We start from the raw sequence: 55695 nt of genomic DNA, 5'->3' as shown, positions 1-55695 counted from the left end.
TACCATAGTTGTTTACGGTGCGTGCTGACCCAGTTTCGGAGTAGGGATGCATGTCCGTTCAGTCCGCGGCCGCAGATGTTGACGTCGACCTCAGGCAGCTCTTCGCCAGCCTGGCGAGGAACTGGCTGCGCATTCTGGTCTTCGTTCTGGTTGTGACGGGCCTGGCGTTTGCCTTCGCATCATTCGCGACCAAGCACTACAAAGCTCAGACGCAGGTGGAAATCGCCCCGCGTGAATCCGTCTACACCCGTCCGGCCGGCAGCAACAACGACGGCGACAAGCCGATCCTCGACGAGCAAGGCGTTGCCACCCAGGTCCAGATCATTTCGTCCAACGAAATCCTGAAGCAGGTGGCGCAGAAACTCGGTCTGTCGCGGCTGCCTGAGTTCGACGAGACGCTCAACATGTCGAAGCTGAGCCGCGTCCTGATCCTGCTGGGGCTGAAGAACGACCCGATGGATGTTCCAGCCGACGAGCGTGTCTTGAAGAAGATGCGCGAGAGGCTCAACGTCTTTGGCGTTGAAAAGACCCGCATCATTGCCATTGAGTTCTCCTCAGAGGATCCAAAGCTCGCCGCCGCCATCCCCGATGCCATTGCCGCTGCCTATATTGCCGGGCAGGGCGCGGCCAAGAGCGAATCGAACACCGCCGCCGCGGACTTTTTGGCGCCCGAGATCGCCGACCTGTCGAAGCAGGTCAGGGATGCCGAGGCCAAGGTTGCGGCTTACCGCTCGCAGTCCGACCTCCTGATGGGCGGCAACAACGCCACTCTGGCGACCCAGCAGCTGGCCGAGCTGTCGACCGAATTGTCGCGGGTGCGCGCCAACCGCGCCGCGGCCGAAGGCACCGCCGACAGCATGCGCAAGGCGCTGCAGAATGGCGGCTCGCTGGATTCCCTGCCGGAAGTGCTGTCTTCCGACCTGATCCAGCGTTTGCGCGAACGCCAGGCTGAGTTGCGCGCCAACATCGCCGATCTGTCGACGACGATGCTCGACAATCATCCGCGCGTTCGCGCGGCGAAATCACAGTTGGCCGATCTCGACGCGCAAATCCGCAGCGAAGCCCAGAAGGTCATGAAGGGCCTGGTCATGCAGGCCGATGCCGCGAAGGCACGCGAAAGCCAGCTCGTCGCCGACGTCAACACGCTGAAGGCAGCCTCGGCGCAGGCCGGCGAACAGCAGGTCGATCTCGACGCGCTGCAGCGCGATGCCGCCGCCAAGCGCCAGCAGCTCGAGCTTTATCTGACCAATTACCGCGAGGCAGCCTCGCGCAAGGATCGCAACTACGTGCCGGTCGACGCCCGCGTCTCCTCGCCGGCTTCGGTGCCCTCCGAGCCGTATTTCCCCAAGGTCGGGCCGATCGTTGGCGCAGCCGCGGCGGCTTCGCTTCTGCTGGCGGCTGTCTTCACGCTGCTGCGGGAGCTGTTCTCGGGCCGCGCCATGCGCCCGGCCACGGGTACCCGTTTCGCGCCGATCGACGAAGTCGCGATGCCCTCAACTGCCCAACAGGAGCCGGCTGCTCCGGAGCCATCGGCCCGCCTCGAGCCGGCTGCCGCCAGCGAGTTCGCCAGTCGTGCCGCTGAGACGCCGTGGCCTGAAACGGTTGCGGATCCGGAAATGATGCCGATGCAGCCGCTTGCCGCGTCCGAGCCTGTTGCCGAACCTGTTGCCCCGGCAGGACCTGTGTCAAAGGCCGAGCCCATCGCCGAGGCTGTATCAGTCGCCGAGCCGGAGCCCGTCGCAGAGGTCCAGCGGACGCCCTCGGTGCTCGGCGAGATCGACATCGAGAAGGCCGCTGAAAAGCTGATCGCCAGTGGGGCGGCGCGCGCCATATTTGTCTCGCCCGAAGGCGATGAGGCGGCCGCGTCGGCGGTCCTGGTGGCGCGTGAGGTGTCCGATGCCGGCCTGCGCGTCCTGCTGCTCGACCTGACCGCCTCGGGTGCCGCCTCGCGGCCGATGCTGGACAGCGGGCTTTTCCCCGGCATCACCGATCTGCTGGCCTCTCAGGCGCAATTCAGCGACGTGATTCATGCCGATCTCTATTCCGACTGCCACGTCATTCCCGTCGGCACCGCCGATCCGGTCCGCGCCATGCGCGCCGCCGACCGGCTGCCGATCATCATGCAGTCGCTGACCACCGCCTATGACCTTGTGGTGGTCGAATGCGGGCCGGCCGATGCGCAAGGCATCAGCCGCCTGGGCGGCGAGGCCACGGAAGTGTTCCTGTCCATGCTTGAACCGGACGATGAGGTGACGCAGGCGGCCGTCAAGCTGATCGAGAGCGGTTACCCCGACCTGACGCTGGTGACGCCGCTTGGCCACGAACCGCCGGGAAGTCCCGGGCGGCGCTCCGCGGCCTGATAGAACTGCTGTTCTCCGACGCTCGGTACTATCCCAGTTCCAGGCTCGTCACGCCGAATATCCGCTCGGGGCCGAGCTTCGGCGCTCGCCCCTTGTACATTCGCGTGGTGGTGAAGGTCGGTGAGAAACCAGCCGCACCGAGCGCCGATATGAAATCCAGCTTCGTTGCCGGAACGTCGATGTTGAGATCGCCCTCGCAGGCACCCGCCAGGCTTTCAAGCAAGTGCAGCGCGGTCTCCACGCCGTTTGCGAACAAGGGTCCGATCTTGAAGCCATCGCGGCACAAGCGCGCCACCGCATAGCCGTTCGTCCCTTGGGACGTGATTGCCGCCAGCGCATGGTGTGGCGGCTGCAGCCACTGCTGCAGGAACGCGCGCCGGGGCGCGGGAAAGCAATGCGCATCATAGGCGATGATGTCGGGAATGAGCTGCGTGGTAACCGTACGCAGCCGTTCGGCGCTGACGGCTGGTACTGCCGGGCGCCCGCTGTAACGGATGGTCTCATAGATCGGACGGAAGCCTTTGCGCCGATAGTTGCTCTGCTGTTCTTCAACCCCGTCGAGCCCTATCGTGCGGCCTGCGAGCCTTTTCATGCCGGCAGTCCAAACCGCCTTTCCGTAGCCTTTGCCACGCATGTCGGGACGGCAGATGTAAAGGCCGATGAAACCAAATTCTGGACCGTAGGCGACAGCCGAGATTGCCGCGACCATCTCATTGCCGACAAACGCGCCGATGAAGCCTTCCGGATCGGTAGCCTGGAAGGCGGCGGCATCGGCGAGGCCAGGGTTCCATCCCTCGGCGGCCGCCCAGTCGATCAGAACGCTCAGTTCCTGCAGCGACAGTGTGCGGAGGGTCGGTTTCATGGCTCTCATTCCGCGGCGATCATCCCGGGCGAGAAGGATTTCAGCACGCCGCGATAGGGCTTGGCGAGAGGGCTGGCATAGGCGCCGCGCTTGGAGGTCGACAGGCCCAAGGCAATCAACGCTTCCGCCTGCTTCACAGCCGCACCCACGCCGTCGATGACCGGCAAACTGAATTCGCCCTGCAGACGATGGGCAAGATCAGCCATGCCGGCGCAGCCGAGCACGATGGCTTCGGCGCGGTCCTCCTCGATGGCGCGGGCGATTTCGCCGCGCAGTTTCTCGACCGCGCCGGATGCCGGGTCTTCAAGGGAAAGCACGGGAATGTCGGCGGCGCGCACACGGGCGCGCCCGGCCATGCCGTAGCGCTGCACCAGCGCCTCCACGGGCACGCGCGAGCGGTCGGTGGTGGTGACGACGCTGAAGCGCTGGGCGATGAAGGAGGCGAGGCTGAGCGCCGCCTCACAGATGCCGAGGACGGGAATGGCGGCCATGGCGCGGGCAGCGTCCAGCCCGGTGTCGTCGAAACAGGCGATGATGGCGGCTTGAGCGCCTTTTCGCTCGCCGGCGGCGATCTCCATCAAGAGGCCCGGCACAGCCAGTGCCTCGTCATAATAGCCCTCGATCGAGGCCGGCCCCATGGACGAGGTGACGGCGACGATTTCGGTCAGGCCAGCGGCGGCGCCGCGCGCGGCCGCCGCGATCGTCTCGGTCATGCTCGCCGTCGTGTTGGGGTTTACCACCAGGATTTGCACGGTCACGCTCTAGCCCGGCGGCGACCGACATAGAGGATGGCGCCCAGCGTCGCCAGGATCACCAGGAAGGAGAACACGGTGGTTACCGTGCCCAACGCGTAGAGGACGGGCGTCGTGACATTGGTGGTCATCCCGTAGATCTCGAGCGGTAGCGTGTTGAAGCTGCCTGAGGTCATCAGCGTGCGGGCAAATTCGTCATAGGACAGTGTGAAGCCGAACAGGCCGACGCCGATCAGGCTCGGCGCGATCATCGGCAAGACGACATGGGCGAAGGTCTGCCAGGAACTGGCGCCAAGATCGCGGGCGGCTTCCTCGTAAGCCGGCGAAAACCGGTTGAAGACGGCGAACATGATGAGCACGCCGAAAGGCAAGGTCCAGGTCAGGTGTGCGCCGAAGGCCGACGTGTACCAGGCAGGGCGAAAACCGACCTGCTGGAAGACGACGCCGATGCCCAGCGAAATGATGATCGAGGGCACGACGAGGCTGGCGACAGCCAGATAGAACAGAGCCGTCGCCCCACGAAATTTTTGCCGGAAGGCGAGCCCCGCCAGCAGCGATACCAAGACGGTGACGACCATCACCATCAGGCCCAGGACCAGCGAGCGCTTGAAGCTGCCGCCGAAATCGCCAACCGCCTGACGCTCGAACAGATTGGCGAACCAGTGCAACGACACGCCGTTGAGCGGGAAGGTGAGGCCGCCGGTCTCGCCCTGGAAGGAGAGGATCAGGATCGCCGACAGCGGCCCGTACAGGAACAGCACGAAGAGCGCGAAGAAGCCGGCCAACACATAGAATTCCAAGGTGCGTTTTTCGTGGCTCACCTCAAAGCTCCCTGCGGATATCGACGATGCGCAGTATGCCGGCGACCATCAACAGCACCAGAACCAGCAGCACCACGGCGTTGGCGGCGGCAGCCGGATATTGCAGCAGCGACATCTGGTTCTTCATCATCAGCGCAACGGATGCGCTCTGGCCGCCCGACATCACCTGCACGGTGGAGAAGTCGGCCATCACCAGCGTGACGACGAAGATCGTGCCGATCGCCATGCCGGGCTTGGCCAGCGGGATGATGACGTTCCACAGCACCTGCCAGCCGGAAGCGCCGGCGTCGCGCGCGGCCTCGACCAGCGAGCGGTCGATGCGCATCAGCGTGTTGAAGATCGGCGTCACCATGAACAGCGTGTAGAGATGCACCATGGCGAGCACGACCGCGAATTCGGAATAGAGCAGCCATTCGATGGGCTTGGGCACAAGCCCCAGATGCACCAGCGTCGAGTTGATCAGGCCGTTGCGGCCGAGCACCGGGATCCACGAGATCATGCGGATGATGTTGGAGGTCAGGAACGGCACGGTGCACACCAGGAACAGCACCATCTGCATGGCCGTGGTGCGGATGTGGAAGGCAAGGAAATAGGCGACCCAGAAGCCGATGAACAAGGTCAGCGCCCAGACGATGACGGCGAATTTGATGGTGTTGAGATAGGTTTTCCAGGTGACCCACGAACCGAGAACGTCGGAATAATTGGTGGTCAGGAAGTCCGGGTACATGGCGGCGAAGTCGTAATCCCAGAAGGACACGACGACGATCATGATGATCGGCAAAAGCAGGAACGCGCCAAGGATCAGCGCGAGAGGTGCCGACTGAAGGTAGGGCGTGACGGCACCGAGCGAGAAGCGGCGTCGTCGGGCTGGTTTCGCGGCGGCGATTGCAGGGCGTTCGAGCGCGACTGTCATCAATGCTCTCGGGTTTGATGATGCGGCCTGAGCCGCGTTCCCTTCTCCCGCAAGGGGAGAAGGGGTAAAGGAGCGGCGCTTGCTCGCTTATGCCGCGATGAACTCGTTCCAGCGCTTCACCATGTAGCGGTCCTCGTCCATGACCGAGTTCCAGCAAGCGACCTTGCCCATGCGCTCTTCGAAGGAGCCGCCGTCGCGCACGGCGCCGGCCTTTTCCATGACGGTGCCGTCAGGCGCTTTGATTTCGCCCTTGGCTGGCTTGCCCTCGATCCAGTAGCCCCACTCGTCCTCGGACATGAACTTCTTGGCCGAGACCATGTTGGCCGAGTAGTAGCCCTGGCGGTTGAGGTAGCCGCCGACCCAGCCCGACGTGTACCAGTTGATGTATTCATAGGCCGCGTCGAGTTCGGCGCCCTTGAGATGGGCTGCAAGGCCGAGACCGCCACCCCAGGAACGGTAGCCTTCCTTGAGCGGCTGGAAGCGGCAGGCGATGCCCTTTGAGCGCACGGCGGCGACCGCGGGCGACCACATCGACTGGATGACCACTTCGCCCGACGCCATCAGATTGACGCTCTCGTCGAAGGACTTCCAGAAGGCGCGGAACTGGCCGGCCTGCTTGGCCTTGATCAGGAAGTCGATCGTCTTGTCGATCTCGTCCTTGGTCATGTTGCCCTTGTCGGCATATTTGATGTTGCCGGTGGCTTCCATGATCATGGCCGCATCCATGATGCCGATCGAAGGGATGTTGAGGATGGCGGTCTTGCCCTTGAAGGCCGGATCCATGATGTCGGCCCAGGTGGTGATGTCGCGGCCGACGAGGTCGGGGCGGATGCCGAGCGTGTCGGCGTTGTAGATGGTCGGCACCATGGTGAACCAGTTGGTCGGCGCCTTGGCGAAGGTCTTTGAATCCTGCGCCTCGACATAACCAACCGTGTGCGGCGCGGTGCCCTGGGCAATGACGCTGTCGGGCGTCAGCTTGCCGGTTTTGAACAGCGGCACCAGCTCGTCGTAATATTTCAGCTTACTGACATCCATCGGCTGCAGCACGCCGCTCGGGAACACCTTCTTGCAGATCCAGTATTCGATGTCGGCGATGTCATAGCTGTCGGGCTGGGTCACGGCGCGCTGGGCGGCGGCGTCGGAATCGGTCGCGGTCATCTCCAGTGTGATGCCAAGGTCGGCTTTGCACTTGTCGGCGATGGCGTTGAGGTTCGACACACCGGTGCCGAACTGGCGCAGCGTGATGTTGGACTGCGCCCAGATGGTCGGGAAGCCTGTGATGACGCCCGAGCCGGCAGCAAAGCCGACGGCGGCGGCACCTGTCTTGAGCAGCGAGCGGCGCGAAATGCCTGTCTTCGTTTCGGTGGTTTTTGTCATGCCTATTCCCCTGTCTTGTTTTGCTTCGTTGAAGTCATGAATGAAGGCGGCCGAGGACGATCGCATCCTCGGCATCCCAGGCGAGCGGTACGGCGTCGCCAAGGGCGACGGGTCTGGCGAAGAAGTCGGAATCGTCGATGATGACGGTGAAGTCGTCGATGCCGGCGCCGGTAACCGACAGCTTCACCGTGGCGCCGCGATATTCGATGTTGGAGACGATGCCGGTGAAGCCGAGGCCGGGCGAGGGCGCCTGGCCGATGCGCACATGGTCGGTGCGGATGGCAATGTCGATCGGCGTACCCGGCTCCTGGCCTTGCCCGCAGGCGGCGAGCGAGCCACCGCCATTGACGTCGAAGACGACCATGCCGTCTTGGCTGCCGGTGACCCGGCCGGAAATGACATTGTGGTCGCCCATGAAGCGCGCGACGAAGGCCGTGGCCGGCCGTTCGAACACGTCGCGCGGCGGTGCTGCCTGTTCGATGCGGCCGTCATTCATCACCACGATCAGGTCCGCCAAGGCCATGGCCTCCTCCTGGCTGTGGGTGACGTGGACGAAGGTGATGCCGAGCGAGGTCTGCAATTTCTTCAACTCGGCACGCATGCGTATCTTCAGGAACGGGTCGAGCGCCGACAGCGGTTCGTCGAGCAGCAGCGCTTCAGGATCGGTAATCAGCGCGCGGGCCAGCGCCACGCGCTGCTGCTGGCCGCCGGAAAGCTGCGCGGGCCGGCGCGTCGCATAGGCTTCCATCTGCATCAGCTTCAGCATGTCGAGCGCCTTGGCGCGGCGCTGTTCCTTATCGATGCCCTTCATCTTCAAGCTGAATGCGACATTATCGATGAGGTCGAGATGCGGGAACAGCGCGTAGGACTGGAACATCATCGCCGTGCCGCGCTTGGCCGGCGGCAGGTCGGTGACGACGGTGTTGCCGAGCCGGACATCACCCGACGAAATGCTTTCGTGGCCGGCGATCATGCGCAGCGTCGAGGTCTTGCCGCAGCCGGAAGGGCCTAGCAGACAGCAATAGGTGCCCGCCGGTATCTTCAGGCTGATGTCCTCGACGGCGGTCGTCGTTCCATAGACTTTCGAAACGGACACGATGTCGATCTCGGCGGCTTTGGACATTCAGGCTTCCCCGTTTGGTCGCGTTAACCAATGCATCATGCGTGCCAAATGGGATGTGTCGGGCCAACCGATTGAATTGTCAGAAAAATCAGGATTCTCGCCTGTTGCCTATGCAGCGAGCTGTCTTGTGCGTTGCACAAATTATGGGCGATTGTTGGCGATCTGCACAAGAATCGTATGCAATCTTTTCTGGCTTCGTGTCCACTTTGCCTCTCGTGCGGAGAGGACGAGTCGCGCTAGAAGGGGGCGGGAACATCATCGCCATGAACATTGCCGATCATATCTATTCCGCAACCGACAGCGCCAACCAGGATCGCGCCCAGGCGATCCGCGACAATCTGCGCGACGCCATCGTCGACCGCAGGCTGGCGCCGGGCACCAAGCTCTCGGAAGGCGAGGTCGGCACGCTGTTCGACGTCAGTCGCACTGTCGCACGCGCTGCTCTGCAGATGCTGTCCTTCGAAGGCCTGGTGCGCACCGAGCGCAACCGCGGCGCCTTCGTCGCCAACCCGTCGCCTGAGGAAGCGCGCCAGGTGTTCGCCTCGCGCCGGCTGATCGAGCCGGGCATCGCCATTGCCGCTTGCGGGCGGGTCACAGCAGCCGATATTGCGGCGTTCAAGGCACAGCTCGACGAGGAAGGTCGCTTCATCGCCGAGCGCGGCCCGACCGCGCGGCGTTCCGAAATCAAGGCGTCGGGCGATTTCCATTTGCTGCTGGCGTCTGTCGCCGGCAATGCCATCCTGCAGCGCTTCATGGAGGAGCTGGTGGCGCGCTCGTCGCTGGTTATCGCGCTCTATGGCCGCTCGGGCGTGTCCGCCTGCGGGCATAGCGAGCACACGGAAATCGTCGGCGCGCTGGAGAGCAGTGATTGCGAGCGGGCGAGCCGGCTGATGCTGCACCACATCGACCATATCGAGGCCGATCTCGATCTTCGTGTCAGGGCCGGCCCGGCACTCAGGGAAGCTCTCAACTTCTGACTAGTTTTCGTCGTCCGTGGCAGCGGGCGCAGCCTGCCCAACTGCCTTGCGGCGCAACATCTTGGTCAGCTTCCAGATCGTTGGGCTGTTCTTGACGAAGGCTTTCAGCCGCGCACCCTGGCGAAGCGTCAGCGCCAGCGCGCGGCCCTTCAGCGTCAGCGGCACCAGCACCTCGAAATGCCGGGTTTCGATATCGCACCACTGCCGCTTGTAGGGTTCGTCGCCGACAGAGAAATCATAGACCGAAAAACCGGTCTCGCAGGCTTCCTGGATGTTGTCGAAGAACAGGAAATCGCCGGGACTGGTGTGGCCCAGATCATCCTCGGCGATCGCTCCGAACTCGCAGATCAGGCGTTGCCCGGAGCGGCTTGACCCGGTGATGGCGCGCAGCTTGCCGGCGACCTCCAGCCCGTGCAGCATGAAGGGGGCTTGTCCTCGGCCAAGGCTTGCGTGAACAATCCTCGGAAGAAGCCACGGGTCTGGTCGTCACCGAAGACATTGGCAATGCCCATCTTGCGGAAGCGAAGTTCCTTCATCTCGAAGAACGCGTCGAGCAGCCTGTCCACCTCGTCCGTGCTGCGCGCCTCGATGCGCCGGTGGCTGCCGACGGCCTCGAACTTGCGCGTCTGCGAACGATGTTTCTTGCGCTTGCGCTTGCCGCTGGCGCGCAACAGCAGCGCATCGAAGCCACCGGCAAGGTCGACGGCCAGCGAAAGATTGGGGCTGGCGAAGTGATCGAGCGATGCGAGCGGATTGACGATACCGTCGAGATCGGGCAGCAATCGTTCCAGTGCGATGACGTCGATGTCGGGGCGCGCCTTGGCGATGGCCGCAAACATCGATCGGACGGCCGTAATGTCAGCCCTGGCCAGCCATTGCGGGTCGGCGGCGGCGAAATTGCCATTGGCGTGGCGGTCGCCCATGAAACGGGCGGCCCGAAACGGCCCTTGGCTCACAACCTCCAGCACGAGCGCGAAGACCGGATTGCCTTCGAGCGTGAGCGTCGCCACGATGAGATCGGGCTTGATATGCGCGGCCCAGTTCAGGATCCATATCGCGCCCTGCGCCGGTGCAAAGAGCGCCGAGCGGCAGAACCCCGCATAGGCTGCGAGCCCTTCGGCTCCGGCAACGGAAACCGACAGGCCCTCGGCATCCTTCGGCAGGGCGCGTGGCGAAGCCTCGGTCGCCGCGAGCCGATTGCCGTCAAATGACGCCATTGCGTCAACCATACCTCAATCCTTAAGGCGTATTGATCCCGATTTGGGGGAGCGCTCAGGCGTGTTCCGTGCTTGGATCAGCCTAGGCGCAAAAGGTGAATGAATGATCGACGGTGGGGAGGCAATCCGGAAACTGGCGCTCAATTTCGCCCGCTATACCGGCCTCGCACCGCTGGCCAGGCCGTTTGTCGGCGGCATCGGCGCCATCCTGATGCTGCACCGCGTGACGGCGACACCCGAGAAGCCTGACAGCGTCAATCGGCACCTCAACATCGCGCCTGGTTTCCTCGACGCTGTGATCGCCGACATGAAGGCCGACGGCTATGCCTTCGTGTCGATGGACGAAGCCGTGGAGCGCATCAAGGCAGGCGGCAAGGGCGGCCGGTTCGCCACCATCACCGCCGACGACGCCTATCGCGACAACATGATCGAGGCGTTGCCGGTGCTGGAAAAACACGGCGCGCCGATCACCATCTATGTCGCGCCCGGACTGATCGACGGCACCGCCGACCTGTGGTGGGACGTGGCCGAGGACATCGTCAATGCGTGCAACCGCCTGACCTTGCCGACCTCCAACGGTCCGACAGTGATCGATTGCGCGACCCCAGCCAGGAAGCACCAGGCCATAGCTCGGCTGCACGCCTATCTCGCCACCGAGGTCCGCGAGGAAGACCTGCGGAGCGTGCTGCGCGATCTTGCCAAAGCAAATGGCGTCGACGCGGACGCCCCGCGACTGCGCACGCTGATGAACTGGGATGAGCTTCGTACTGTCGCCGCGCATCCACTGGTGGCGATCGGCGCCCATACGATCAACCACAGCAATCTGAAGCGGCTTTCCGAAGCCGATGCGCGCCACGAGATCGGCGCCGTGAAAGACGTGTTGCGGACCGCGCTCGGCGGGGAGCCTCGCCACTTCGCCTACCCCTATGGCTATGCCAGCGCCGTCGGCTGCCGCGAAGTGGGCTTTGCCCGTGACGCTGGCTATGTCTCAGCCGTGACGACCCGCCATGGTCTGCTACATGCCGAACATGCCGGCTTCCTGCATGCCTTGCCACGCATTTCGGTCAATGGCCGCTACCAAAACCTCGCCCACATCCGCACCATGCTGTCGGGCGTGACGACGCCGCTTGCCAATGCCGGCAAGATGGTCGTCACCATCTGACGGGCTAGGAGGCCGACGGGTTGGTCGGGTACGACGATCTCCCCTGCGGACATCGGCAAGTCAGCATTTGTGGAAATACCGGTAGGTGTCTGGGGCGCTCATCCATTTGAGATCTGCCGTCAACCCGCCATGCGCGTTGATCCAGCCGCGGATGTCGGACGCGTAAGCGTTCCACAGCACGCCGGTCATGTCGGTGCGATGCGCCAGGTGGAAGCCGAAGCTCGCCGCCGGCATCACGCATATGCTGCTACGGGGGATATAGCCAAGCAGCACCGTGCAGGCGGACTGGCATTTGCCGACAATGCGCACATTGACGCCACGTGCCGCCAAAGCTTTCCAGCGCTGGCCGTAGGCGGCGACGCTGCCGCCATGGTCGTCCGATACGTTGATGGTTTCAGCCGCCGCGATCGACGCGGTGAGTGAAACGAGCAGAAAAAGCAGCCCCGCGAACATCCCTTTCAGCATGCCGGCCTCCCCAGGCGAGCGCCGTCAGGATAGCCTCTTGTTCGCAGGTCGATGAATCACATTCGCGTTTTTTGACGCGGGTGCCGGTGCGAACCGACCCAAGCCGTTTCAGCGCTTCACCCGCGGCTCCAGCATCAGCCACTTGATGATGCCCATTGCCGGCAGCACCCACAGCAGGCCGCTGAACAGGAAGAACAGGAATTGCACCAACGCGCCCGATTCCGACAGCCGGGCGACAGCGAAGATCGATGCGACCAGCGCATAGATGATGACCAGCGCCACCAGCAGGAACATTCCGATCAGCTTTTTCAGGCGAATGGGCATGACTTGGCCTCGTTAATCGCTATCGCTTAGGCCGAACGTGGGAGACACGCAACCCGCGACATCAGGCGCGACGGCGTGCCGCGTCGGATGGTCTTGCCAGCACCGGTGCGATGGTCCACCAATCCGCGACTTCAACCTGCCGGGACAAGATCATGGCTGCCATCTCAGCCGCCGCGCCATACATCGCTCGCGACCGCGACCTGCACAACCGCGCGCTCGTGCGCGGCTGGCTTTATGTCGTGCTTCTGGTGCTGTTTGCGCTGGTGCTGGTCGGCGGCGCCACGCGGCTTACGGAGTCAGGTCTTTCCATCACCGAATGGCAGCCGATCCATGGCGTCATCCCGCCGCTCAACGATGCGGAGTGGCAGGAGGAATTCCAGCGCTACCAGCAGATCCCGCAATACACCGAACTCAACAAGGGCATGAGCGTCGAGGCGTTCAAGTCGATCTTCTGGTGGGAGTGGGCGCATCGCATCCTGGCGCGCAGCGTCGGCGTGGTCTTTGCCTTGCCGCTGCTGGCCTTCTGGGCGACGCGCCGCATCGAGCGCGGCCTGGGGCCAAAGCTGGTCGGCATTCTGCTTCTTGGCGGCCTGCAGGGCGCCATCGGCTGGTGGATGGTGGCTTCCGGCCTGGTCGACCGTGTGTCGGTGAGCCAGTACAGGCTGGCGACCCATCTGACGTTGGCGGCGCTGATCTTCACCGCCACCATGGTCGTGGCGCGTGGGCTGGCGCCGCATTCGGAGCCCGCCGCCGATCGCTCGACACAGCGGCTGGCCGGCTTCATAGTGCTGCTCGCGCTGATCCAGATCTATCTTGGCGGCCTGGTCGCGGGGCTTGATGCGGGCTTGAGCTACAACACCTGGCCGTTGATGGACGGCAAAATCATCCCCGGCGATCTGCTGATCCTCGAGCCGGCATGGCGCAACTTCTTCGAGAGCCCGAAGACGGTCCAGTTCGTCCACCGGCTCGGCGCGTATACGGTCTTCGCCGTCGCGCTCTGGCACATGATCGCGACACGGATCCGCCTGCCGGGCTCAACCCACGCCCGCCGGGCGACGCTGTTGTTTCTGCTGGTGCTGGTGCAGGCCTCGATCGGCATCGGCACGCTGCTGATGCATGTGCCGCTGCACATGGCGCTGACCCACCAGGGTTTTGCGCTGATCGTGCTGGGTTTCGCCGCCGCGCATTGGCGCGGCACCAAGGGGGCTTACCCCTTGCCCCAGGAAATCGCGCTCAGGAGTTGATTTCGAGCGATCGGCCCGTCACATCCAGAATTCGTTGGACTGCGTGGTTTTCTGGCCGTCGAATTCCGCCTGGCGCACAGCGGCGGCGGACGGCGTTGACTGGCTCTGGGCAGCCTTGGCCGCCTTGTCGGCGTCGGCGGCCCTGAGCGCGTCGAGCTTGGCTTGGGCCGTGGCGATATCCTGCTGAATCTGGGCCGCTTGAACCTGATCCTTGATCGCCTTGGCCTGGTCTTGCAGGTCCTGGATCTGCTTTTCGAGCGCGGCCTCTTGAGCTGCATTGCTCGACGAACTGGAGGAGGAATACTGGGCTGCGGAGGAGGAGCCCGAGATCGCGCTGACCATGACGAATCCTTGGAGTAGGGGCCAAGACATCTCAGTAGTCCAACATGGTAAATAAGTGTTTACCAATACCCTCGCTTGATCAGAAACACGCCCGCACCGTCCGGATCGCCTCGGCGATCGACAATTCGCGGTTCTCCTCGACCGCATTGTCGTCCTCGTGGTGCCAGGCAGCGGACAGGCAGCCATAGGCGATGGCATGGTCCAGAATCGCCACCGGTGGTCGCCCCAGCGTGCTCGCAAAGACTTCGGCCATATGCGCGATCCGCAGGGGATCGACGCAAAGCGCATCGCGGTCGAGCGGATTGTAGAACATGTTGGCGGCGTCGAAGCCGGGATCGCCAAGCACGCCCTTCGGGTCGATCACCAGCCAGCCACGCGGCCCATGCAGGATGTTGTCATGGTGGAGGTCGCCATGCAGCGGCCTGATGTCGTGCGGATCGTCCAGCAGCCGATCGGCGATGGCTGCGGCCTCGACGTAGAGGCTGGCATGGCCCGCATCACGATCGGTCGCGGCTTTCTTGAAGAGGCTGACGAACCGTTCCCTGAGCGGCTGAAGCTCGGGCGGGTAGGGGTCTTTCCCGGGCGAAAACAGTTTCGCCATCACCTCGGCCGCGATCGCGGTCGCGGCGTTGTCGCCCTGTTCATCGAGAATCCGCGAAAGCAGGGTGTCGCCGGCATATTCCAAGAGCATACTGTGACCATCGCGGCCAAGCAGGCGCACCGCGCCTTCGCCCCGCCGCCAAGCCAGGAAATGCTCGCCGCGCAACTCGTCGGCGACATCGTCGAAAGGCTTGAGCGCCTTGACGACGGCCGGCGAGCCATCTTCGCGAACAACCTTCCAGATGCGGCTCGAAAAGGTTTCGGCAATGAGTTCCGGCGCGCTGACTTTCCAGCGCGCCGGGAAGGCTGGTGCGTCCATCAAAGCCCGAGCATCAGGTCCATGTTCTGGACGGCTGCACCCGAGGCACCCTTGCCGAGATTGTCGTAGACCGCCAAAAGCAGCGCCTGCGCGCGTTTGTCGTTGGCGAAGACATAGACCTTCATCCGGTTGGTGCCGTTGTAGATCTCCGGATCGATCTCCGGCATCCGCTCCAGATGGGCGTAGGGGGCCACCTCGACCACACCGCCCTTGATCGCGGCGAAATGGTCGGCAATGGCCGCATGAAGCTCCGCACCCGTCGGCACGCGGTCGAGGCCGCCGAGCTGCAGCGGCACCACGGTGATCATGCCTTGCGCGAAATTGCCGACCGCCGGCTGCATGATCGGATCATGCGACAGCTTCGCATAGGCCCGCAGTTCGGGCACGTGCTTGTGCTGCAGGCTGAGGCCATAGGGTAGGAACTCCGAGGCGTCCTCCCCCTTGGCGACATAATCCTCGATCATCGGGCGACCGCCGCCCGAATAGCCCGAAATACCGTTGACGGTAATCGGGAAATCGGCGGGCAGCAGGCCGGCGGCGACCAGTGGCCGCAGCGTTGCGATCGGTCCTTGCGGCCAGCAACCGGGGTTGGCAACGCGCTTGGCCACGGCGATTGCCTTCGCCTGATCCTTGTCCATTTCCGCGAAGCCGTAGGCCCAGCCTTCGGCCACGCGATGCGCGGTCGATGCATCGATGACCTTGGTGGTGTCGTTGGCAATCAGCGAAACGCTCTCCTTCGCCGCATCGTCCGGCAGGCAGAGGATCGCGACATCGGCTGCGTTGAGGAATTCGGCGCGCGCCGCGGTTTCCTTGCGACGCTCGGTCGGGATCGAAATGATCTCCAGGTCGCCGCGCTCGGCAAGCAGCGCCCGAATCTGCAGACCGGTGGTGCCGTGCTCGCCGTCGATGAAGATTTTCGGTTTCATGACCTGATCAAATTCCCTGATATTCCAAGACTATATGCCGTGACCGTGATTCACCGCGGCACCGTTGTGATGGCCGTTGTTCATCTCTTCCTGCCGAGCCTTTCGCTCCGCCAGCAGGCCGAGATACTGCATGGCCACCATCGAGCCAGCAATCGCCGTTATATCGGCGTGATCATAGGCCGGCGCAACCTCCACGACATCGGCGCCGACAATATCGACCTGGGTGAGCTGGCGCAGCGTCGACAGGATCTTCGCCGAGGACGGCCCACCGGCAACCGGCGTACCGGTTCCCGGCGCATAGGCCGGGTCGAGGCAGTCGATGTCGAAAGTGAGGTACGTCTTCTTGCCGCCGGTGCGATCGACGATGGCGTAGGCGATGTCGGACGCACGCATTTCCTCGATTTCGTGGCCGTAGAGGATCTTGATGCCGAACGTGTCAGGCGCGTGCGTCCGGATGCCGATCTGGATCGAACGCTCGGGATCGATGATGCCTTCGTTCACGGCGCGGCCGACGAAGGAGCCGTGGTCGATGCGTTTGCCGTCGTCAGGCCAGGTATCCTGATGCGCGTCGAACTGCACCAAGGCAAGCGGCCCGTGAATGGCGGCATGCGCCTTGAGCAGCGGCCAGGTGACGAAATGGTCGCCGCCAAGCGTCAGCAGAAAGGCACCCGATTTCAGGATCTTCGCCGCTTCGCGCTCGATCGTGCCGGGCGTCTTCTGGTGGTTGCCTGAGTCGAGCAGACAGTCGCCATAGTCGACCACCGCGAGGTGTTCGAACAGATCGCGCGAGAACGGGTATTGCGGATCATTGTCGAGGATCGCCGAGGCGCGGCGTATAGCCTGCGGCCCGAAGCGAGCGCCGGGCCGGTTGGTGACAGCGGCGTCGAAGGGAATGCCCCACACCACGGCGTCCGCGCCCTTCACGTCCTTGGTGTATTTGCGCCGCATGAAAGACAGCGCGCCGGAATAGGTCGGCTCAAGGGCGCCGCCGGTTTTGGAGCGGGCGGTGAAGGCATGGTCGATGTTCTTGGTCGCCATTACTGGTCCTCGGTTTTCATCGGGGTGCAACAACTACAGAACCGGCACGGAAGATGCCAGTCACAGCTTGGCGAGACGAAATCGCGCCATCCGGGTGCCACGGCAAGACAGGATTTGTATCATCATGACGCAGACCGCGTTTCTTAATCCGTCCCATGCCGTGGTGTCGACCCACAGCGGCACGATCGCCGGCGAACGCTTCCAGGTTCTCGATTCGTGGCGCGGCATCTGCGCTCTTTTGGTTGCGCTGTTTCATTTCCCGACCGCTTCCGCGATCTCGCAAAGCAGCTTCATCGGCTCGTCCTATCTGTTCGTCGACTTCTTCTTCGTCCTTTCCGGCTTCGTCATCGCCAGCAGCTACGGCAGTCGGCTGAGCCAGCCGGAAGAGGTCAGCCGCTTCGCGCTGGTGCGTTTTGGCCGCATCTATCCGCTGCATCTTTTGATGCTTGCAGCCTTCGCCGGGTTCGAACTGCTGCGGCTGGTGCTGCCGCAATTGCATGGCACCGGCGCCGCCCCCTTTACCGGCGGTTTCGAGCTGAAGAGCCTGCTCGTCAATCTTCTGTTGTTGCAAGGTGTCGGCTTCGAGGATCATCTGACCTGGAATGCGCCAAGCTGGAGCATTTCGGCGGAGTTTTTCGTCTATCTTCTGTTCGCCGGTGTGGTCTTCATTGCCGGCGCGCGGGCCTGGGTATGGTACGTCGCCGCCGCCGTCACCGCGCCGCTGTTCCTGCTCGGCTTCTCCACGCATCATATGGATGTGTCCTACGATTTCGGCTTCATCCGCTGCCTCTACGGCTTCTCGCTCGGTGCCCTGCTTGCGTGGTTTCAACATGATTCCATTGCAGGGGCGCGACAGCTCCTTGCCAGGAGCGGCCCACGGCTGAGCTGGACGCTTGCCGAAATCGTCATGGTGGCGGTCATCGTGCTGTTCGTCTCGCTGGCGGGCAGCAATGATTTCGGCATCGCCGCACCCCTGGTGTTCGCGCTGGCGTTGTTTCTCTTTGCCCATGAAGGCGGCTGGATCAGCGCCTTGTTGAGGACGCCGTTCATGCTGACACTCGGCGCGCTGTCTTATTCGATCTACATGGTCCACATCTTCGTCCAGGCGCGCCTGATCAACGTCGCCAGGCTCGTCGAGCGCAAGCTCGGCCTCGGCTTGATCGGCGACTTCGTGCTGCGCGGCCAGCCCGCGACCGGCTTCGGCGCCGGCTGGACCGGGACCGTGGCGATCATCCTGATGCTCGTTGCCACCATCGCCGCCTCGTGGATCACCTGGCGCCTGGTCGAAATGCCTGCAATGGCCTGGTTCCGCCGGCTCTCGAAACGCATCTGACGATCGCTTCTGCGACCGACCACTAGCCGGCTTCGTTCATGTGGCCGTCACGGGGGTCGCCTATTCCGGCCCAATCCGGAACGGAGCGATTCTTGATGCGGACCCCTTGGCTGAGCCTCCTGCTTTGCGCGGCACTCCCGGCCGTCTCCAGTCAGGCCATCGCCGGTGAGACCCGCGCCAGGCAGATTCTCAATCGCTTCGAGCATGCCAACCAGTGGCGCGACCATGTCATGGTGGCCGCGCATCGCGCCGGCAGCATGCAGGCTGGCAAGACGCTTTACGCGGAAAATTCGCTTACCGCCGTCGAAGGCTCGATCGCCATGGGCGCCGAGATCGTCGAGGTCGATATCAGGCGCTCGAAGGACGGCGAATTCGTCGTCATGCATGACAGCTGGCTCGACCGCACCACGACCTGCAAGGGCGAGGTGGTGAAGTACACGCTGGCCGAACTGAGGACATGCCGGCTGGTGATCGAGGGCACCCACGCCGTCACCAATGAGAGGGTCTCGACGCTGCGCGAAATGCTGATGGCGACAAGGGACAGGATCCTCATCAATCTCGACAACAAGCTCGAAGTCGGCGACCTCCCGGGCATGATCGTGGTGGCGCGTGATCTCGGCATGGCCGACCAGGTCATCGTCAAGGAGAACCTGTGGAACCAGACCAGGATCACCACGGTGAAGGCCGCCATGGCCGCGATCGGCGGCGGTGTCCAGTTCATGCCGATCCTCGCCGATGACGCGGTTCATGATGCCGGTTTCGCCGAGACGGTCGACCACGCTTTTACGCCGCGCGCGATCGAGCTGATCAACTGGCGGGCGGGCGCCGAGACGCTGACCGAAACCGGCGGACCGCTGTTCAGCACACGCATGCGCGCGGCGGCGGTGCGCGGCAACTGGCACATCTGGGCCGACACCTACGCCATCGTCAACAAGCCCGGCGGTTTCCTGGCCGGCGGCCGTGGCGACGAACTCGCGGTCCAGGCCAGCCTGCCGCGCGAAGCCTGGGGTTTCTGGGTCGATCGTGGCGCCACCATCATCCAGACCGACGAACCGAAGGCGGCAATCGACTGGCTGGCGGCGAACGGTTTTCGCGTGCCTTATGCCGGGACCGGCGAACGCCTCGAGCCTGCCGCGACCGCCAGCATCAATTGATTTGCGGCCACTGCAGGCTTCGGCACATTGTCGCGGGGCAGTGTCTCCTGACGGAACGGTGTCAGGGTGAACCCGTTACCCATGGGCATGTCCAACACCTTGGTTTTCAACCGCCCCGCCAACATCGCCTATGCCGCTACCGTCGCCGCGACCAGTCTCGGTTTCGTTGTGGTGCAACTCGACGTCTCCATCGTCAATGTCGCGCTGAACAGGATCGGCGCCGCACTCGCGATGGGCATTGGCGGCCTGCAATGGGTGGTGGACGCCTACACGCTTGCCTTCGCCTCGCTGCTGCTTGCCGGCGGCGCGCTCGGTGACAGGGTCGGCGCCCGCCGCGTTTTCGTCGGCGGCATGGCATTGTTCAGCATCGCCTCGCTGGTCTGTGGCCTGGCTGGGAGTGCCTGGGTGCTGATCGCGGCGCGTTCCGTGCAGGGCGCGGGTGCCGCATTGCTGATGCCGTGTTCGCTGGCGCTGCTCAACCGCGCCTATGCGTCGGACAAGCCGCGCCGGGCGCGTGCCGTCGGCCTGTGGACTGCGGCGGGCGGCATCGCGCTTTCGGCCGGGCCGGTGCTTGGCGGTTTCATGGTCGCGTCGCTCGGCTGGGCCAGCATTTTTCTGGTCAACCTGCCCATCGGCGTTCTCGCCATCTGGATGGCCTACCGGTTTCTGGAGGAGACGCCGCCCAAGGCCGAGAAACCGCCGATCGACTGGGCGGGGCAGGGGCTTGTCGTGCTGACACTGTTTTCGCTGACCGGCGCCTTCATCGAAACCGGCTCGTCGGGCTGGACTTCATTGCCGGTCATTGGCGGATTGATCCTGGCGGTGGTGGCTGGAAGCCTGTTCTTGCTGGTCGAGAGCCGGAGCAAGGCGCCGATGTTTCCGCTAAAGCTGTTTGCCAGCCGCATCCCGGCGGTGACGAGCCTCGTCGGGCTGGCGGTCAACCTGACGCTCTATGGCACGATCTTCATGCTGAGCCTCTACTTCCAGAAGGAGAGGCATTTTTCGCCCGAGATGACCGGGCTCGCCTTCCTGCCGTTCATGGCGGCGGTCACCGTGTCGAATGTCGCGGCCGGCCGCATCGCGGCGACCTATGGCTCACGCTTGCCGATGGCGATCGGCCTGCTTCTCGGTGCAGTCGGTTTCGGCCTGATGGCGCTGATCCAGGCCGACACGACCTATCTGTCGCTGCTGTGGCGGCTGCTGTTCCTGCCGATAGGCATCGGTCTCGCCGTACCCGCCATGACCACGGCGCTGTTGTCGTCCGTGCCGACGGCGATGTCGGGAACGGCTTCGGGCGTGCTCAACACCGTGCGCCAGTCGGGTGGTGCGATCGGCGTCGCGTTGTTCGGCTCCGCCTTGGCGCTGGGCACGATCCAGGGCATGCAGATTGCTTTCCTCGCCTCAGCGCTCGCGGTGGCGTTCGCGGCAGTCTGCGCGTTCCTGTTCATACGCGACGCCGACCATTCCGCCGGATAAGGATGCCAAATGCAAAAAGGCCGCCCGGAGCCGGCCTTTTTGATTGTCCGAAACTGCGGGCACGCCGGAAGCGCCGGTTGCACCGAAGCTGCCCAAGCCGAAGACGAAGAAGAAAGCGGCGACGTAAAGCGCCGCACGCATTAGGCGGCCTTTCGCCCCTTGATCGCCGTCGACCAGGCGTGAACCGTGATCGCTCCCATGGCGCTTGCCGGCAGTCTGTCCTTTAGTCGGCGTTTCAGCTCCGCGTTCTCCGCATCCGACAGCTTCCCGACGATTCCGCTCGGGCTGCTCACGACCATGGATAGCCAATAATCGTCGAAGTCAGCGAAGGTGCGTTCAACAACAAGCTCGCGCGTCTCGACATCGCGGATGCCGAGCTCCGCCCAAAGCGCCTTCAGCGCCGCGAAACGCGAGACCTCGGCGCTCGGCGGACGTGCGGGCGGTTTGCCCATCGCGTCCATCTCCTCCCACAAATGCTGCGTAGGGGTGCCGCCGCGCATGACGTCCCAGGTGTAGGACGCGACAATGCCGCCGGGCTTGGTGACGCGGAGCATTTCCGAGGCGCCCTTGCGCGGGTCGGGGACGAAGAACAGCACCAGCGCCATCACCGCGATGTCGAAGCGGTTGGCGTCGTAGGGAAGGGCCATCGCATCGCCAATCGACAGCTCGACCTGCTTTGCCGAGATTTTTTGCCGAGCAGTCGCAATCTGCGCGTCGGAGGGATCGATCGCGCAAACGGACGAAGGGGCGGACTTCGCTAGAATGAGCTCAGTGAACGCGCCGTTGCCGGCACCGACATCAACCCAGGCCCGTCCGGAGTCCGGCGCCAGCCAGTCGAGGAACAAAGCTCCGGCGGATCGGCTCCAGGAGCCATGAAGCGCTCGTAAGCCGCGCCGTCGGTGAATTTGATCGGTTCGGGTGACGACATCTGAGATCTCCCCTAAGAATTACCTATCCAAATGTCCTTTGGGCCGAAAAGGCCGGTCCCTGTTTCGTAGCATGGTGCCGCGCCGCCCGCGACGAGCCGCAGCAAATTTGCCGAGCCTGACATTTCCCAGATGTGCTTGCCGGTGGCGATCGGCCCGCTTCTCGCCCGTCGGACGGGGCGATCGGCGTCGCGTTATCAGGCTCTGCCTTGGCGCTGGGCACGATCCACGGCATGCAGATTGCTTTCCTCGCCTCCGCGCTTGCGGTGGCGTTCGCGGCGCTCTGCGCCTTCCTGTTCATCCGCGATGTGGACCATTCCGCCGGATGAGGATGCGCGATGCAAAAAGGCCGCCCGGAGGCGGCCTTTTCGATTTCTGAAGTCTCGTAGCGCTTAGCGTTTCGAGAACTGGAAGCTGCGGCGGGCCTTCGCCTTGCCGTACTTCTTGCGCTCGACGACGCGGCTGTCGCGGGTCAGGAAGCCGCCCTTCTTGAGCACGGCGCGCAGCGCCGGCTCGTAGTAGGTCAGCGCCTTGGAGATGCCGTGGCGAACGGCACCGGCCTGGCCGGAGAGGCCGCCGCCGACGACAGTGGCGACGATGTCGTACTGACCCGAACGGTTGGAGGCGATGATCGGCTGGTTGAGGATCATCTGCAGGACAGGACGCGCGAAATAGGTCGCGAATTCCTTATCATTGACGACGATCTTGCCGGAACCCGGCTTTACCCAGACGCGCGCAATAGCGTTCTTGCGCTTGCCGGTGGCGTAGGCGCGGCCCGACTTGTCGAGCTTCTGGACGTGGACGGGGGCTGCCGGCTGGGTATTTGTGTTGCCGGTGGCGGCGCCCAGTTCTGCGAGCGAGGAAAGCTCAGCCATCTTATGCGACCTTCTTGTTCTTGGAATTCAGCTTGGCCACGTCGAGGACTTCTGGCTGCTGGGCGACATGCGGATGCTCGGCACCTGCATAGACGCGCAGGTTCTTCATCTGGCGACGGCCGAGCGGACCACGCGGGACCATGCGCTCAACGGCCTTCTCGACGACACGCTCGGGGAAACGGCCCTCGAGCAGCTGGCGCGCGGTGCGCTCCTTGATGCCGCCGGGGTGACCGGTGTGCCAGTAATAGACCTTGTCGGTGAACTTCTTGCCGGTGAACACCACCTTGTCGGCATTGATGACAATGACATTGTCGCCGTCGTCGACATGCGGGGTGAAGGTCGGCTTGTGCTTGCCGCGAAGATGATTGGCGATGACAGTGGCCAGACGACCAACGACGAGACCTTCGGCGTCGATCAGGATCCACTTCTTCACCACATCCGCAGGCTTCTGCGAAAAGGTTGTCATGTTTTCTGCTCTCGGTTTGGACCTTCCCCAATCCACAAACGATAAGGAAGGCGTTTCTTGTTGCTTGGATTGGCGATAGACGCTTGCCCGTCGCCAATAACAAAACGGCGGCCTTTGCGGGCCGCTGCTTCGTGAGGGCTTATAGGCGAGGGCCGGGACCGCGTCAAGGCGATGGAAAAGTCTTGTAGTACGTAAAAAATAGTAGAAACAATGGGTTAGTTAAAAGGTATTATTTTACCACATTGTCGCTGCGCTTCGGCGGGATCGAATAAGTCCCCGTGGCGTGCGCGATCGTGTGCCCGTCCGGGCCGGCGACGATGTCGATGTCGAAGACCATCAGGCTCTTTCCGAGCTTCAGGATGCGGCAGTGGCCATCGATCGGCCCGGCCTCGGCCTTGCGGACGAAATTGATATCGAGGTTGACGGTCACCGAAAGCGCGTCCGGCCCGGCATGGCTGAGCACGCAGACATAGCCGCCGATGTCGGCCAGCGTGAACAGGGCAGGGCCGGAGACCGTCCCGCCGGGGCGCAGATGCCGCTCGCTGGCATTAAGTCGCACGGTGCAGCCGCCGGGAAAGACGTCGATCGCCTCATAGGCGGTTGTTTTCTCGTTGAGCTGCGGAAAGACAGTTTCCATCAGTTGATTGATTTGCGCTGCGGTCAGCACCGGCTTGAGGTTGGTCTGGGCGGGCATGTCGGTCTCTTGTTCTGCGGTAAGCCTGTATGAGCGCAGCCGGGCGTTTCTGGCAACACCTTCACTCTCCTGGCGCAAGCGATGGGTGTTGGATGAAACACGATCCGATATTAGATACTCTGCCAGCCGACCGGAATCGTGGAGACCTTAGCCATGGCCGAAATCCTTGCCATCAAGCCTGCTGCTGTTGAAGGTCCCGTTGTCGTACGACTGGACAGGGGCGTGCTGCGCCTGACGCTCGCCAATCCCCCCGCCAACGCCCTGTCGCTTGGGGTAATGGCGGCGCTGACGGCGGAACTCGAGCGCGCCAAGGCTGATAAGGCTGTTCGGGTCATCGTGCTGTCGGCCGCTGGAAAAGTGTTCTGCGCCGGCCATGATTTGAAGGAAATGACGGCACGCCGGGCCGATGCTGATCGCGGCAAGGCCTTCTTCGAAGAGACGTTTGCGGCCTGTGCTGCGCTGATGCAGGCGATCGTGCGCCATCCCTTGCCTGTCATCGCCGAAGTCGACGGCCTGGCGACCGCCGCCGGCCTGCAACTGGTCGCCAGCTGCGACCTCGCGATCGCCTCGCATGAGGCAACCTTCTGCACGCCCGGCGTCAACATTGGCCTGTTCTGCTCGACGCCGATGGTGGCGCTGTCGCGCAATGTTTCGCGCAAGCAGGCGATGGAGATGCTTTTGACCGGCGAGACCATCGACGCCGCGACCGCCAAGGACTTCGGCCTGGTCAACCGCGTCGTACCGCGCGAATACCTGAATCAGATCGTCACCAAATACGCGCAAACCATTGCTTCCAAATCATCTTTGGTGGTCAAGACCGGCAAGGAAGCTTTTTACGCCCAGGCTGAAATGGGGCTGGCGGACGCCTATGCCTATACCGGCCGCGTCATGGTCGAGAACATGCTGGCGCGCGACGCGGAGGAAGGCATCGGCGCCTTCATAGGCAAGCGCAAGCCAGAATGGACAGACGAGTAATCGTGGAACCCCGCGTCTCCATCATCACCATCGCCACGGACGATCTCGACCGTGCGGTGCGCTTCTACGAAGCGATGGGCCTGACCCGTCACGCCGGGATCACCGACGGTGTCGCCTTCTTCCAGATGGGCGGCGCCATTCTCGGCCTGTTTCCGCGCGCCAGCGCCGAGGAGGATGCGGGGTTCGCCTTCGCCAAGGCGCCTTCAGCCGTCTATCTCGCCTACAACACCCGCTCCGACGCCGAAGTCGACGAGGTCCTGGCTCAGGCAGAGAAGGCCGGCGGCCGCATCGTCAAGCCGGCCGGCCGCGCCTTCTGGGGCGGCTGGTACGGCTACTTCGCCGATGCCGACGGCCATGTCTGGGAAGTGGCGCACAATCCGGCCTTTCCAATCGCGGAAGACGGCACGATTTCACTGCCTGCGTGATGGCCTACCGCAAGCAGCTGACGCGGCTCAAGGCACCTTATCTCAAGCGCATCCTGCTCGATCCCGAGCGCGTGGCCGACTGGGGAAAATACCCCTGGAACCTGCCGCTGTTTCGCGGTCACGAATTCGAACTCGAATTCACCACGCCCATCACCATCATTGTCGGTGAGAACGGCACCGGCAAGTCCACGCTTCTCGAGGCGATCGGCGCACTGGCCGGTTATGACGAGGCCGGCGGTGGCAAGGGCTATCGCCCGGTCGACCATTCCATCGCCATCGACAAGAGCGGCGCCGCACTGGCGAACGCGTTTCGGGGCCACTGGCTGCCGAAAGTCACCGCCGGCTGGTTCTTTCGTGCCGAATCTTTCTATTCCGTCGCCCGCTACCTCGACCAGGTAGCGCTGGAGGATCCTTTCAAGCCACCGCCACCGGACTTCCTGTCCTGGTCGCATGGCGAGGGTTTTATTCGTTTTTTCGAGGAACGCTGCCGCCGGCAAGGCATCTACATCCTCGACGAGCCCGAGAGCGCGCTGTCGCCGTCGCGCCAGATCGAACTGCTGAAGATGCTGCGGCGCATGGACCAGTCGGGCACTGCGCAAGTGATCATGGCGACGCACTCGCCGCTGTTGATGGCTTGTCCCGGCGCGCGGCTGTTCCGGATCAGCCGGTTCGGGCTCGAGCCCGCGGACTTTCGTGATACCGACCACTTCCGGATGTTGCGCGATTTCAGCAATGACCCGGATGGTTTTCTCGCCGAGGCGTTGTATGAGGACGAGGCATGAACCACGATAGTTACGACAACACCTACATCGGCGGCATCCTCAATTCGGTGAAGACCATCGCCATGGTCGGTGCGTCCGCCAATGACGTCAGGCCAAGCTATTTCGTATTGAAATATCTTTTGGCCAAGGGCTTTTCCGTGGTTCCGATCAATCCTGGCCAAGCCGGCAAGGAAATCCTCGGCCAGATGACCTATGCCAGCCTCGCCGATGTTCCCGGGCCAATCGATATGGTGGACATCTTTCGCGCCGCGACGGCAGTGCCCGGCATTGTCGACGAGGTGTTGCGGCTCGATCCCTTGCCGAAAGTCATCTGGATGCAGCTTGGCGTGCGCCATGACGAGGCGGCCACGCGTGCCGAGGCAGCCGGCATCAAGGTGGTGATGAACCGCTGCCCAAAGATCGAATATGGCAAACTGTCCGGCGAGATCGGCTGGACCGGTGTCAATTCCGGCGTCCTGTCGTCAAAGAAGCCGCTGATGCGCCAGGGTTTTCAGAGTTTTGGCGTGCGGCAGAAATAGCCGAGACGCGAAGGCGCAAAATTATTCTGCTAAATGCCGCATTATCCTGCGGTGAGAGCGAAGGATTGGCGCCGAAAGGTATTTTCTTCTTTGCATTCATGCGCGGCCTTCGCCAAGAATGCCCGGCCAATTCGAGAAGGTTCAAAGGGAGGTTTCAGTGACCCGTTCGCCCGGTTTCAACACGCTCGCCGTCCATGCCGGCGCCAAGCCCGACCCGGCCACCGGCGCGCGCGCCACGCCGATCTATCAGACGACCTCCTTCGTCTTTGACGATGCCGATCACGCCGCCTCGTTGTTCGGGCTGAAGGCGTTCGGCAACATCTACACCCGTATCATGAACCCCACCCAGGCGGTGCTCGAAGAGCGCGTCGCGGCCCTCGAAGGCGGCACGGCTGCTCTTGCGGTCGCGTCCGGTCACGCGGCACAAGTGATCGTGTTCCACAATCTGATGCAGCCCGGCGACAATTTCGTCGCCGCCAACAAGCTCTATGGCGGTTCGATCAATCAGTTCGGCCACGCCTTCAAGAATTATGGCTGGGAGGTGCGCTGGGCCGACACCAACGATATCTCGACCTTCGAGAGCCAGATCGACGACAGGACCAAGGCAATCTTCATCGAGAGCCTTGCCAATCCGGGCGGCACCTTCGTTGACATCGAGAAGATCGGCGACATCGCCCGCAAACACGGCCTGCCGCTGATCGTCGACAACACGCTGGCCTCGCCCTACCTGATCCGGCCGATCGAGCATGGCGCCGACATCGTTGTCCACTCGCTGACCAAGTTCATCGGCGGCCACGGCAATTCAATCGGCGGAGTCCTTGTCGACGGCGGCACCTTCGACTGGTCGAAGTCGGGCAAATACCCGATGCTGTCGGAACCGCGCCCCGAATATGGCGGCTTGGTGCTTCACGAAACCTTCGGCAATTTCGCTTTCGCAATCGCCGCGCGCGTGCTCGGCCTGCGCGATCTCGGCCCGGCGATCTCGCCGTTCAACGCCTTCCTCATCCTGACCGGTCTCGAAACCTTGCCGCTGCGCATGCAGCGCCACTGCGACAACGCCGTGACAGTTGCCGCCTGGCTGTCCAACCATCCCAAGGTCGCCTCGGTGAACTACCCCGGACTGCCCAGCGACAAGAACAACGCATTGCAAAAGAAGTACTCGCCGCTAGGTGCAGGCGCGGTGTTCACCTTCGCTCTCAAGGGCGGCTACGACGCCGGCGTCAAGTTCGTCGAGGCGCTGGAGCTGTTCTCGCACCTGGCCAATGTCGGTGATACCAAGTCGCTGGTCATTCACCCGGCCTCGACCACGCATCGCCAGCTGTCCGACGAGCAGAAGGTCAAGGCTGGTGCAGGACCGGACACGGTACGGCTGTCCATCGGTATCGAGGATGTCAACGACATCGTCGCTGACCTCGAACAGGCACTCGCCAAGGTCTGATCCTTTACTCTCCCCCTTGTGGGGAGGGTCGGCGCGCAGCGCCGGGGTGGGGGTGAGCCGGCAGGAGGCCGGCTCTTTTCATGGAGGCAAGTCTTGTCCGCGTATTACCTGACAATATCCACGGACAGCGTCGAATCTGAAGCTGGCGCGCCGGCGCCGGATCGCCTGATCTCGGGCGATCCGAAATTCCGTACCTGGAACGTCGAGGAACGGGACGGCGGCCTCTATGCCGGCATCTGGGAGTCGACCCCCGGCAAGTGGCGCATCGTCTATGACGAATGGGAGTTCTGCCACATCCTGTCCGGTGTTTCGGTGATCGCGGAGGACGGTGGGCAAGCCCGCACCGTCAGGTCCGGTGACAGTTTCGTGCTGAGGCCGGGCTTCAAGGGCAGCTGGGAAGTGCTTGAAACGACTCGCAAGGAGTATGTGATCAAGCTGTAGGCATCCAGTTCCGGTCAGCGGCGCTATCAATCAATTCGTGCGTCCGCGGAACTATGGGTCACAGTTTTTCCCTTTTATGATGGTCTATGCGGACCTGCTTCGATGGTCACAATCGTGCGTCGCTCCCCAAAAGTTGACTGCCGTTTGGCAGGCCAGTATAGCACCTCGACAAGCGACAATGACTACCGGTGAAACTTCCTGCCCAAAGCGGAGACACGAAGTAGAGATCGCGAAGAGCTTTCATGCCTCGGGGACGACAGTGAAGTGTTTGGTGATCAATCTTGACCGATCGGTCGATCGGCTCGCTGACGTCACGGCAGAATTCTCCCGCATTGGCGTTCCTTTCGAACGTGTTGCGGGGATAGATGCGGTCACCGGGGCTCCTGTCATCGCTCCCCCGTTCTCCGAGGCAGAAGTCTGCTGCTTTCTCAGCCACCGTCTGTGCTGGCAAATCATCGCAGATGGCCCCGACCGGTATGGCGCCGTATTCGAGGATGATGTTGTTTTCAGCCACGACGCCGGACCCATGCTGGCCGATGACAGCTGGATTCCGCGAGACGCGGACGTGGTCAAGCTCGAGACATTCTTTGTCCCGGTGAGGGTTGGCGGCCGGCACGTTCCCGTCAAAAATGGATACTCCGCAACACTCTTGTTGGGACAGCACATGGGCGCGTGCGGCTATATCCTTTCGAAGAAGGCCGCACAAAAGCTGCTCAAGGGCACCAGGCGCATCAAGGCAACGGTCGATTTCGTGCTCTTCAGCCCAACCGAGATGACGACAGCGCGCAACACGACCTACCAGTTGATGCCGGCGCTCTGCGCCCAGGCCCAGTTCGTTGCGGACAACGGCGGCCCTTCGACCTTGATCCAGTTCGCTCCGCCGCCGCCCAGAAACAAGCGCATCATCGACAGGATCCAGGCAGAGGCAACGCGCGCCTTCGCGCATCTTCATAACAGAAGCTTTTTCGGGACTGAGAAGGTCGACGCCGTGCCGCTGCGTTTTCCGCTGGCGATACACGCCAACACAGATCCCAGCCCGATCCCGGCATTGGCATAGCTGCCTCTCGGAGGTTTTACGGCGATCTACTTCGCCGGAAACTGGCTGAGGCAGGCCTCTGACGCCTTGTCGTGCGACGTCAACAAATCGGCGTCCTGGGCTTCGAGATCTGCGTCTGAAAGCTCGTCGCGATAATATTGCGCCAGGAGATCGAGCCCTTCCTGGCTGACGCCATAGGTCGGGATTTCGCGGGCAAGACAGCCGCAAAGTGCCAGAGCCCGATCGGGCGACCCGGTCTTGTGGTTGGTCAGGATGAAATCCTGCGTCGTGCAAGCTCCGAGGAAGCCGTCGAAATTGAGTTTCTGCTGCGGCTGGTCGCCATGACTGAGAGAGGCCGAGGGCCATTGGCTTTTACCACTTGCGACATCGCAACCGGTTGCGACGTCGCTCCCGCTCGTGGCGACGACTTGCCAGGCCTTGTCCTTGCCGCCGCTGGGATATTCGAAATTCTCGCCCAGGGAGGCAGAATACTGGTCAAGTTCGGCCTGTGAGAAGCCGATCGCCTGAAATCGGTTGATCTGGCATTGGCACGCTTCGGCAATCTTCTCGGCCTCGCCTTCTTCGGGCTGTTCGCTTGATTTGCTCTTTTTGCAGGCCGCCATGAAGGCAGTTCCGTCAAGCAAAGTGGCTGGGAAGGTTGAGGCGTCCGCATAGCGATCTCCCGTCCAGCCAATCACCCTCTGGTCGAGTTGCAGATCGAAAAAGCCGTTACGCTTGAAAGTACCGAGGCTGACCTTGTCTGGAGCCGCCAGCCTGGCGCCCGGGACGTCGCCGAGAACCTCACGGTAGCCGTCGCCCTCCAGCACGAACAGGAAAAGCCCGCATTTCACGCCGTCGCAGGCGGGATCCGCGACATAGGCATAGATTTCGGACAAGCCGTCTAGGTTGAAGTCGACTTCATAGGCCCAGAACTTGTCCGCAGGCACAGCCGCGCCCGTCTGGCGTTCGAGCAGGCCGCCAGCCATGGCCCTGGCGATGGAATCGCTGTTTTCCTGCGGTATGTTTTCCGGCTGCTGTTGCTGAGCGTGTGCCACGCCCTGCCAGACGCATAGCAGCGCCAATGCGAACGCCGTCGCCGGTCTCCAAAACGATCTCATCGCGCAGCCCCAGGCCCGCGATCGTTCAAAAGCCGACAGCGAGCGTTTCCAGCCCATGGAAGTGGTAAGTGTCGCGGAAGCGTGGGCTTTCGGCAAGGTGCAGTTGCGGGTGCCGTTCGAACAAAGTCTTCAGCGACACCTGCAGTTCGAGCCGGGCAAGCGGCGCACCGATGCAGAAATGGATGCCGGCACCGAAAGACACCTTCTTCTGGTCGATACGCTCCGGCCGGAAGGCCTGCGGTTCGGCAAAGGCACGCGGATCATGATTGGCCATGCCGAGCAGCAGCCCGATCGTCTGGCCCGGCTGCACGACGATGCCTGGAGCGATCTCGATCTCCTGATAGGCATAGCGCGTGAACATATGCAGCGGTGCGTCGAAGCGCAGGCATTCCTCGACGGTTGCAGTGGTTGCTTCCGCAGATGTGAAGAAGCGGCCGGGGTCACCGCCTTGCGCCAGGATCGAGCGCACCGCATTGCCGGTCTGGTGCACGGTCGCCTCATGGCCGGCGTTGAGCAGCAGGATGGCGGAAGACACCATTTCGTCCTCCGACAGCTTTTGGCCGTCCTCCTGCGCCGAGATCAGCAGCGACAGCAGGTCGTCACCGGGATTCTTGCGCCGCTTTGTGACGTAACCGCGCAGGAAACCGGCAAATTCGTGTGCCGCGCGATTGGCTGTCTCCTCGGTCTCGCGCGTGCGGCCATGGATGTACATGGCGACCATTTGATGTGACCAGTCGAGCAGTTGCGGACCCATCTCGACCGGCACGCCAAGCATTTCGGCGATGATGGTGATCGGCAACGGTGCCGCGAAGGCGGGCAAAAGGTCGACGGGCCCGGTTGGATCAAAACGGTCGATCAGCTCATTGGCGAGGGCCTCGACACGCGGCCGCAGCCGTTCGACCTGGCGTGAGACGAAGGCCCGGTTGACCAGCGTTCTCAGCCGCGTGTGCACCGGCGGTTCCAGCTCGAGCATCGAATTGGCTTCGATGCCGTCGAATGCCTTGAGATGGCTGCGATCGCTGTCGATGCCGCGGCTGTCGGGAATGCCGGCCGGGTTCTGGCGGCCGAAGCGGCGGTCGCGCAGCAGCCGGTTGACATCGTCGAAGCCGCCAAAGCACCAGAAGCCGAATTCCTCCCAGAAGAAGGCATTCGAGACGTCGTGCAAGAAGGCATAGGCCTCGTACGGGTTCAGGAAAAAGGCAGGCTCGTGCGGATCGAGCCGCAACTGCCGGGTGACTGGATCAAGGGCGAGGTAAGGCAGCGTCAATTTGGTCATGCCAGACCCATAGCGCGGCTTGCCAGCCTCATTCCAGACCGTATGTTGGCGCGCGATAACCCATGAGTTGAGCCAGCCGGTGCGGCTGCGGAAGGTCTGAACGGATGAATGTGATTGTCGTCGGCGCGGGGATTGCCGGTCTCTCCACGGCGTGGTCGCTGGTCAAGGCGGGCCACAGCGTCTCGATCGTCGAGCAAGGGCCGATCCCCAATCCGCTGGCTGCGTCGGGCGACCATCACCGCATCATCCGCCGCGCCTACCGCGCGGGAACCGGCTACGGTCGGCTGATAACCGAGGCCTATCAGGCCTGGGATGAGATGTGGGCCGATCTCGGCGAAAGCCATCTCGATGCGCGCGGCTTTGTCTGCATTTCGCGCGAGCCGGGCGACGAGGCCGAGGAATACCGCGAGGGCCTGGAGGAAGGGAATTTTCCCTTCGAATTGCTTGAGCCGGATGCCGCGGTCAAGCGTTGGCCTTTCCTCGAACCGGGCTCGTTTCGCTACGCTTATTTTTCGCCCGAAGGCGGCGCCCTGCATTGCCGCAAGATCGCGGCGGGATTGGCAAAATGGCTGCGCGCCAACGGTGCCAATGTCTATGAACACAGCAAGGTGACGGAGATCGATGCCGAGGCAGGCCATATCGTGCTGGAAAGTGGCGAGACGATGCAGGCTGACCGCATTGTCGTCGCCGCCGGAGCCTGGGTGCTAAAGCTGTTTCCGGAACTGGGCGGCGAACTGAAGACGTATCGAACCGCGCTGGCTTATGTCGAACCGCCTGCAGACCTCAAGGCGGCCTGGGAAGCTGCGCCGGTCGTCCTCGATGTCGGCGGTGCTGTCGATGGCTACGTGATCCCGCCCTCCGGCGGCGCCGGCATGAAATTCGGGTCAGGTCTGCACAGGGTACCGACCAGCGACGCCGACTGGAACCGCGACCCGGTGGCGGGCGAGGGCGAGGCGATCCGCAACCTGTTTTCGCCGCCGATCGCCCGCATCGAGGAGTATGAGGTGACCGAAGTGGTCACCTGCGCTTACACCTTCACGGACGACGAGAAATTTTTCGCCTATGAGCGCGGAAAATGCCTCGTTGTCTCGGCCTGCTCCGGCCATGGCTACAAGTTCGGCGCGGCTGTTGGCAGGCGTGTTGCGGCGGCAGTAGGCGACGGCGATATCGCCGGCCTCAAGACATGGTTGCGGGCTGAAGTGGCGTGAACGCCTGCCTGAAACTAATCCTGGCAATGCCTTGGAATATGCACACGCCGCCATCCGGATGAGCCCTCGCGGACCACCACGCGCCGTGCGACGGTCTGATAGGAAGCCGGCACGTCGATGATGCGCCTTTGCTCCGGCTGTATCAGCACCTCTTCGGCGATCCTGTCATATTGCGCCGGAGTGACGACGCGCCGCGTCCGTTCCGGCTGGATCACCACCGTTTCTGCGACGCGTTCATAGCGCGCCTTGTGCCAGGTCTTGCACAGCACCCTGCGGCCATGGATGACGCGCCATTCCCAGGAATAGCCGCCATCGTCGACCTGGACCGTATGATAGACGGTGCGGGTGACAGCGGGCACGACCTCGTAGGTCACCTGCGCCGGAACGGTCATCACCACGCGTTCGCGCGTGCCGTAGATAGGCGGGGTGTAGTCGACCTGCTGGCCGGGAGGGCTGACCATCACGTCTTCATAGACCGTGTCGTAGACATCAGGTGTTCGCAGCGGCTCATAGCATTCGACGGCACGGCCGCCGGCTGCCGTTTGCGAAATCGTGCCGAGCATGGTGAGCCCGGCAATGGCGAAGGATGCGCTTCTCCCAGACATGACACTCCCCCTGTTTGAACTGTAGGCACGAGTTCAACGTTGAATTGTAGGGTAAGCTGCCGCGGAGAAAAGCTATTTCGGCGCATTTCGTTAAGTGACGCGGTTAAGAAACTGCTACTCTGCGTATCGATACCGGCCGCTCCAGGCCGGCGCGGGCGTCAGGCGATGCGAATCCTTGCCCGGAAACCTTGATTCGACTTACCCAGATGGCTAGGACGGGTCGGCCTTGCACAAGGATGAGCCGGCATCCTATCTACGGAATAACGATCCAGAACCGATTCTGACCGATTTGCCGGCATTCCCGGCGCCGGAATCCCACCGCGAGATAAGAGATAACTGATGAAGAACCCCGTCGAAACCTACATGAACCTCGTTCCGATGGTGGTCGAACAGACCAATCGCGGCGAGCGGGCCTACGACATCTTCTCCCGCCTCCTCAAGGAGCGCATCATTTTCATCACTGGTCCGGTCGAGGACGGCATGGCGACGCTGGTCTGCGCGCAGCTGCTGTTCCTCGAAGCCGAGAACCCGAAGAAGGAAATCAACCTCTACATCAACTCACCGGGTGGCGTCGTCACCTCCGGCATGGCGATCTACGACACCATGCAGTTCATCAAGCCGGCGGTGTCGACGCTCTGCATCGGCCAGGCCGCCTCGATGGGATCGCTGCTTTTGACCGCCGGCCACAAGGACATGCGCTTCGCCACCCCGAACGCCCGCATCATGGTTCACCAGCCGTCCGGCGGCTTCCAGGGCCAGGCCTCCGATATCGAGCGCCACGCCATGGATATCGTCAAGCTGAAGCGCCGCCTCAACGAGGTCTATGTCAAGCACACGGGCAAGACCTATGAGGAGATTGAGCGCACGCTCGACCGCGACCATTTCATGACCGCCGACGAAGCCAAGGATTTCGGCCTCATCGACAAGGTCATTTCGTCGCGCGAGCCGGCCGAAGGGGCGGTGGCATAAAGGCTTCCTGGCAGTTGGATCGCCGCATCACGCGCTTTTGGCGCGTCTTGCGGCATTTCGGCCACAATTGGCTGTTCCCTCGACGGTCAGGATTGCCTACGTTAAGGCTATGTTGATTTTCGACGGCTTAGCTTTGTGTAGGGTAGCTGCGAATCATTGCCACGTTTTCTGATTTGTGTTTCGTACGGAATACGTTGCGGGAGCCGGGACACTGGCGGCGGCGGATTCCCGCGATAGATAGAATATGCGCCCTTTCAGCCAGACCATCGGCGGGCGGCCATGAAAGGACATGAAAATGAGCAAGGTCGGCAACAACAGCGGTGATTCCAAGAACACGCTTTATTGCTCGTTTTGCGGCAAGAGCCAGCACGAGGTGCGCAAGCTGATTGCTGGCCCGACGGTCTTCATCTGCGATGAATGCGTCGAGCTGTGCATGGACATCATCCGCGAGGAGAACAAGACCTCGATGGTGAAGTCGCGCGAAGGCGTGCCGACACCGCAGGAGATCCTCAAGGTTCTCGACGACTATGTCATCGGCCAGCCCTACGCCAAGCGCGTGCTGTCGGTGGCGGTTCACAACCATTACAAGCGGCTCGCGCATGCCGGCAAGAACAACGATGTCGAGCTGGCCAAGTCCAATATCCTGCTGATCGGCCCGACCGGTTGCGGCAAGACGCTGCTCGCGCAGACGCTGGCCCGCATCATCGACGTGCCCTTCACCATGGCTGATGCCACGACGCTGACCGAAGCCGGTTACGTCGGCGAGGACGTCGAAAACATCATCCTCAAGCTGTTGCAGTCGGCCGACTACAATGTGGAGCGTGCCCAGCGCGGCATCGTCTACATCGACGAAATCGACAAGATTTCGCGCAAGTCCGACAATCCCTCGATCACCCGTGACGTGTCGGGCGAGGGCGTGCAGCAGGCGCTGTTGAAGATCATGGAAGGCACGGTCGCCTCCGTGCCGCCGCAGGGCGGCCGGAAGCATCCGCAGCAGGAATTCCTTCAGGTCGATACCGCCAACATCCTGTTCATCTGCGGCGGCGCTTTTGCGGGCCTGGACAAGATCATCTCGGATCGCGGCAGGAAAACCTCGATCGGCTTCGGTGCCATCGTCGCTTCGCCGGAAGATCGCCGCACTGGCGATGTCTTCCGCCTGGTCGAGCCCGAGGATCTGCTGAAATTCGGCCTCATTCCGGAGTTTGTCGGCCGTCTGCCGGTTCTGGCGACGCTGGAGGATCTCGACGAGCCGGCGCTGATCCAGATCCTGACCGAGCCGAAGAACGCGCTGGTCAAGCAGTATCAGCGGCTGTTCGAGATGGAAAATGTCGACCTGACCTTCCACGAGAATGCGCTCTCGGCGATCGCTAAGCGCGCCATCGAGCGCAAGACCGGCGCCCGTGGCCTGCGCTCGATCATGGAAGCGATCCTGCTCGACACCATGTTCGAACTGCCCGCGCTCGAAGGCGTGCGCGAAGTGGTGATTTCGGAGGAAGTGGTGACAGGCAGCGCCCGGCCGCTCTACATCTACTCCGAACAGAAGGAAAAGAAGGGCAATGTCAGCGCCTGACATGAGCCCGCAGCGAAATTCTGAAACGGCGCCGCAAGGCGCCGTTTTGCTGTCACGCGGGGTTTTTGCGGCCAGGCTCGGGCTTGTCGTCGCAAATCTGTCACGCGCGGGCAACTTGGAGGGGCGGATTTGTGCTCGCCTCTTGATCTTTGGGGATCGTGCATCCAACTAATTGGAGAAGGCCGAGGTGCCCGATTTCTGTGCTGTAAAACTCCCGTCACAAACGGTGGTAGGCGGAACGATCCCCGGTCGTTAATATAGGATTCGCGGTTGGCTGAATGGCGGCCGCGACATGAAAGGTTGGACAATGGCCAAAATATCCAAGGCTCCCAGCGACGGCGTCTTCGCAGTCCTCCCGCTGCGTGACATCGTGGTGTTCCCACACATGATCGTTCCGCTCTTTGTCGGGCGCGAAAAGTCGATCAAGGCGCTGGAAGAGGTGATGGGTCAGGAAAAGCAGATCCTGCTCGCCACCCAGATGAATGCCGCCGATGACGATCCCGAGCCCGATGCGATCTTCGACATCGGCACGCTCGCCAATGTGCTGCAATTGCTGAAGCTGCCCGACGGCACCGTCAAGGTTCTGGTCGAGGGCGCCTCGCGTGCGAAGATCGTTTCCTTCACCGATCGTCCCGATTTCCACGAAGCCCGCGCCACGGCGCTGGTCGAGCCGGAAGAGGAAGAGGTCGAGGTTGAGGCGCTGGCCCGCTCGGTCGTCACCGACTTCGAGAACTACGTCAAGCTGAACAAGAAGATCTCGCCTGAAGTGGTGGGCGCTGCCAGCCAGATCGACGACTATTCCAAGCTCGCCGACACGGTTGCCTCGCACCTCGCCATCAAGATTCCTGAAAAGCAGGAAATGTTGGCCACGCTCTCGGTCAAGGAGCGGCTGGAAAAGGCGATGGGCTTCATGGAAGCCGAAATCTCGGTCCTGCAGGTGGAGAAGCGTATCCGCTCGCGCGTCAAGCGCCAGATGGAGAAGACGCAGCGCGAATACTACCTCAACGAGCAGATGAAGGCGATCCAGAAGGAGCTCGGCGAAGGCGAGGACGGCCGCGACGAGGCCGCCGAGATCGAGGCGCGCATCAAGAAGACCAAGCTCTCCAAGGAGGCCCGCGAAAAGGCGGACGCCGAACTGAAGAAGCTGCGGACGATGTCGCCGATGTCGGCTGAATCCACCGTCGTGCGCAACTATCTCGATTGGCTGCTGTCGATCCCGTGGGGCAAGAACTCCAAGGTCAAGCAGGACCTGGCTTACGCGCAGAACGTGCTCGACACCGACCATTTCGGCCTCGACAAGGTCAAGGACCGTATCGTCGAATACCTGGCCGTGCAGAGCCGTCAGAAGAAGCTGAAGGGGCCGATCCTGTGCCTCGTCGGCCCTCCCGGCGTCGGCAAGACCTCGCTCGGCAAGTCGATCGCCAAGGCGACCGGTCGCGAATTCATCCGCATGGCGCTGGGCGGCGTGCGTGACGAGGCCGAGATCCGTGGTCATCGGCGCACCTATATCGGCTCGATGCCCGGCAAGGTCATCCAGTCGATGAAGAAGGCGAAGAAGTCCAACCCGCTCTTCCTGCTCGATGAGATCGACAAGATGGGGCAGGACTTCCGTGGCGATCCGTCGTCGGCGCTGCTCGAGGTGCTCGATCCCGAGCAGAACTCGACGTTCATGGACCATTACCTCGAGGTCGAATACGACCTGTCGAGCGTGATGTTCGTGACGACGGCGAATACGCTGAACATCCCTGCGCCCTTGATGGACCGCATGGAGATCATCCGTATCGCCGGTTACACCGAGGACGAGAAGATCGAGATCGCCAAGCGGCACCTGATGCCGAAGGTGATCCGTGATCACGCGCTGCAGCCGAAGGAATTCTCCGTCGGCGAGGATGCGATCCGCGCTATCATCCAGACCTACACCCGTGAAGCGGGCGTCAGGAGCCTGGAGCGCGAGCTGATGAAGCTCGGGCGCAAGGCGGTGACCGAGATCCTGAAGACGAAGAAGAAGACGGTGAGCATTACGGCGGCAAACCTTGCCGACTACCTCGGTGTCCAGCGCTTCCGCTTCGGCCAGGTCGAGGCTGACGATCAGGTCGGTGTCGTTACCGGTCTTGCCTGGACGGAAGTCGGCGGCGAGCTGCTGACGGTCGAAGGCGTCATGATGCCCGGCAAGGGCCGCATGACAGTGACCGGCAATCTGCGCGACGTGATGAAGGAATCGATTTCGGCGGCGGCCTCCTATGTCCGCAGCAGAGCCATCGATTTCGGCATCGAGCCGCCGCTGTTCGACAAGCGCGACATTCACGTCCACTTGCCGGAAGGCGCAACGCCAAAGGACGGCCCGTCCGCGGGTGCTGCCATGGCGACCGCCATTGTGTCGGTAATGACCGGTATTCCGGTCCGGGCCGATGTGGCGATGACTGGCGAGATAACGCTTCGCGGCCGCATCTTGCCGATCGGTGGCCTCAAGGAAAAGTTGCTTGCCGCACTGCGCGGCGGCATCAAGAAGGTGCTGATCCCGGAAGACAACGCCAAGGATCTGGCGGAGATTCCGGACAACGTGAAGAACGGCATGGAGATCATTCCGGTCTCACGCGTCGGTGAGGTGTTGCGCCATGCACTGGTGCGTATGCCGGAGCCAATCGAATGGGTCGAGCCGGTCAATCCGCCGGCCTCGACCGACAGTGCCGACGACGCTGGAAAGTCGCTTGCGCATTAGCTTTTACTAAAGTTGCACTGCACAAACGGAAAGCCGGGCCTCGCGCCCGGCTTTTTCATGTGAAAAACCCCGGAATTCCGGGCTTTTTCCGCTTTTTTCCTGCCTTTTCGACTTGGTTGCGGGAACGCTTCTTTCTAAAGTCCGTTTCCTGCCGGATGAGTCGTTAGTTCCGGTGTTCTCATGGAAGGGAATTTTTATGAACAAGAACGAACTGGTGTCCGCTGTCGCCGACGCCGCGAGCATTTCGAAGGGTGACGCGCAGTCGGCGGTCGATGCGGTATTTTCCGTGATCACCGGCGAACTGAAGAAGGGCGGCGATGTCCGGCTTGTCGGCTTTGGCAATTTCACCGTGTCAAAGCGTGCGGCCTCGACCGGCCGCAACCCCCAGACCGGCGCCGAAGTGAAGATCCCGGCACGCACCGTGCCGAAGTTCTCGGCCGGCAAGGGCCTCAAGGACGCGGTCAACTAAGCGCCTTTTTATTTTCAGAGACAGAAAAGCCGGGCTTGCCCGGCTTTTCATTTTTATGCCATGCGTGGACGTGAGCGGTTGCCGGCTTAACCTGTTGGCGCGTCGTGACGCATCAGGCCTTCCTTCTTGAGGTCGGCCCAAAGCGCCACGGGCAGTTTCGCATCGAGCAGCGCGCGGTTGCTCTCGACTTCCGCGGGCCGTTGGCCGCCAGGGATCACCGACACGACCGACGGATGCAGCAGCGGAAATTGTAGCGCCGCCTCGATCAGGCGCACGCTGTGGCGCTTGCAGACCGCCTCGATGCGCGCCACGCGGTCGAGCACGTCCTGCGGTGCTTCGGAGTAATTGTAATAGGCGCCGGGCTTCGGTCCCGTTGCCAGGATGCCGGAATTGTAGGGGCCGCCCAGCACAATGCCGATGCCGCGTTTCTGGCAGAGCGGCAGGAAGGACGTCAGCGCCTCCTGTTCCAGCAGCGTATAGCGCCCGGCAAGCAGGAACAGGTCGAAATCGCCACGCTCGGCAAGCGTCTGGGCAACTTGCCATTCGTTGATGCCGCCGCCGAATGCCTTGATGACGCCCTGGTCGCGTAGCGACAGCAGCCCGTAATAGCCCGAGCGCATGAATTCCTCGATGCGCCGGTCGGACGCCTCCTTGCTGCCATGGGTGAAGATGTCGACATCGTGCACGAACAGGATGTCGATCCGGTCGACGCCAAGGCGCTCCAGCGAGGCTTCGAAGGAGCGCATGACGCCATCGTAGCTGTAGTCGTACACCTCGCGCCGCGACGGCGTGTCGAAGAACTTGCCGATGCCCGTGCGCTCCTCCGGCGGGCAGGCACGCATGAGACGGCCGACCTTGCTCGACAGCACATAGTCGTCGCGCTTCTTGGCGCGCAGGAACGGGTTGAGCCGTGTTTCCGACAGGCCGAGGCCATAGAGCGGCGCGGTGTCGTAGTAGCGGCAGCCGGTCGCCCAGGCGGCCTCCAGCGCGGCATTGGCATCCTCGCCCGACACGGCACGGTAGAGATTGCCGAGCGGCGCTGTGCCGAAGCCAAGTTCCGTGAATGTGATGCCGCCATTGCCGATGCGGTCGAAATGCCGTGTCTTCATGTCCTGCAATTTTCCAAGGGTTGATGTGTGTGGGCTGATTTGTCTGACATGACACTATCATGCCTGTAATCAGGCAAAAGCGCCGCGCAGCGTTGGACACGCATTTTCGCGGTTGCTAGCATGAACGAAATCAAGCTGTTCGTGGAAAAATCCCAGGACGAATTTCGAGGGCTGGTTGCCGTGAGCGAGAAGAACGAGAACCTGTTCAAGATCGCGCTCGACGAGCTCGGCGGCGTGCTGGGGCGCGTGGATGAAGGGCGCATCGACGCTGCCTGCAAGATGCTGGCCGATGCCGGGCGGATTGTTGTCTACGGCTGCGGCCGTGAAGCCCTGCAGGTCAAGGGCTTTGCCATGCGGCTCTATCATCTGGGTCTGCCGGTCTCCGTGGTCGGCGACATGAACACGCCACCTCTGGGACCGCACGATGTTTTCCTGGCCAGCTCCGGGCCGGGAGAAACCTCGACCGTGCTCACCCTGATGCAGGTCGCGCACGATGCCGGCGCCACCAATCTGCTGCTGACCGCTCAGCCCGAAAGCAGCGCTTCAAAGCGCGCGGATTTGACGCTGCTCATCCCGGCGCAGACCATGGCCAATGACCAAGGAGCGCAGAAAACGTCGGTGCTGCCAATGGGCTCGGTGTTCGAAGGGGCGCTGTTCCTGCTGTTCGAGGTGATGGTGCTGAAGCTCAAATCCCTGACCGGCGCGTCGCCTGAAGCCATGCGCGCCCGCCACACCAACATGGAATAGATCATGCGCTATGAATTGATGCTGCCGCATCAGATCCGCAAGGCGATCACCGAAAACTGGCCGGTCGCCCTGCCGCTCGGCGTGCTTGAATACCATGGCGAGCACATGGCCGTCGGTATGGACACGCTGGCGGTCATCAAGACGCTGGAGCTGTTGGAGAAGGAGAGGGACGTCGTGATCCTGCCGCCCTTCTACTATGGCGCGGCGAGCTACGCGGTGGCTGCGCCGGAAGGCACGGGTTCGGTGCAGGTCGGCGGCAATCAACTGGCGCCGTTCGGCGAGGAGCTGTTCTACAGCTTGCTGCGCATCGGCTTTCGCAACATCCACGCCATCATCCACCACCAGACCGAGAACTTTGCCGCCGGTATGCCGACCGATCTAGCCTTCAAGACGGCGGGCCGCCAGGCGATCTTCCGCTTCCTCGAGAAGCAGCGCGGCGAGGGCTGGTGGGGCTCGAAGGACATGGCCGACTACTATGCCGGACACGCAGAGGGGGAGAATTTCTTCAACTGGGTGCAGGTGCATCCGCTGATGCCGGCGACGATGAACGGTAAGTACCCGTTCGACCATGCCGGTGTTGGCGAGACATCGCTGATGCTGGCGCTATGCCCGGAAGCAGTCGATGCCGTTCGCTTCGCCGACAATACCGGCTGGTATACGGCCAGCGCGAAAGACGCATCAGCAGAACTGGGGCAACAGGGCGTCGCCATGATCATGGATCACCTGCGGGCGACCCTGAAAGCCTAAGCCCGGTTTTTCAGCCGCTCCGCCCGGTAGTCGGCGATCGATTTGTCCGGATCGCTCTTGGTTGCCACCGCCCAGATGAAGGTGCCGGCGCCGGCTATTGCCAGGATGACGAAAAGAGCGATGCCGACGGCAAAGAACCTGGTGTAGAGACCGGTCAAAAGCATGATCAGGCCACCACACAGCATCGCCAGCACAAAGCCCGCAGTGACGGCGCGGCCCTGCCAGGCGATTGGCATGACGCCCTTGCCGTAGCGGTCGCGGCCGACATAACCGACCCGGATATTGCGTGCGAACCAATATGGGCCGGCCATGACTACTTCACGGCTCCCGCGGTCATGCCCATGATGAGATAGCGTTCCAGCGCGATGCCGATGACCGCCAGCGGCGCGATCGCGGCCGTGGCAAGCGCTGCCATCGACCACCAGTTGATGCCTTGCGAGCCGGTCTGGCTCGCCACCATGACGGGGATGGTCTTGGCATCGGTCGAGGTCAAAAGCGCGGCGAAGAAATACTCGTTCCAGCACAGCACCATGGCCAGGATGAAGGCCGCGACCATGCCCGGCAGCGCGATCGGCATGACGATGCGGAAAAACGCGCCCCAGATCGACAGCCCATCGACGAGGGCTGCTTCCTCAAGCTCTACGGGGATCGAGTTGAACTGGTCGCGCATGATCCAGATGACGATCGGCAGCACCATCAACGTGTAGAGCAGGATCAGCCCGATGCGCGTGTCGAGCAGGCCAACCTCCCGGTAAAGCACCAGGAAGGGCAAGGCCAGCACCACGGGCGGCAGGATCAGCTGCGACAGGAAGAAGAACGAGATGTCCTCATTCTTGAACCAGGCGAAGTGATAGCGATAGCGTGTGAGGCCGTAGGCGGCGAGGCTGCCGATGATGATGGCGAGGCTCGACGCCCCAACCGAGGTGATGACCGAATTCATGAAGCGCTTGAAGAACTCGTCACGCACCGTGGAGGTCTGGAAGATCGAGTCCGGCGAGAGGCCGAGCGATCGCCAGCCCTTCCAATCCGGCTGGAAGTCGATGAAGGGGATGAGATGGCCCTGCGTGACGTCGACCGCCGACTTGAACGAGGTCGTTATCGTCCAGTAGATCGGGAACAGGCAGATGAAGGCCCAGAAGACAAGCGCGCCGTAGATGAAGATACGGCTGGTGATGAAGCTCGCCGGAGAGCGGATTTCGGAAACGGTGTATTCGGTGGTTTGAACGCTCATGATCCAGGCCGCTCTAACTCTTTACTTTAACGCAATTCCGGACGGAAAACCGTTTCACACTTTTCCTGGAATTGCTCAGTTGACGTTGCGCACGAAGCGGTTGGCGAATTTCAAGAGCCATGTCACGAACACGACGATGATGACGAGATAGGCCATCGCCAGCATGGTGCCGTAGCCGACATTCGAACGGTCGCGGTATTCGCGGTAGATGAAGCTCGACACGGAATCAGTGGCGCCGCCGGGGCCGCCCGAGGTCACCGTGATGATGATGTCGGCGAGCTTCAGCTTGAAGATGATGCGCAGGATCACCGCCGTCACCGAAACCGGCAGCATCAGCGGAAAGGTGACCTGCCAGAAGGTCTGCCAGGCATTGGCGCCGTCGACCCGCGCCGCCTCCAGCACCTCGCGCGACATCGCCTGCAGCCCTGCCAGCAGCATGATCATCATGAACGGGATGAAGGTCCAGGCATCCAGTATCATGACCGAGATGCGCGCGGTGATCGGATCCGAGAAGAACGCCGGATTTTCCCAGCCGAGATGGCGCGCCAGCGTTGCCGCCGGCCCGAACCGGTACTCCATCAGCGATTTGCCGATCATCCACGACACCGCGACCGGCGACAGCATCAGCGGCATCAGGAACACGACGCGGAAGAACTTTCGCGCCCGGATCTGCGCGTTGAGCAACAGCGCCAGGCCGAAGGCGATGACATATTCGACCAGCACCGCCAGCACATAGAGCACCATGTTGAACAGCGCATTGCGGTAGTAGGGATCGCCCAGCATCTGCCAGAAATTGTCGAGCCCGTTGAATTTGCGGCCCGAGAACGAACTCAGGTTCCAGTCGGTGAGCGCGATATAGAAGCCGAATAGCGTCGGGAAGATCACCATGGCGATGGTGAACAGCAGCGCCGGCAGCAGGAACAGCGCACGCTGGCCGTCCTCGCCGCGCGTCAGCACCTGGCCAATGCCGAGCGCCACGCCCCACAGTACATAGGCATAAACGACCGGACGCCAGGTCTCGAAGCCGATCGTGTCGGTATCGGTCTTGTACAGGATCTCGAGCACGATCGTCGCCAGCAGGCCGAGCGTTGCGACGGCCATCAGCGCCCAGCCGAGCCGCTTGCGGGCTGGAGAGATCAGATCGTAGGGGACGGCATCTGCCGGCCACTGGTTTGCGGTCGAAGTCTGGTCAGCCACAAATCTCGCCCGTTTGGAAGGCCCCTCTTGGAGCCGGAGCCGAAGGCTGTGGTCCGGCGTTGCCGCCGGACCACGGTTCATAGCGCAGCCTACACGCCGAGCGAGGCCTTGTAGAGCTTGACTTGCTTTTCGCGACCGATCTGGTCGGTCAGCTTTTCCCAGGCCGCGGCAATGGCGTCAGCGCCTTCCTGCGCCTTCATCTTGCCGGCGAAGGTGTTGGCCAGGATGTCCTCGGCAGCACTGTAATACTGGAAGATGCCGGGGATGCGCGGCTCGATCGCGCCGTTCGGATGGTTGTAGGAGTTGAACTGGGAATCGAGGTAATTCGTGATGAACGCCTTATCGTAACCGGCGGCCACCCATTCGTCGATGTCATGCTGGCTGTTGCGGTAGCACTGGAAGCCGGACGGATACATCGCCGTCCAGATCGCAAGATCCTTGCCGCCGAGATGCGCCGCGGCGCTCCAGGCAGCCTTTTGCTTCTTCGGATCGCTGTCGACGCGGGCCATGACATAGACGCCCCAACCGAGATAGGCGAGGTTCGGCGCGTAGTTCGGTCCGCTCGGCAGCTTGTCCCATTTGCCGGTCTTGGAATTGTAGACGTCATCCGAGCCCGGCAGGATGTCGAAGCCGCAAAGGTCACCAATGACAGAAGAGTCGTTGGTTTTGACGTTGGAGCCGATGTCGCCCCACCAGGGGATCATTGAACCGGTTCCGGCCAGGAACTGCTGGAAACCGGTGGTGTTCGGATCGGCATTGATCTGGTCGGCGGGTTCGGACGGCAAGGCGTCGATCACGTCCTGGATGGCGCGCACCCAAGCCGGGTTGTTGACGCGCGGCTTCATCGTGTCGGCGTCGAACAGCCATGCCTTGTCGTCAGGATGCTTGGCGTAGGCTGTGGCGCGGCTGCCAAGGAAGTAGAATCCGAAACCGCCCCAGGGCTTGGGTGCGTCGAGATAGCCGTAGACATCCTGGCCCTTGAATTTCTTGCCCTTGAGGAATTTTGTCACGGCCTGAACCTGCTGCCAGGTCTTCGGCACACCCCATTCGCCGGCACCGCCGCTGTCTTTCCACTGCTTGGCGAGATCCGCGTCGGCGAACACGTCGGTGCGGTAGTTGAAATTGTGCGTGTCGCCGTCAATCGTCACGCGATATTGCTTGCCATCCCAGGTGCCGACTGGAGGCTTCAGATAGTTGACGAGGTCGTCGATATCGATCTGTTTCTTGACCCAGTCCGGCATTTCCGAAGTGAGCCCCTTGCCGCAGACATCGCCTTCGAAAGGCGCGCCCATTTCGGCAATGTCGAAGTCCACGGTTCCGGTGGCGATCGATTGCTGCAGGCGGGCGTTATAGTCGGCCTGGGCGAGGTCGATCCAGCTGATCTTGGCGCCGGTATAGGCTTCCCACGGCTTCAGGAAGCCGCGGAACAGCACGTTGTGCAGGTTCTGGTTGTTGAGGCCCATGAACTTGAGCTCGACGCCGGCAAACTCGCCTTCCTTGACATTTGCCTTGGTCGCATCGAGGCAGAGCTCGCCGACCTTCTGGAAATCGGCATCGGTCGGCTGGCCCTTGCCAACGCCGGGTATCTGCAGGATTTTCGCACGAAGTTCACTTGCCGCGGAGGCAGGACGCGTGAAGGCGCCCAGGCCCGCGCCGGATGCCGCCGCGACGGCGGCCATGCTGGCCGCGCCTTTCAGGACGTCGCGCCTCGTAGCACCGAGACGAACCAGTTTCTCGTAAATATCTGCTCTCATCGACTATTCCTCCCAGAACATCAGTGTGAATGGATGTGACCAACCTGCCGGACGCTGGAGCGCCAGCGGTTCTCCCGGCTCGTAGACGAAATTATGCAGGACCCCACCTGCTCGATTTAAGTTCCGATTGCGGATTGGCTCCGACATTTGGACCAGCGCTGTCACTATTCTCACAACCGGATGCCGTGTCAACGAGAACGGGTTTTTATCTATAAGAGACCGGCTTGCCCTGACAGGTCGCGTTGGTTAGCTTCTGCGCCTACGGCATTGGGAGCCGGAAGGGGAGTACATGGCTCAAGTCGCGATCAGCAAGGTGGCCAAGGCGTTTGGAACCGTCAAGGTTCTGCACGAAGTCAGCGTCGATATCGCCGATGGGCAGTTCGTGGTGCTGGTCGGCCCGTCGGGCTGCGGCAAGTCCACGTTGCTGAGAATGGTGGCCGGGTTGGAGACCGTCTCCGGCGGCACGATCGCTATCGGCGACCGCGTCGTCAACCATCTGCCGCCCGCAAAACGCGACATCGCCATGGTGTTCCAGAACTACGCGCTCTACCCGCACAAGACGGTCGAGCAGAACATGGCATTCGCTCTGAAATTGCGAAAAACCGATCCGGCCGTGGTCGCCGAGCGGGTCAAGCGCGCCGCCGACATCCTCGACCTCAACCCCTATCTGAAGCGCTATCCCCGCCAGCTTTCGGGCGGTCAGCGCCAGCGCGTTGCCATGGGCCGCGCCATCGTGCGTAACCCGCAAGTGTTCCTGTTCGACGAGCCGCTCTCCAACCTGGATGCCAAGCTGCGCGTGCAGATGCGCACCGAGATCAAGGAGCTTCATCAGCGGCTGAAGACCACCACCATCTACGTCACCCACGACCAGATCGAGGCCATGACCATGGCCGACAAGATCGTCGTCATGCGCGATGGCCGCATCGAGCAGGTCGGCGCGCCGCTGGAACTGTTCGATCGGCCGGCCAATCTGTTCGTCGCCGGCTTCATCGGTTCGCCTTCGATGAACCTGCTCAAGGGTGTCGTGCGCAAGGGAGACAAGCCCGGCGTCGACATCGCGGGCACACTGTTCCCGATTGGCGACAATGCCGCGCAGGATGGGCAGGCCGTCGTCTACGGCATTCGCCCCGAACATCTCGAGATCCACCCCGATGGCGTGCCGGCGAAGATTTCGGTGGTCGAGCCGACCGGCTCGGAGACCTTGGTCTTCCTGCGCTTCGGCGAAGGCGAGATGGTGGCGCTGTTTCGCGAGCGTCACGACTTCAAGCCGGGCGACACGCTGACCCTGAAGCCGCGGCTCGACCAGATCCACCTGTTCGACGCCGAGACCGGCCAGCGTCTCTGATCTCAGCGTCTCCGATCTCAAACGACTTCACGAGGACCATCATGCTCAAAGGGATCCATCCGTTGCTCAATGCCGACGTGCTGCAGGCATTGCGGGCGATGGGACATGGCGACGATTTGATCATCGCCGACACCAACTTCCCGGCCGATTCGGTGGCGAAGCAGACCGTGCATGGCAAGCTGCTGCGCATCGATGCATCGGCCGCCGAGGTGGTGAAGGCGGTGCTGTCGCTTTACCCCTTGGACACATTCGTCGATGACTCGGCCGCGCGCATGGAAATCGTAGGCAAGCCGGACGAGATCCCGCCAGTGCAGAAGGAAGTGCAAAAGGAGATCGACAAGGCCGAAGGCAAGGCCTGGCCGATGATTTCCGTCGAGCGTTACGCCTTCTACAAGCGCGCCAAACAGGCCTATTGCGTCATCCAGACCGGCGAGCGCCGATTCTACGGCTGCTTCGCCTTCCGCAAGGGCGTCATCCCGCCGGATGCGGAGTAAGAACATGGCCTCCGGCAAGCCCGTCGTCATCCTGGGCGTCTTCGTCGCCGACACCGCCTATCGCGCCGATCGCCAGCCGCGCCTGGGCGAAACGATCCTCGGCAATTCTTTCAAGCTGGGGCCAGGCGGCAAGGGGTCGAACCAGGCGGTGGCGGCCGGCAAGCTCGGCGCCGACACCACCTTCCTGACCCGGCTTGGCGTCGATGCCTTCGCCGACATGGCCAAGCGGACCTGGAAGGATGCCGGCGTGAAAAGCGCCGTCATTGACACGCCGGACAGCTACACCGGCGCCGCCTACATCTTCGTCGAGGAGGCAAGCGGCAACAATGCCATCATCGTCAGCCCTGGTGCGGCCATGCTGATCTCGCCGGAGGATATCGAAGCCAACAGGGATCTGATCAGCGGTGCGGGCGTTTTTGTCACGCAGCTCGAACAGCCGATCGATGCAGCACTTCGGGCGCTGGAAATCGCGCGCGGGGCAGGGGTGACGACCATCCTCAACCCCGCGCCCGCGGCAAAGCTTCCCGACAGTATCTACACGCTCTGCGACTATCTCACGCCCAACGAGACAGAGACCGAGGAATTGACGGGACTGAAAGTCTCCTCGGTGGACGAGGCGCGCCGCGCCGCCGACAAGCTGCTCGAAAAGGGCGTCGGCACGGTCATCGTCACGCTGGGCGACAAGGGTGCACTGCTGCATTCGAAGGACCGCTCCGAACATGTCCCTGCCATCAGTGCCGGGCCGGTGGTTGAAACCACCGGTGCGGGGGATGCGTTCAACGGCGGCTTCGCCGCGGCACTGTCGCGAGGCGTGGAGCCGCTGCAAGCCGTGCGCTTTGCCTGCGCTGTGGCTGGTATTTCGGTGACGCGTCCGGGCACCGCGCCGTCGATGCCGACGCTGCAGGAGGTCGAGGCGCTGCTGGCAAGGGAATAATGACGTATCGGAAAGAGTGGGCCGCAGCCAATGCTCGAGGCGCGGCTTAGCGCGACAAGCTGTCTTTCGGCCTGCCGACGAGAAGGATCGCGGCTCGATTTATGAGGGATCGAATTCAGATCCGGATGGACCTGAATTGCTTCATTCAAAAGACTTTTGACATTTCAACGTCGACATTTCTCTAAAGCCAAGGGTTTGAAACCCTTGAGAGAAATGGCGCGAGTGACGGGGCTCGAACCCGCGACCTCCGGCGTGACAGGCCGGCACTCTAACCAACTGAGCTACACCCGCGCATTGACGAGCACGTGTCAGCCGTGTTCGTCGTTGGGCCGCTGGATAAGGGGTTCGCCACCGGGTGTCAAGCGCACCAAACCATCATAACAACAAACTGGAGAAGGTTTTTTGACAGCCGGCGTTTTGTTCGCAAATCCGGCTTGCGAAGAGGGCGTCGCCTGTTCATTTGGCCTTGCGAAGCCGGTCCCGACCGCTTAAAGGTCCCGCCCGGAGCGGGCGATTAGCTCAGTTGGTAGAGCGCTTCGTTTACACCGAAGATGTCGGCGGTTCGAGCCCGTCATCGCCCACCATTCCAGTCACATAATCAGGCTATCGCAGCGTCAATGACGAAGCGTAGTGTTGCTGTTGGGCCTTGCAGGAGACAGGACAATGGTTAGCCGTCCGGGATGCACGCTGCTGCTGATGATCATTCTGGCGACTTTTGGCCAGGGCCGCTTGGCATATGCGACAGATGCCGGTGACGGCGTGGACCAGCCGGCCGCCAAGGCCGCCTTGCTCAAGGCCTATCCCGGGCTGTTCACCATCTCGGGCAATGTCCTGACCTGGACCGACGGCACCACGATGGTGTGGGACGACGGCAAGACCCGTGACGCCGACGCGCTGCTGGAGACGCCCGACATCGAGGACATGTTTCGCTACGTCTATCCCAAGGCAAGTGCTGGCGCGCTGGTCCCGGCGGAGGATTTCGATCCCGGCCGTATCCGCAACGAGGCCTTCTTCGAGAAGCTCTACGGCGCAAGCGCCGCGGAAGTGGGCAAGCACATCGCCAACGTCAAATGGCTGCCGAAACTCGGCAAGAAGACTGTGCAGGTCACCAGGGTCTTTGGCATCAACGACCGGCTGGGCAAGGTCTCCGATGCCCTTGAGGTCATGCCCGCGGAGCTAAGCCGCTACGGGCTCAAGCCCGGAGGCGGCTTTGTCTGGCGGCCCATCGCCGGCACCGACCGGTTGAGCGTCCACTCTTTCGGGGCAGCCTTCGATATCAATGTCGGCTTCTCCGACTACTGGTACAACAACAGAAACAAAGCCAACCCCAAGGCACACATTCCCTTCAAGAATCGCATCCCGCTCGCGATCGTCGACCTGTTCGAGAAAAACGGCTTCATCTGGGGCGGCCGCTGGTATCACTACGACACCATGCATTTCGAATACCGGCCTGAATTGCTGTTGTACAAGAAATCCGGCTGATCAAGGCGTCGGCGGCGGGCAGCCGTGCGGCGCGTTTGGTCGGCCAAAAAAAGAAATGCCGAAACTCGCCGATGCCGCCGTATGAGCGTCAATAACGAAGCCCCAGATCTCTGGCGCATTGCTGGCCGCTGGCAGTTGCCGCACCACAAACCCTGCGAAGGTCGGCACGGATGTTTTCGGAGTTCAACAACTCGGCGGCTTCCGGATAACCCTCGGCCAGCAACGCTGCAACGATCTCGGCTGGAGACTGGTGAATACCACCCTCTGCCAAAGCATGAGCCCGCTGATAGATATGATCGGTTCTGAGTTTGTTGGGCATTCTCAAGTCCCTCCCTTGATTAGCACTTGATAAACAACCCTTGAGGGGCGCTTACGTTCCATGCAACCTATGAGGGAATGCTTGCCAGTCACTATGTGGAGCGCCGAATCAACCTGTTCGTGGCCGCGAGGCAAGGATCACGGCGGCACCATCCGGAAATCCTTGCCCTCCGGCAGCAATTGTCCGCCATCGACGACAATGGTCGTGCCGGTGATGTAGCTGGCGTCGTCGGAGGCGAGGTACAGGAAGGCATTGGCGACGTCGCGCGGGCTGCCGAGCCGGCCGAGCGGGATGGAATCCTCCATGTTCTTGATATAGGCGGCGCCGCGATGCTGCTGGATGGCTTCGGTCAGGATGTTGCCGGGCTCGACGCCATTGACGGTGATGCCGTAGCCGGAGAACTCGAGCGCCGCCGAGCGGATGAAGCCGTTGATGCCGGCCTTGGTCGCCGCGTAGTGACCATGGCCGGGGCTGGTGACATGCGGGCCGGTGATGGATGAGGTGTAGAGCATGCGCCCGGAGTGCTGCGCTTTCATCGGCACCAGTGCCGCGCGGGTGGCATTGAAAGTGCCGCGCAGATTGACCGCCATCACGCGATCCCAATCATCGACGCTGGTGTTCTCAATCAACTGCCAGGGATAGATGCCGGCATTCTGCACGATGATGTCGAGGCGACCATATCGTTCGAGCGTCAGCTTCACGGCCGCTTCGGCATCGGCCATCAATGAGATATCGGTGCGGATGAAGGGGACGCCGAGCTCGTCCGCGGTCGCTTGCCCGGCTTCGGCTTCGCTGTCGGCGAGCACCAGCTTTGCGCCTTCCTCGGCGAAGCGCAGCGCGATACCCTTGCCGATGCCGCGCGCGCTGCCGATGATCAGCGCCACCTTGTCTTTCAGTCGTCCGGTCATGCCCGCCTTCCTGTCATGCGAGTCCTCCTGTCACGCGAGTCTTTGGCGAATGGTTTGCTTGAATGCGTCGAGCAGCACGGCGGCCAGCACCAGCAGGCCATGGATGACCTGGGTGAAGTTGGCCGGCAGCCCCATCAGATTGATCGCCGTGTTGATGGCCGACAGCAGCAGCACGCCGGCATAGACGCCGGGCAGGGTGCCGACGCCGCCCTTCAGGCTGACGCCGCCGATGACGACCGCCGCGAAGGCGTTGAACAGCAGGCCGACGCCGAGATTGGCGGTGGCGCCGGAAGTGCGGATCGCCAGCAGCCAGCCGGCGAGGCCGGCAATGGCGCCGGCAAGCACGAAGGCGATGATGAGGTTGCGGTTCACCCGGATACCGGCGCGGAAGGTTGCCGTCTCGTTGCCGCCGATCATCACCAGGTGCCGGCCAAACGGCGTCTTGGCCATGATCAGCGAGAAGATCACGAAACAGGCGATGGCGATCCAGGCGGTGAGCGGCAGGCCGATCAGCCGCTGGATGCCGAACCAGCGGATTGCCGGTGCCAGATCCTGCGCCGAGCGGCCGCCTGAAATGACCAGCACCAAGCCGCGCACCCAGATGTAGGAGGCCAGCGTGATGATGAAGGCGCTCATCTTCACCTTGACCACCAGATAGCCGTTGAAGGCGCCAATCAGGCCGCCGACGGCCAGTGCCAGCAGCAGCGACACCGGAACCATCAGCCATTCCGGGTGCAATTGGACGCCCATGCCGATGCCCGACGAGCAGAACAGAATGCCGACCGCCATGGCGCTGAGCGCCGCCACCGATTCGACCGACAGGTCCATGTGACCAGCGATGATGACCAGCGCCAGGCCGATCGACATGACGCCGAGCACGCTCGACGCCTCGATGATGTTGGCGAAAATGCCGAGCTGGAAATAGTTCGGGATGAAGATGGAAAACACCACCAGCACGAACAGCAGCATGAACCAGACGAGGTTGTCGAGAACGAACTCCAGGGCTTGGCGGGTGCGGGGGTTCATGGGCTGATCCGGCTGGCGCATGACCGGAGAACGATTCTCACAGGGATCATGCGCGGATTGGAATTGCTGAGAGTTGGCTCCGGACCGAGATGGCCCGGAGCATTTCAGGCAGCGTGCCTATTCGACTGACTTGACGGTGTCCGTCGGCGGCTTCTGGTTGCCCCAGAAGGCCGGATTGCCGACGTTTTCCTTGGTGATGGCGGCGCCCGGGATCTTGATGTTCGGGCCCCAGGTTTCCTTGGTGACGGTCGATTTCAGGCCAAGCACGTCATATTCGCCAGGCTTGATTTCCTGCTTCTTGACCACCTTGTCCATGAACATGGCGACGGCCGCGGCCTGCGCGTAGAGCGGCTGCTCGACTTCGACGTTGAGCCAGCCCTTACGGATCAGGTCGAGGCCGACCGGAGCCCCGTTCGAGCTCATCAGCATGACGTCGCCCGGCTTCTTGCCGGCGGCCTCGAGCGAGGCGACGGCAGCGACCGAAAGGTGCGCGGCGTGGCTGAAGATCAGGTCGATGTCGGGGTTGGCCAGCATCTGGTCGGCGACGATGGTGCCGGCATTGCTGGCTTCCCACTGCATGGCTGGCAGCGAGATGATCTTGACGTCCGGAAACGCCTTCATCTTCTCCTCAAAACCCTTCTGGATGTCGAGCGTGTAGGGGTCGCCGGGGTCGCCCAGCACCTGCAGGACTTTGCCCTTCACCGAGCCGTTCTTGGCTTTCAGCAGTTTCTCGGCCTGGTCGGCCGCGACATAGCCGATCTCGACCGTTCCGGCGACCGAGGTGAAGTCGGACGGCGTCGAGGTGATCTGGCGGTCGAACTCGACCACCGGAATGCCGGCGGCACGTGCGGCCTCGATCGACGGTTTAAGCGCGTTGAAATCGACCGCGGCCAGGATGATCGCCGCCGGCTTGAGCGCGATGACGTCGTTCATCTGCGATTGCTGCGCGTCGGTCTTGTTGTCGGCGTTCAGCGTCTTCATCTCATAGCCGGTCTGCTTGAGGAACAGCTCCAGCGCGCTCACCGAGCCGGTCTGGAACTCGTCGAGCAGCGTCGGCACCATGTAATAGACGACACCCTTGGACTGGGCGAATGCCGGCGTGAGCGTGGCAAAGGCCAGTGCCAGGATGCCGAAGACAGCAAGAAGTATTCGCTTCATGTCGTTGGCTCCCTGTTAAGCCGGACCCCTCTTGTCCCTCAGCCCGCCGGTCCGGCACCGGCAAGCGTCTCTCCGGTGATCATGTTGATCACCGCATCGGGACTTGTTTTGTTGCGTGCGACATCGCCCGCCACGACGCCTTGCCGGATCACCACGATCCGGTCGGCGACCTGAAAGGCTTGCTGCATGATGTGGGTGATGATGACGACGCCGATGCCTTGGCTCGCCACCTGGCGGATCATGTCGAGACCGCGTCGGGTCTGCTCGACGCCAAGGGCGGCAAACGGCTCGTCGAGCAGCACCAGCTTGCCGCCCCAGTGCACGAAGCGGTTGAGCTCGATGGCCTGACGCTGGCCGCCCGAGAGGTGCTCGACATTGGTGCGCAGGGAAGGGATACGGGTGCCGGCGCTGGCCAGCGCCTTTTCGACGACCGCCTCCATGGCGCGCTCGTCGAGCACCGGAATGCCAAGAACCTTCCTGGTGATCTCGCGGCCCATGAAGAAATTGGCGACCACGTCGACATTGGTGCAAAGCGACAGGTCCTGGTAGACAGTCTCGATGCCAGCCGCCTTCGCTTCGGCGGGTGACCTCGCCAAAAACTCCTTGCCCTCGAACAGCATGCGGCCCGAGGTCGGCTCCAGTCCGCCTGATATGATCTTGACCAGCGTCGACTTGCCGGCGCCGTTGTCGCCCAGCAACGCCACCACCTCGCCCTTGCCGATCGAGAAGCTGATCCCTTTCAGCGCTTCGATCGCGCCGTAGTTCTTGGTGACGTTGTCGAGCACCAGCAGCGGTTCGCTCATGCGGCTATCTCCTTGGCCGCGAGGGGATCGCGGCCGCGTTCGCGCTCGGCAGCGAACATCTGGCCGAAGCGCGGCGACAGCACTCCGGAAACCGCAAGGGCGGCAGCACCGCGCAACACCGAATGCTGCCCGCCGCGTGCGACCATGACCCGGGGCGTCGTGCGGTCCTTGCGCGCCGAGACGGAGTTGTGCAGGCCGTTAGTCGAACCCGCCAGCCGTTCGAGCAGATCGGTGGACGCCAGCCCGCCAAGGATGACCGTTTCAGGGTCGAACAGGTTCTCGATGACGGCGATGGCATTGCGAAAGATCGGCGCGACGTCCGCGACCCAATCGGCCTCTGAGCCATTCCAGCGCCGGAGCGCTTCCAGCGAGAGGTATCTTTCGAGACAGCCGCTGTTGCCGCAAGGGCAAGCCTCGCCTCCGGGAACGACAGGGATATGCCCGACCTCACCGGCATTTCCCCAGGCGCCACGCTGCACGCTGCCATCATGCACCATGGCGCCACCGAGGCCGACGCCGAAGTAGAGATAGTAATAGTCAGAGAACTGGGCACCGAGGCCGTAGAGCCGTTCGCCCATGGCCGCCGCCGCCATATCGGTTTCGAAGAAGGCCGGCAGTCCGGTCGACGCCGCCAGCCGCTCGCGCAGCGCCACATCCTTCCAGCCGGTCATGGTGGTCGGGCCGACAAAACTCATGGATTCGACACCGAACGGACCGGGCAGCGCCAGGCCCACCCCAAGAACGCGTCCTCCAGCCCGCAACCTGGTCAATTCAATCACCATCGCGCCGATCAGGTCGAAGGCATGGTCAGGCGTCGCGTTCGGGGCCTCGCGATAGCTGCTCTCGATCACGTCGCCGCTCAAATTGATCAAGGCGGCATTGATGCCGAGAGGGGTGATGTGGATGCCGACAGCATAGCCGCCCTCGGGATTGATCCGCAGCGTCGCCGGCGGCAGGCCGCGCCCCTTCGGCTCCTCACGCACGGAGAGGATGTACCCCTGTTCTTCCAGTTCGCGAACGATGGTCGATACTGTCTGGACGGTAAGCCCGACGCGGCTGGCGATCTCGCCGCGGGCGATCGGTCCGTGCAGGCGGATGGACTCAAGCACGATGCGCCGGTTGTACGGCCGCCCGAACTCCTGATTG

The 55695-nt window shown here is 62.5% G+C and carries 55 protein-coding genes, 2 tRNA genes and 1 pseudogene (1 of these 58 cut by a window edge); 26 read left to right on the top strand and 32 right to left on the bottom strand.

Annotated elements, in window-relative coordinates:
• Nucleotides 1-50 precede the first annotated feature (50 nt).
• Nucleotides 51-2360 (top strand): GumC family protein, encoded by a 2310-nt coding sequence (locus ACZYHG_RS25425; protein WP_464610874.1) that lies wholly within the window; start codon nucleotides 51-53, stop codon nucleotides 2358-2360.
• Nucleotides 2361-2388: 28 nt separating this feature from the next.
• Here the strand turns inward: ACZYHG_RS25425 and ACZYHG_RS25420 are convergent, their stop codons facing one another.
• The 6 genes from ACZYHG_RS25420 to ACZYHG_RS25395 form a co-directional block, all read right to left on the bottom strand.
• Nucleotides 2389-3222, bottom strand: coding sequence for a GNAT family N-acetyltransferase (locus ACZYHG_RS25420; RefSeq protein ID WP_464610873.1), 834 nt, complete (start codon nucleotides 3220-3222; stop codon nucleotides 2389-2391).
• 5 nt (nucleotides 3223-3227) lie between these two features.
• Complete coding sequence (locus ACZYHG_RS25415; RefSeq protein WP_464614785.1) at nucleotides 3228-3974, bottom strand: aspartate/glutamate racemase family protein; 747 nt, start codon at nucleotides 3972-3974, stop codon at nucleotides 3228-3230.
• Between the two features lie 2 nt (nucleotides 3975-3976).
• Nucleotides 3977-4795, bottom strand: coding sequence for an ABC transporter permease (locus tag ACZYHG_RS25410; RefSeq protein WP_464610872.1), 819 nt, complete (start codon nucleotides 4793-4795; stop codon nucleotides 3977-3979).
• A gap of 1 nt (nucleotide 4796) precedes the next feature.
• A complete protein-coding gene (locus ACZYHG_RS25405; RefSeq protein ID WP_464610871.1) occupies nucleotides 4797-5708 on the bottom strand; it encodes an ABC transporter permease in 912 nt (303 codons plus the stop codon).
• A gap of 87 nt (nucleotides 5709-5795) precedes the next feature.
• Nucleotides 5796-7085, bottom strand: coding sequence for an ABC transporter substrate-binding protein (locus tag ACZYHG_RS25400; RefSeq protein WP_464610870.1), 1290 nt, complete (start codon nucleotides 7083-7085; stop codon nucleotides 5796-5798).
• 34 nt (nucleotides 7086-7119) lie between these two features.
• On the bottom strand, nucleotides 7120-8208 hold the full coding sequence (locus ACZYHG_RS25395) for an ABC transporter ATP-binding protein (RefSeq protein ID WP_464610869.1): 1089 nt from the start codon (nucleotides 8206-8208) through the stop codon (nucleotides 7120-7122).
• Between the two features lie 263 nt (nucleotides 8209-8471).
• Here ACZYHG_RS25395 and ACZYHG_RS25390 point away from each other — a divergent pair, with 263 nt between their 5' ends.
• A complete protein-coding gene (locus ACZYHG_RS25390) occupies nucleotides 8472-9185 on the top strand; it encodes a GntR family transcriptional regulator (RefSeq protein ID WP_027028565.1) in 714 nt (237 codons plus the stop codon).
• Here ACZYHG_RS25390 and ACZYHG_RS25385 read toward each other — a convergent pair.
• Nucleotides 9186-10024 (bottom strand): annotated as a pseudogene (locus ACZYHG_RS25385) (GNAT family N-acetyltransferase). It lies immediately after the preceding gene.
• 481 nt (nucleotides 10025-10505) lie between these two features.
• On the opposite strand from ACZYHG_RS25385, the gene ACZYHG_RS25380 reads away from it, so the two are divergent.
• Nucleotides 10506-11564 (top strand): polysaccharide deacetylase family protein, encoded by a 1059-nt coding sequence (locus tag ACZYHG_RS25380; protein WP_464610868.1) that lies wholly within the window; start codon nucleotides 10506-10508, stop codon nucleotides 11562-11564.
• A gap of 60 nt (nucleotides 11565-11624) precedes the next feature.
• On the opposite strand, the gene ACZYHG_RS25375 is transcribed toward ACZYHG_RS25380, so the two are convergent.
• Together ACZYHG_RS25375 and ACZYHG_RS25370 are read right to left on the bottom strand one after the other, a co-directional pair.
• Nucleotides 11625-12029 carry a hypothetical protein gene (locus tag ACZYHG_RS25375; protein WP_464610867.1) on the bottom strand — a complete coding sequence of 135 codons (405 nt, stop codon included), beginning with the start codon at nucleotides 12027-12029 and terminating at the stop codon, nucleotides 11625-11627.
• Nucleotides 12030-12137: 108 nt separating this feature from the next.
• Nucleotides 12138-12353, bottom strand: a complete 216-nt coding sequence (locus ACZYHG_RS25370; protein WP_027028569.1) for a DUF2842 domain-containing protein — start codon at nucleotides 12351-12353, stop codon at nucleotides 12138-12140.
• Between the two features lie 152 nt (nucleotides 12354-12505).
• Between ACZYHG_RS25370 and ACZYHG_RS25365 the strand changes: the two genes are divergently transcribed.
• Nucleotides 12506-13597, top strand: a complete 1092-nt coding sequence (locus ACZYHG_RS25365) for a COX15/CtaA family protein (protein WP_464610866.1) — start codon at nucleotides 12506-12508, stop codon at nucleotides 13595-13597.
• Between the two features lie 18 nt (nucleotides 13598-13615).
• On the opposite strand, the gene ACZYHG_RS25360 is transcribed toward ACZYHG_RS25365, so the two are convergent.
• The 4 genes from ACZYHG_RS25360 to speB all read right to left on the bottom strand — a co-directional run bounded on the left by ACZYHG_RS25360 (nucleotide 13616) and on the right by speB (nucleotide 16822).
• Nucleotides 13616-13939 carry a hypothetical protein gene (locus ACZYHG_RS25360; RefSeq protein WP_464610865.1) on the bottom strand — a complete coding sequence of 108 codons (324 nt, stop codon included), beginning with the start codon at nucleotides 13937-13939 and terminating at the stop codon, nucleotides 13616-13618.
• A gap of 79 nt (nucleotides 13940-14018) precedes the next feature.
• A complete protein-coding gene (locus ACZYHG_RS25355) occupies nucleotides 14019-14858 on the bottom strand; it encodes an aminoglycoside phosphotransferase family protein (protein ID WP_464610864.1) in 840 nt (279 codons plus the stop codon).
• Nucleotides 14858-15784 carry an N-acetyl-gamma-glutamyl-phosphate reductase gene (gene argC, locus ACZYHG_RS25350; RefSeq protein ID WP_464610863.1) on the bottom strand — a complete coding sequence of 309 codons (927 nt, stop codon included), beginning with the start codon at nucleotides 15782-15784 and terminating at the stop codon, nucleotides 14858-14860. The genes ACZYHG_RS25355 and argC overlap by 1 nt, the downstream gene beginning before the upstream one ends.
• Nucleotides 15785-15814: 30 nt before the next feature.
• Nucleotides 15815-16822, bottom strand: coding sequence for an agmatinase (gene speB, locus ACZYHG_RS25345; RefSeq protein ID WP_464610862.1), 1008 nt, complete (start codon nucleotides 16820-16822; stop codon nucleotides 15815-15817).
• 124 nt (nucleotides 16823-16946) lie between these two features.
• Here speB and ACZYHG_RS25340 point away from each other — a divergent pair, with 124 nt between their 5' ends.
• The 3 genes from ACZYHG_RS25340 (at nucleotide 16947) to ACZYHG_RS25330 (ending at nucleotide 20785) form a co-directional block, all read left to right on the top strand.
• Nucleotides 16947-18155, top strand: a complete 1209-nt coding sequence (locus ACZYHG_RS25340) for an acyltransferase family protein (protein WP_464610861.1) — start codon at nucleotides 16947-16949, stop codon at nucleotides 18153-18155.
• A 95-nt stretch (nucleotides 18156-18250) separates the two neighbouring features.
• Nucleotides 18251-19309: a glycerophosphodiester phosphodiesterase family protein gene (locus tag ACZYHG_RS25335; protein WP_464614784.1), complete on the top strand. Its 1059-nt coding sequence runs from the start codon at nucleotides 18251-18253 to the stop codon at nucleotides 19307-19309.
• Nucleotides 19310-19375: 66 nt separating this feature from the next.
• Nucleotides 19376-20785 (top strand): MFS transporter, encoded by a 1410-nt coding sequence (locus ACZYHG_RS25330; protein WP_464610860.1) that lies wholly within the window; start codon nucleotides 19376-19378, stop codon nucleotides 20783-20785.
• Nucleotides 20786-20925: 140 nt separating this feature from the next.
• Here the strand turns inward: ACZYHG_RS25330 and ACZYHG_RS25325 are convergent, their stop codons facing one another.
• The 4 genes from ACZYHG_RS25325 to ACZYHG_RS25310 form a co-directional block, all read right to left on the bottom strand.
• Nucleotides 20926-21630, bottom strand: coding sequence for a class I SAM-dependent methyltransferase (locus tag ACZYHG_RS25325; RefSeq protein WP_464610859.1), 705 nt, complete (start codon nucleotides 21628-21630; stop codon nucleotides 20926-20928).
• A gap of 473 nt (nucleotides 21631-22103) precedes the next feature.
• Nucleotides 22104-22586 carry a 30S ribosomal protein S9 gene (rpsI, locus tag ACZYHG_RS25320; RefSeq protein ID WP_027028580.1) on the bottom strand — a complete coding sequence of 161 codons (483 nt, stop codon included), beginning with the start codon at nucleotides 22584-22586 and terminating at the stop codon, nucleotides 22104-22106.
• A gap of 1 nt (nucleotide 22587) precedes the next feature.
• On the bottom strand, nucleotides 22588-23052 hold the full coding sequence (gene rplM, locus ACZYHG_RS25315) for a 50S ribosomal protein L13 (protein WP_010915638.1): 465 nt from the start codon (nucleotides 23050-23052) through the stop codon (nucleotides 22588-22590).
• A 229-nt stretch (nucleotides 23053-23281) separates the two neighbouring features.
• Nucleotides 23282-23746, bottom strand: coding sequence for a PaaI family thioesterase (locus ACZYHG_RS25310; protein ID WP_464610858.1), 465 nt, complete (start codon nucleotides 23744-23746; stop codon nucleotides 23282-23284).
• A 153-nt stretch (nucleotides 23747-23899) separates the two neighbouring features.
• Between ACZYHG_RS25310 and ACZYHG_RS25305 the strand changes: the two genes are divergently transcribed.
• The 7 genes from ACZYHG_RS25305 (at nucleotide 23900) to ACZYHG_RS25275 (ending at nucleotide 29382) form a co-directional block, all read left to right on the top strand.
• Entirely contained in the window at nucleotides 23900-24721 is an 822-nt protein-coding gene (locus ACZYHG_RS25305) for an enoyl-CoA hydratase (RefSeq protein WP_464610857.1), read from the top strand.
• A gap of 2 nt (nucleotides 24722-24723) precedes the next feature.
• Entirely contained in the window at nucleotides 24724-25146 is a 423-nt protein-coding gene (locus ACZYHG_RS25300) for a VOC family protein (protein ID WP_464614783.1), read from the top strand.
• On the top strand, nucleotides 25146-25928 hold the full coding sequence (locus tag ACZYHG_RS25295) for an AAA family ATPase (RefSeq protein ID WP_464610856.1): 783 nt from the start codon (nucleotides 25146-25148) through the stop codon (nucleotides 25926-25928). The genes ACZYHG_RS25300 and ACZYHG_RS25295 overlap by 1 nt, the downstream gene beginning before the upstream one ends.
• Complete coding sequence (locus ACZYHG_RS25290; protein WP_027057249.1) at nucleotides 25925-26446, top strand: CoA-binding protein; 522 nt, start codon at nucleotides 25925-25927, stop codon at nucleotides 26444-26446. Before ACZYHG_RS25295 ends, ACZYHG_RS25290 begins: the two co-directional genes overlap by 4 nt.
• Before the next feature lie 157 nt (nucleotides 26447-26603).
• Complete coding sequence (locus ACZYHG_RS25285; protein WP_464610855.1) at nucleotides 26604-27884, top strand: O-acetylhomoserine aminocarboxypropyltransferase; 1281 nt, start codon at nucleotides 26604-26606, stop codon at nucleotides 27882-27884.
• A 93-nt stretch (nucleotides 27885-27977) separates the two neighbouring features.
• On the top strand, nucleotides 27978-28325 hold the full coding sequence (locus tag ACZYHG_RS25280) for a cupin domain-containing protein (RefSeq protein WP_464610854.1): 348 nt from the start codon (nucleotides 27978-27980) through the stop codon (nucleotides 28323-28325).
• Between the two features lie 271 nt (nucleotides 28326-28596).
• A complete protein-coding gene (locus ACZYHG_RS25275; protein ID WP_464610853.1) occupies nucleotides 28597-29382 on the top strand; it encodes a glycosyltransferase family 25 protein in 786 nt (261 codons plus the stop codon).
• A gap of 26 nt (nucleotides 29383-29408) precedes the next feature.
• Here ACZYHG_RS25275 and ACZYHG_RS25270 read toward each other — a convergent pair whose 3' ends face one another.
• Together ACZYHG_RS25270 and ACZYHG_RS25265 are read right to left on the bottom strand one after the other, a co-directional pair.
• Nucleotides 29409-30443, bottom strand: coding sequence for a hypothetical protein (locus ACZYHG_RS25270; protein ID WP_464610852.1), 1035 nt, complete (start codon nucleotides 30441-30443; stop codon nucleotides 29409-29411).
• 61 nt (nucleotides 30444-30504) lie between these two features.
• Nucleotides 30505-31755 (bottom strand): cytochrome P450, encoded by a 1251-nt coding sequence (locus ACZYHG_RS25265; RefSeq protein WP_464610851.1) that lies wholly within the window; start codon nucleotides 31753-31755, stop codon nucleotides 30505-30507.
• A 104-nt stretch (nucleotides 31756-31859) separates the two neighbouring features.
• Between ACZYHG_RS25265 and ACZYHG_RS25260 the strand changes: the two genes are divergently transcribed.
• Entirely contained in the window at nucleotides 31860-32963 is a 1104-nt protein-coding gene (locus ACZYHG_RS25260) for an NAD(P)/FAD-dependent oxidoreductase (RefSeq protein WP_464610850.1), read from the top strand.
• Nucleotides 32964-32977: 14 nt separating this feature from the next.
• On the opposite strand, the gene ACZYHG_RS25255 is transcribed toward ACZYHG_RS25260, so the two are convergent.
• Nucleotides 32978-33568, bottom strand: coding sequence for a hypothetical protein (locus ACZYHG_RS25255; RefSeq protein ID WP_464610849.1), 591 nt, complete (start codon nucleotides 33566-33568; stop codon nucleotides 32978-32980).
• Between the two features lie 339 nt (nucleotides 33569-33907).
• Here ACZYHG_RS25255 and ACZYHG_RS25250 point away from each other — a divergent pair, with 339 nt between their 5' ends.
• The 4 genes from ACZYHG_RS25250 (at nucleotide 33908) to ACZYHG_RS25235 (ending at nucleotide 39295) form a co-directional block, all read left to right on the top strand.
• Nucleotides 33908-34537, top strand: a complete 630-nt coding sequence (locus ACZYHG_RS25250; RefSeq protein ID WP_135900786.1) for an ATP-dependent Clp protease proteolytic subunit — start codon at nucleotides 33908-33910, stop codon at nucleotides 34535-34537.
• Nucleotides 34538-34832: 295 nt separating this feature from the next.
• Entirely contained in the window at nucleotides 34833-36107 is a 1275-nt protein-coding gene (gene clpX, locus ACZYHG_RS25245) for an ATP-dependent Clp protease ATP-binding subunit ClpX (protein ID WP_023759839.1), read from the top strand.
• 307 nt (nucleotides 36108-36414) lie between these two features.
• A complete protein-coding gene (gene lon, locus ACZYHG_RS25240; RefSeq protein ID WP_027028593.1) occupies nucleotides 36415-38826 on the top strand; it encodes an endopeptidase La in 2412 nt (803 codons plus the stop codon).
• A 196-nt stretch (nucleotides 38827-39022) separates the two neighbouring features.
• On the top strand, nucleotides 39023-39295 hold the full coding sequence (locus tag ACZYHG_RS25235) for an HU family DNA-binding protein (protein WP_006201846.1): 273 nt from the start codon (nucleotides 39023-39025) through the stop codon (nucleotides 39293-39295).
• Between the two features lie 86 nt (nucleotides 39296-39381).
• Here the strand turns inward: ACZYHG_RS25235 and ACZYHG_RS25230 are convergent, their stop codons facing one another.
• Nucleotides 39382-40404, bottom strand: a complete 1023-nt coding sequence (locus ACZYHG_RS25230; protein WP_464610848.1) for an aldo/keto reductase — start codon at nucleotides 40402-40404, stop codon at nucleotides 39382-39384.
• A gap of 120 nt (nucleotides 40405-40524) precedes the next feature.
• Between ACZYHG_RS25230 and ACZYHG_RS25225 the strand changes: the two genes are divergently transcribed.
• Together ACZYHG_RS25225 and ACZYHG_RS25220 are read left to right on the top strand one after the other, a co-directional pair.
• Nucleotides 40525-41151 carry an SIS domain-containing protein gene (locus ACZYHG_RS25225; protein ID WP_464610847.1) on the top strand — a complete coding sequence of 209 codons (627 nt, stop codon included), beginning with the start codon at nucleotides 40525-40527 and terminating at the stop codon, nucleotides 41149-41151.
• Nucleotides 41152-41154: 3 nt separating this feature from the next.
• On the top strand, nucleotides 41155-41898 hold the full coding sequence (locus ACZYHG_RS25220) for a creatininase family protein (RefSeq protein WP_464610846.1): 744 nt from the start codon (nucleotides 41155-41157) through the stop codon (nucleotides 41896-41898).
• Here the strand turns inward: ACZYHG_RS25220 and ACZYHG_RS25215 are convergent.
• From ACZYHG_RS25215 to ACZYHG_RS25200, 4 genes are all read right to left on the bottom strand, one after another.
• Nucleotides 41895-42209 (bottom strand): hypothetical protein, encoded by a 315-nt coding sequence (locus tag ACZYHG_RS25215; protein ID WP_464610845.1) that lies wholly within the window; start codon nucleotides 42207-42209, stop codon nucleotides 41895-41897. The genes ACZYHG_RS25220 and ACZYHG_RS25215 overlap by 4 nt on opposite strands.
• A gap of 2 nt (nucleotides 42210-42211) precedes the next feature.
• Complete coding sequence (locus ACZYHG_RS25210) at nucleotides 42212-43129, bottom strand: carbohydrate ABC transporter permease (protein WP_464610844.1); 918 nt, start codon at nucleotides 43127-43129, stop codon at nucleotides 42212-42214.
• A 75-nt stretch (nucleotides 43130-43204) separates the two neighbouring features.
• Nucleotides 43205-44326 carry a carbohydrate ABC transporter permease gene (locus tag ACZYHG_RS25205; RefSeq protein WP_464610843.1) on the bottom strand — a complete coding sequence of 374 codons (1122 nt, stop codon included), beginning with the start codon at nucleotides 44324-44326 and terminating at the stop codon, nucleotides 43205-43207.
• A gap of 89 nt (nucleotides 44327-44415) precedes the next feature.
• Nucleotides 44416-46080 (bottom strand): type 2 periplasmic-binding domain-containing protein, encoded by a 1665-nt coding sequence (locus tag ACZYHG_RS25200; RefSeq protein WP_464610842.1) that lies wholly within the window; start codon nucleotides 46078-46080, stop codon nucleotides 44416-44418.
• 289 nt (nucleotides 46081-46369) lie between these two features.
• On the opposite strand from ACZYHG_RS25200, the gene ACZYHG_RS25195 reads away from it, so the two are divergent.
• From ACZYHG_RS25195 to rbsK, 3 genes are read left to right on the top strand one after another with little or no spacing between them, the layout of a single operon-like run.
• On the top strand, nucleotides 46370-47425 hold the full coding sequence (locus ACZYHG_RS25195; protein ID WP_464610841.1) for an ABC transporter ATP-binding protein: 1056 nt from the start codon (nucleotides 46370-46372) through the stop codon (nucleotides 47423-47425).
• A 41-nt stretch (nucleotides 47426-47466) separates the two neighbouring features.
• Nucleotides 47467-47919 carry an RbsD/FucU family protein gene (locus ACZYHG_RS25190; RefSeq protein ID WP_464610840.1) on the top strand — a complete coding sequence of 151 codons (453 nt, stop codon included), beginning with the start codon at nucleotides 47467-47469 and terminating at the stop codon, nucleotides 47917-47919.
• 4 nt (nucleotides 47920-47923) lie between these two features.
• Entirely contained in the window at nucleotides 47924-48853 is a 930-nt protein-coding gene (rbsK, locus tag ACZYHG_RS25185; protein WP_464610839.1) for a ribokinase, read from the top strand.
• Nucleotides 48854-49067: 214 nt separating this feature from the next.
• Here rbsK and ACZYHG_RS25180 read toward each other — a convergent pair.
• Nucleotides 49068-49144, bottom strand: a tRNA-Asp gene (locus ACZYHG_RS25180).
• 217 nt (nucleotides 49145-49361) lie between these two features.
• Here ACZYHG_RS25180 and ACZYHG_RS25175 point away from each other — a divergent pair.
• Both ACZYHG_RS25175 and ACZYHG_RS25170 read left to right on the top strand, forming a co-directional pair.
• A tRNA-Val gene (locus ACZYHG_RS25175) sits at nucleotides 49362-49437 on the top strand.
• Nucleotides 49438-49516: 79 nt separating this feature from the next.
• Nucleotides 49517-50335, top strand: a complete 819-nt coding sequence (locus ACZYHG_RS25170; RefSeq protein ID WP_464610838.1) for a M15 family metallopeptidase — start codon at nucleotides 49517-49519, stop codon at nucleotides 50333-50335.
• A gap of 88 nt (nucleotides 50336-50423) precedes the next feature.
• On the opposite strand, the gene ACZYHG_RS25165 is transcribed toward ACZYHG_RS25170, so the two are convergent.
• The 6 genes from ACZYHG_RS25165 to ACZYHG_RS25140 all read right to left on the bottom strand — a co-directional run.
• A complete protein-coding gene (locus ACZYHG_RS25165; RefSeq protein ID WP_464610837.1) occupies nucleotides 50424-50654 on the bottom strand; it encodes a hypothetical protein in 231 nt (76 codons plus the stop codon).
• A 137-nt stretch (nucleotides 50655-50791) separates the two neighbouring features.
• Nucleotides 50792-51562 carry an SDR family NAD(P)-dependent oxidoreductase gene (locus ACZYHG_RS25160; RefSeq protein WP_464610836.1) on the bottom strand — a complete coding sequence of 257 codons (771 nt, stop codon included), beginning with the start codon at nucleotides 51560-51562 and terminating at the stop codon, nucleotides 50792-50794.
• A 30-nt stretch (nucleotides 51563-51592) separates the two neighbouring features.
• The gene (locus tag ACZYHG_RS25155; protein WP_464610835.1) at nucleotides 51593-52588 is read right to left on the bottom strand and encodes an ABC transporter permease; all 996 of its coding nucleotides are present in this window, start codon (nucleotides 52586-52588) and stop codon (nucleotides 51593-51595) included.
• Nucleotides 52589-52705: 117 nt separating this feature from the next.
• Nucleotides 52706-53746, bottom strand: a complete 1041-nt coding sequence (locus tag ACZYHG_RS25150) for a sugar ABC transporter substrate-binding protein (RefSeq protein WP_464610834.1) — start codon at nucleotides 53744-53746, stop codon at nucleotides 52706-52708.
• Between the two features lie 38 nt (nucleotides 53747-53784).
• Nucleotides 53785-54549 carry an ATP-binding cassette domain-containing protein gene (locus ACZYHG_RS25145; protein WP_464610833.1) on the bottom strand — a complete coding sequence of 255 codons (765 nt, stop codon included), beginning with the start codon at nucleotides 54547-54549 and terminating at the stop codon, nucleotides 53785-53787.
• Nucleotides 54546-55695 carry the 3' portion of an ROK family transcriptional regulator gene (locus ACZYHG_RS25140; protein ID WP_464610832.1) on the bottom strand. Its footprint extends 17 nt past the window's final position, so the window shows 1150 of its 1167 coding nt (coding positions 18-1167); its start codon lies beyond the right edge, outside the window — the gene reads right to left on this strand; its stop codon occupies nucleotides 54546-54548. Before ACZYHG_RS25140 ends, ACZYHG_RS25145 begins: the two co-directional genes overlap by 4 nt.

This window comes from Mesorhizobium subarcticum, from assembly GCF_055456085.1.
Note: the sequence above shows the minus strand (reverse complement) of the source record. Positions and strands in the feature narration are given on the sequence as shown.

Excerpts from the sequence above, each read along its gene's own strand:
- rpsI (WP_027028580.1), bottom strand. The coding sequence starts at position 22,586 with ATGGCTGAGCTTTCCTCGCTCGCAGAACTGGGCGCCGCCACCGGCAAC.
- clpX (WP_023759839.1), top strand. The coding sequence starts at position 34,833 with ATGAGCAAGGTCGGCAACAACAGCGGTGATTCCAAGAACACGCTTTAT.
- ACZYHG_RS25365 (WP_464610866.1), top strand. The coding sequence starts at position 12,506 with ATGGCTGCCATCTCAGCCGCCGCGCCATACATCGCTCGCGACCGCGAC.
- rplM (WP_010915638.1), bottom strand. The coding sequence starts at position 23,052 with ATGACAACCTTTTCGCAGAAGCCTGCGGATGTGGTGAAGAAGTGGATC.
- ACZYHG_RS25380 (WP_464610868.1), top strand. The coding sequence starts at position 10,506 with ATGATCGACGGTGGGGAGGCAATCCGGAAACTGGCGCTCAATTTCGCC.
- ACZYHG_RS25210 (WP_464610844.1), bottom strand. The coding sequence starts at position 43,129 with ATGAGCGTTCAAACCACCGAATACACCGTTTCCGAAATCCGCTCTCCG.
- ACZYHG_RS25265 (WP_464610851.1), bottom strand. The coding sequence starts at position 31,755 with ATGACCAAATTGACGCTGCCTTACCTCGCCCTTGATCCAGTCACCCGG.
- ACZYHG_RS25425 (WP_464610874.1), top strand. The coding sequence starts at position 51 with ATGTCCGTTCAGTCCGCGGCCGCAGATGTTGACGTCGACCTCAGGCAG.
- ACZYHG_RS25235 (WP_006201846.1), top strand. The coding sequence starts at position 39,023 with ATGAACAAGAACGAACTGGTGTCCGCTGTCGCCGACGCCGCGAGCATT.
- ACZYHG_RS25215 (WP_464610845.1), bottom strand. The coding sequence starts at position 42,209 with ATGGCCGGCCCATATTGGTTCGCACGCAATATCCGGGTCGGTTATGTC.
- ACZYHG_RS25195 (WP_464610841.1), top strand. The coding sequence starts at position 46,370 with ATGGCTCAAGTCGCGATCAGCAAGGTGGCCAAGGCGTTTGGAACCGTC.
- ACZYHG_RS25290 (WP_027057249.1), top strand. The coding sequence starts at position 25,925 with ATGAACCACGATAGTTACGACAACACCTACATCGGCGGCATCCTCAAT.
- ACZYHG_RS25225 (WP_464610847.1), top strand. The coding sequence starts at position 40,525 with ATGAACGAAATCAAGCTGTTCGTGGAAAAATCCCAGGACGAATTTCGA.
- ACZYHG_RS25295 (WP_464610856.1), top strand. The coding sequence starts at position 25,146 with ATGGCCTACCGCAAGCAGCTGACGCGGCTCAAGGCACCTTATCTCAAG.
- ACZYHG_RS25395 (WP_464610869.1), bottom strand. The coding sequence starts at position 8,208 with ATGTCCAAAGCCGCCGAGATCGACATCGTGTCCGTTTCGAAAGTCTAT.
- rbsK (WP_464610839.1), top strand. The coding sequence starts at position 47,924 with ATGGCCTCCGGCAAGCCCGTCGTCATCCTGGGCGTCTTCGTCGCCGAC.
- ACZYHG_RS25400 (WP_464610870.1), bottom strand. The coding sequence starts at position 7,085 with ATGACAAAAACCACCGAAACGAAGACAGGCATTTCGCGCCGCTCGCTG.
- argC (WP_464610863.1), bottom strand. The coding sequence starts at position 15,784 with ATGAAACCGAAAATCTTCATCGACGGCGAGCACGGCACCACCGGTCTG.
- ACZYHG_RS25305 (WP_464610857.1), top strand. The coding sequence starts at position 23,900 with ATGGCCGAAATCCTTGCCATCAAGCCTGCTGCTGTTGAAGGTCCCGTT.
- ACZYHG_RS25155 (WP_464610835.1), bottom strand. The coding sequence starts at position 52,588 with ATGAACCCCCGCACCCGCCAAGCCCTGGAGTTCGTTCTCGACAACCTC.
- ACZYHG_RS25170 (WP_464610838.1), top strand. The coding sequence starts at position 49,517 with ATGGTTAGCCGTCCGGGATGCACGCTGCTGCTGATGATCATTCTGGCG.
- ACZYHG_RS25360 (WP_464610865.1), bottom strand. The coding sequence starts at position 13,939 with ATGGTCAGCGCGATCTCGGGCTCCTCCTCCGCAGCCCAGTATTCCTCC.
- ACZYHG_RS25145 (WP_464610833.1), bottom strand. The coding sequence starts at position 54,549 with ATGAGCGAACCGCTGCTGGTGCTCGACAACGTCACCAAGAACTACGGC.
- ACZYHG_RS25220 (WP_464610846.1), top strand. The coding sequence starts at position 41,155 with ATGCGCTATGAATTGATGCTGCCGCATCAGATCCGCAAGGCGATCACC.
- ACZYHG_RS25310 (WP_464610858.1), bottom strand. The coding sequence starts at position 23,746 with ATGCCCGCCCAGACCAACCTCAAGCCGGTGCTGACCGCAGCGCAAATC.
- ACZYHG_RS25375 (WP_464610867.1), bottom strand. The coding sequence starts at position 12,029 with ATGCTGAAAGGGATGTTCGCGGGGCTGCTTTTTCTGCTCGTTTCACTC.
- ACZYHG_RS25165 (WP_464610837.1), bottom strand. The coding sequence starts at position 50,654 with ATGCCCAACAAACTCAGAACCGATCATATCTATCAGCGGGCTCATGCT.
- ACZYHG_RS25160 (WP_464610836.1), bottom strand. The coding sequence starts at position 51,562 with ATGACCGGACGACTGAAAGACAAGGTGGCGCTGATCATCGGCAGCGCG.
- ACZYHG_RS25230 (WP_464610848.1), bottom strand. The coding sequence starts at position 40,404 with ATGAAGACACGGCATTTCGACCGCATCGGCAATGGCGGCATCACATTC.
- ACZYHG_RS25200 (WP_464610842.1), bottom strand. The coding sequence starts at position 46,080 with ATGAGAGCAGATATTTACGAGAAACTGGTTCGTCTCGGTGCTACGAGG.
- ACZYHG_RS25335 (WP_464614784.1), top strand. The coding sequence starts at position 18,251 with ATGCGGACCCCTTGGCTGAGCCTCCTGCTTTGCGCGGCACTCCCGGCC.
- ACZYHG_RS25190 (WP_464610840.1), top strand. The coding sequence starts at position 47,467 with ATGCTCAAAGGGATCCATCCGTTGCTCAATGCCGACGTGCTGCAGGCA.
- ACZYHG_RS25405 (WP_464610871.1), bottom strand. The coding sequence starts at position 5,708 with ATGACAGTCGCGCTCGAACGCCCTGCAATCGCCGCCGCGAAACCAGCC.
- ACZYHG_RS25260 (WP_464610850.1), top strand. The coding sequence starts at position 31,860 with ATGAATGTGATTGTCGTCGGCGCGGGGATTGCCGGTCTCTCCACGGCG.
- ACZYHG_RS25355 (WP_464610864.1), bottom strand. The coding sequence starts at position 14,858 with ATGGACGCACCAGCCTTCCCGGCGCGCTGGAAAGTCAGCGCGCCGGAA.
- ACZYHG_RS25370 (WP_027028569.1), bottom strand. The coding sequence starts at position 12,353 with ATGCCCATTCGCCTGAAAAAGCTGATCGGAATGTTCCTGCTGGTGGCG.
- ACZYHG_RS25150 (WP_464610834.1), bottom strand. The coding sequence starts at position 53,746 with ATGAAGCGAATACTTCTTGCTGTCTTCGGCATCCTGGCACTGGCCTTT.
- ACZYHG_RS25255 (WP_464610849.1), bottom strand. The coding sequence starts at position 33,568 with ATGTCTGGGAGAAGCGCATCCTTCGCCATTGCCGGGCTCACCATGCTC.
- ACZYHG_RS25390 (WP_027028565.1), top strand. The coding sequence starts at position 8,472 with ATGAACATTGCCGATCATATCTATTCCGCAACCGACAGCGCCAACCAG.
- ACZYHG_RS25250 (WP_135900786.1), top strand. The coding sequence starts at position 33,908 with ATGAAGAACCCCGTCGAAACCTACATGAACCTCGTTCCGATGGTGGTC.
- ACZYHG_RS25340 (WP_464610861.1), top strand. The coding sequence starts at position 16,947 with ATGACGCAGACCGCGTTTCTTAATCCGTCCCATGCCGTGGTGTCGACC.
- speB (WP_464610862.1), bottom strand. The coding sequence starts at position 16,822 with ATGGCGACCAAGAACATCGACCATGCCTTCACCGCCCGCTCCAAAACC.
- ACZYHG_RS25420 (WP_464610873.1), bottom strand. The coding sequence starts at position 3,222 with ATGAAACCGACCCTCCGCACACTGTCGCTGCAGGAACTGAGCGTTCTG.
- lon (WP_027028593.1), top strand. The coding sequence starts at position 36,415 with ATGGCCAAAATATCCAAGGCTCCCAGCGACGGCGTCTTCGCAGTCCTC.